A 55,140-nucleotide genomic window follows, 5' to 3' on the forward strand; every position below is an offset into this window, starting at 1 on the left:
GGCCGCTGACATCGGTCTCTAACATCTGGTTTGAGCGCAGAGTTTCAAGTGGGCTTCTGCGATATCCTTGCAAATACACGGGCCGCGGCCACGAGGCGAATTTCCTGACATTTCTCCCCCTTGGCGTTTTGGTCATCGGGTCTGAACGCCACGCGGCAGGCGAGTCTCTTTGCCGAGGCACTACCGTGTCAGCACCGTCATCGAGAATGTGACGACCGCGACCGTGATCATGGATCCGGCGATGGCCGACAGGATCGCTCGCGCACTCTCCGCGCCTAGACGCAGAAGCGGTCTCCGGGATGATGGGGGTTCCGGTCCAATCCTCACGGGCCCCTTCAGGCTGAGGATCATGGCCCCTGAGACTGAAGATCCCGCGCGGCGCTCCGGCGTCGCTTGCGTCAGGACGTTCTGCGAGCACACGAGCTTGCCGAGGCGCGAGTCCCGCAAACACTGCGCTGCGGTGCGCAATTTGGTCGCGCTTCATGAGCGTCGACCGGCCCTCAGGTCACGACATCCACACCGGCCAGACGGAAGGCCGCGATCTGCTCTGTTGCCGCTGCCCGGGTCGTCACGAGCGTGTCGATCTCTCCTACCTCCCGGGACCGGACGCGGCTCGTTTCTCCGAGCTTGCTCTGGTCGGCAAGGATGACCGAGCGCTGCGCCTGTGCCGCCATGGCAATGGCGATCTCGGCTTCCTGCAGATCGTAGAAGAATGCACCCTTGATCGGATGAACCGCGACTGGAGCGGAGAAGCAGAGGTCAACCTGGAACCTGCGGATCTCGGACAGGGTAAGCTCCCCCGCCGTTGCGGGGACGTCGGCAACCATCCTGCCCCCGAGCAGCAGAACCTCCTTGCCGGCGCCCTGAAGCGTCGTCGCGATATCCAGCGAGTTGGTAATCACCGACACGCCCGACAGTTTCGCGAGTTCGCGGGCAAAGATGGCCGTGGTCGTGCCGGCATCGACCAAGATCGTCTGCCCGGGCTGGATAAGACCGGCCGCCTTCCGTGCGATCTCGGACTTGGCGCGGATCTGGGCCGTCATGCGCTGGCGGAACGGCTCTTCGGAACGTGGCTCGGGCAGAACCGCACCGCCGTGGACACGGTTGACCTGTCCGTTTTTCTCGAGGTTCAGCAGGTCGCGCCGCACGGTCTCTCGCGAGACCTTTAGCAGGTCCGCGAGATCGTTGGCGTTCACCTGTCGGTTGGCTGCCAGCATGGACAGGATCCGCTGGTGACGTTCCTCTGCCCACATCAGGCCGCGCCCTTGGTCCGGCGGCGGCGTCCCATCAGGGCCAGGATCGCCTTCATGCTCAGCAGCGCCAGGCAGACGACCGCCATGACGCAGGTGGAAAAGGCCGCCGCCTGCGAGGTCAGCCCGGCGTCGTCCAGCCGCATGATGGTCACCGCCGCGACGCTCAGGTCCGGGGTGGTGAGGAAGACCACCGCCGACAGCGTCACCATGGAGCGCATGAAGAGGAAGAAGAAGACCGAGACCAGCATCGGCGCGATGAAGGGCGCGACGATGTCGATGGCCGTGCGCCCCAGCCCGGCGCCGATGCTGCCGGCCGCCTCCTCGAGCGCCTGCGGCAACTGGCGAAACCCGGTCATCAGGGTCAGGAAGCTCTGGGTGTGGTAGTGGTAGAAGTTGATGATCGCGATCAGCGCCGCCGTGCCGTAGAGCAGGTAGAGGGGGGTTGCGGTGGAATTGAACGTCAGGATGTAGGCAAGGCCAAGCACCATCCCCGGCACTGCGGCCGGCATCGCCGCCAGCATCTGGATCGCCTGCGCCGCGCCGCGCGGCAGGCGGCGCAGACCCAGGCCCAGCAGGAAGACTGCCAGCGTGCCCCCCGATGCCGCCATGAGCGAAATCACGATGGTGATCCAGAGCGACGAATAGCCACCAGCCAGCCTGATGTCGTAGTGCTTGGGCGAAAGTGCCATGTTGTAGGGCCACAGGGTGACGAAACTGGCGTAGACCACGATGCCGATGACCGCGACGATCGCCGCGCAGATCAGCAGCGACAGAGCTGCCATGACGATGTCGCGCAGCGGCGCGAAGTCCGGCCGGTAGAGCACCTGCCCGGTGGCCTGTCCGGTCTGTTGCCGCTTCATTGCCTGTCGCTCGATCGCATAGGAGACAACCGTGGGCAGCAGCAGCATGATGCCCACCACGGCCCCCATGTTGAAGTTCCGCTGGCCGACCACCTGCGAATAGATCTCGGTGGCCAGCACCGAATAATCCCCGCCGATCACCGCCGCGTTGCCGAAATCGGTGATCGTGATGGTGAAACAGACGAAGGCCGCGTTCAGGAGGCCGAAGCGCGCGGCCGGCAGCGTCAGGTCACGGAACTGGCGCGACGGCGAGGCGCCCATGACCTCTGCCGCTTCGTAGGCCCGCGCGTCCAGCAGGACCAGCGCCGCGCCGATGATCATCACCGCCTGAGGCAGGGCATAAAGGGTGTTCGCGATCAGCAGCCCCCAGAAGCCGTAGATCTCGATCTCGATACCGAGCGCCCGGCTGATCACGCCGTTGCGTCCCAGCAGGAAGATCAGCCCGAGCGCCTGCACCAGCGAGGGTGCGAGCAGCGGCAGGACAATGACGCCCCGGATCATCCACTTGCCCGGGAAGGCGCAGCGATGAAGCCCGTGCGCGATGATGAACCCCAGAAGCACGCTGAGCGCTGTCGTGGCGCCGCCCATGAGCATCGAATGCAACGTGGCGCGCCAGAATCCCGATGAGCCCAGAACCCGGCTGTAGTTCTCGAAACCGTAACCGTCCCCGACCGTCACGGATCGCAGGAACACGACCGCCATCGGGTAGAGAAAGAACAGGGTGAGCCCGAGAAGCGGCAGCCCGACACAGACAAAGGTCAGCACCCGGTCTGCGTCCGGCCCCCGGCGTGCGGAAGAAGCGGCCGTCTCGACGGCGCTCATGCCGGGCTCTCGGCCATTTGGCGGGCCATGTCATCGGCCACCCAGGTGCAGGCCTCCGGCGCGATGCTCAGGGTTACACGATCGCCCTCGCGGCAGGGGGCCGCGCCGTGGGTTTCGACGATCAGCGGCCCGACCGCGCTGTCCACCTCCAGCCGTCGCAGGTTGCCGAGAAAGCTGATGCCGCGCACGGTGGCGGTGGCGCTGCCGTCCGGGGCCGGGATCAGGCCGATCTGCTCGGGTCGGAGGCAGGCAACGACCCTGTCATCCGGCCCCTCCGGTCGCGTTGCCAACAGAGCCGGGAACGCGCGCCGTACCGCGTCTGTGGAGAGCAGGTTGCTTATCCCCATGAACTCCGCGACAAAACGGGTCTTCGGGCGTTGATAGAGGTCTTCCGGTGTCCCGGCCTGCACCACGACCCCGTGGTTCATGCAGATGATCTTGTCGGCCAGAGCCAGCGCCTCCTCCTGGTCGTGGGTGACCATCAGAGTGGGTATTCCCAGCGTGCGCTGAACGTGAAGGATTTCGCCTCGCAGCTCGGCCCGGACCTTGGCGTCCAGCGCCGACAGCGGTTCGTCCAGCAGCAGCAGGCGCGGATCGACGGCGATGGCCCGAGCCAGGGCGATCCGCTGTTGCTGACCGCCCGAGAGCTGGCCGGGATATTTGTCGGCGACATCCGGCAGCTTCACCAGCTCCAGCAGTTCCGCCACCCGTCGCGCCATCTCGGACCGGGAGGTTCCGCGGATCTTCAGCCCGTAGCCGATGTTTTCCGCCACCGTCATGTTGGGAAACAGCGAGTAGGATTGGAACACGATCCCGAATCCCCGCTTGCGCGCCGGCAGGTCGGACAGGGCCGCGCCCTCCAGCAGGATGTCGCCGCCATCCAGCCTGGACAGCCCGGCGATCAGCCGCAGCAGCGTCGTCTTTCCGCAGCCCGACGGCCCCAGCAGGCAAACGAATTCGCCCTGTTCAATCTCGATCGATACGCTGTCGAGCGCGGTAAACGGGCCGTAGGTTTTCGTCGCGTTGCGGACGGTCAGATACATGGTGTTCACGTCTACTTCAGATTTGGCGCGGGCCCGGAAAGGCCCGCGCGCAGGGAGCGGCCGCCCGGACCGCGATCAGCGGCCCAGCTTTTCCTTCCAGGTGGCCTTGACGGCGGTCTGGTTCTTGGCCGCCTGGACGAAGTCGATATCCGCAAGGATCGTCGAGATATCCGACGGCAGGCCGGCATCCTCGGCCGCTTGCGAGGCATCGGCACCCGGCACGGTGATCAGCGCCTTGTACTGCTGGTAAAGGCCGATCGCCTCGTCCGACATGGTCCAGTCAAGGAAGGCTTTCGCCGCCTCCTTGTTGTCCGAGCCGGCCATCAGGCCGGAGGCCTCGAGCTCATAGCCGACGCCGCCTTCGGGGAAGACCATGGCCAGTGGATAGCCTTCCGCGACGGATTGCATCGCGGTGAAGGCGAGGGAAATCCCGACGGTGTATTCGCCGACACGGGCGGACTTGCAGGGCTTTGAGCCGGACGAGGTGTACTGCGCCATGTTCGGGTCGATCGCCTCGAGCTGCGCCCAGCCCGCCTCTTCGCCCATGCTTTGCATAACCGCGTTCACGTGCAGATACCCGGTGCCGGAGGAATTCGGGTCAGGCATCAGGATCTCGCCCTTGAAGGCGGGGTTTTCGAGGTCTTTCCAGCTTGCCGGCATCGGCAGGCCCTTTTCCTCCAGCCGCGCGGTGTTGACACAGAACGCGCCCATATAGCCGATCGGTGCGAACCACTTGCCGCCTTCGTCGCGGAACTTGGCGGGCAGGACATCGACGCCCTGGGCCGCGTAGGGTTCCAGCATTTCAAGGATCTGGGGATCCATCATGGCGCTGACGGCCCATCCCCAGACCACATCGGCCTGCGGGTTGCCCGCCTCGGCCAGAAGACGCGCGCCGAGCTTGCCAGTGGACAGGCGCAACACGTTGATGTCGGTGTCGGGCATCGCCTTCTGCGCCGCCTCGACATAGGCCGCGATTTCCTCTTCTTCGAGGGCGGTGTAGACGGTGATCGCGTCAGCAGAGGCTGCTGCCGCCGAACACAGGGCGACCATCGAAGCCGCGGTGAGTTTGGTCCAGATCGTCATTGTCGTCTCTCCTTGTTGGTCCAAGCGTTCCTGAGCCGGTACCTGCCCCTGCGGCGCGGGTCTTCGCCGAGACCCGTTCTGATTGCCACGCCCGCTGCGTCTGGGTTTGGGTATATTTGTGTAGTCTTGCACTTTTGTGCAGTTTGTCTACAGATTAATTTCCGTAACGGACCGCGACGACCTATCAGACCGCACAAACTGGGAAAATTTATGCAAAGCCCTTCGATACCACTCGAACCGGAGATGCTGGCGCGGTTTGCCGATGAACTCGCCGACGTGACCGACGCCATGGCGATGAGCTATTTTCGTAAACCTCTGGACGTGGAGAGAAAGGCCGATCAATCGCCGGTCACCCTGGCGGACCGCGCCATCGAGGCGAAGATGCGTGAAAGGATCGCTCAGAAGTTTCCGGCACATGGGATCCTTGGCGAAGAGCACGAGAACACCCGCCTGGAATCTGCGCATATCTGGGTGCTTGACCCGATAGACGGGACAAAGAGCTTCATTTCAGGCATGCCGACTTTCGGCACACTGATCGCCTGCCTTTCCGACGGGGCCCCCGAACTTGGCGTCATCTCGATACCGCCGACCGGCGAACGCTGGATGGGGCTGCACGACAAACCGACAACACTGAACGGTACCCCCTGCCACACCAGCGGTCGGACCAGACTGGCTGACGCGACACTCTACACCACGACGCCCGACACGTTCGACGCGGCGGGAAGCGGGAAATTCGAGGCGCTGTCGGGACAGGTCGGCATGCGCCGTTTCGGGGGGGATTGTTATGCCTACGGGTTGCTGGCCTCGGGTCACGTCGACCTCGTGTTCGAAATGGGCCTGCATCCTTACGATTACATGGCCTTGGTGCCAGTGATCGAAGGCGCCGGCGGCGTCATCACCGACTGGCAGGGAGGCCCCCTGGGCCTGCACTCGGACGGCCATGTCATCGCCGCGGCCAGCGCGGCCCTTCACCAGGAGGCACTGGCAGCTTTGTCCTGAACCGGGAGAGCGTTCAGACACCCGCGCGTGAATTGTCCAAGGGTCTGCGGACGGCGCTTGGTAGAGATGACGTCGGAACAAACGTCGGGTTCGGGGCAGGCAGTTGTCATCCGCCGTGCGGCGCATGAGCGGCGGAAGCAGGCCGATCGCGTCACTTTCTTGATCCATCAGCATCTAGCATAGGCCGTGGCGGAATACCTGGGTCAGTCCCGCGCCCATCCGCCTGCCACCAGTGCGCAGGCCAAATCGCGACCATTCGGCAGATCGCAGCGCGCCACGAACCGGCGATAGCGATCCACGTCCATCACTTCGCATCGCAGTTCGATCCCATGAGCCCCCCGGCGCCGCCTGGGGCTCTGGCCCGCCAGCCTCGTGCATCTCGGCTGCGTCGATGCTTCAAAGCCAAATGGCGATACCACCCGCGCGCAGGTCGTCGCCGTCTATGACGGCGTAGGTGAGCAGCAGGAGTATCGCGGCGGCGGCATTCATTTTATGAAGCGTGCAGTGGTTCGGTGAACCTGACGAAGGTTAAGAACCTTGGACAAACCGTGAAAACACCCCGTTTACAAAGCGTCCTGCTGTCCAAAAATCATTAACTTGGCCAAGGGCGCACTTGTTACACCGAAGATGTCGGGAGTTCGGATCTCTCATCACCCACCAACCCATCCCCGCGTGTCGTGGAGGGCTGTGCGAATTTGCACAGTTCGTATGGTTTTTCTCGAGTGGTTTGCGTTGATGCGCGAACCTAGGTTTATCCTGCCCCCAGACAGGAGACCGCAAGATGAGCTGGAACCCCGCCCTTGACCCGCAATTGCCCGCCGCCGGCACGCTGGATGCCGTCGAGACCGTGATCGTGCCGCGGGCCCGTGACCTTGGCGGCTTCGAGGTGCGCCGCGCCTTGCCCGCCCCGCGCCGGCAGATGGTCGGTCCTTTCATATTCTTCGATCAGATGGGCCCGGCCGAGTTTCTGACCGGTCAGGGGATCGACATCCGCCCGCATCCGCATATCGGACTGGCCACGGTGACGTATCTCTACAAGGGCCGGTTTCATCACCGGGATTCGCTGGGCACCGACCAGTGGATCGATCCGGGCGCGGTCAACCTGATGACGGCCGGCCATGGGGTGACCCATTCCGAACGCGTCGACGGGGACATGCTCAAGGCGCCCTATGACCTCTTCGGCATTCAGACCTGGATCGCGCTTCCCGAGGACCGCGAGGACGGCCCGGCGGGTTTTGTCCATGCGCCCAAAGACAGCCTGCCGCTGCTGCGGGGCGAGGGCAAGGAGGTGCGGCTGATCCTGGGTGATGCCTGGGGTGAACGCGCCCCGGTCAGCACACCGTCCGAGATGTTCTACGCCGATGCCGTGCTGGACCCCGGCGCGGCGATCCCGCTGCCCGACAATCACGAGGACCGCGGCGCCTATGTGATCGCCGGCACGATCGAGGTCGCCAGCGAGGTTTTCGGGGCTGGCCGGATGATGGTGTTCCGCCCCGGCGACCGGATCAGCTTGCGCGCCGGGCCGCAGGGGGCGCGCCTGATGCTGCTGGGCGGCGCCACGCTGGGCGGGCCGCGCCATATCTGGTGGAATTTCGTCGCCTCCTCGAAAGAGCGGATCGAGGCCGCGAAAGAGGCCTGGCGTCAGGCCGACTGGGCGCATGGCCGGTTCCGGCTGCCGCCCACGGACAACGCGGAGTTCATCCCGCTGCCGAAGGTATGATCGGGCCGTGCGCCGTCATCCGTGCGACGGGCTGCGGGCGGGACGTGCTGATGCCTTGAACCAGGCCGGGCGGGCGCGGTGTTGCGGTCGCCATGCGGGGCGTCAGGACCGGCCTGGCCGGGCCGGGCGGGCACGGTCCGTCGCCCCGCGCCAATGCGTCCGGGCAGGGCCGAAAAAACCTGCAAAAATCCGCAAACCCGGCTTGACGGGGCAGGGGCGTGGCCATAATACAGCCCAACGTCCGGCGCGTCCGGGCGGGCAGTGAGCGGTTGTAGCTCAGTTGGTTAGAGTACCGGCCTGTCACGCCGGGGGTCGCGGGTTCGAGCCCCGTCAACCGCGCCATCGCTGCCATCCCCGGTCCGGGGGTTATCGGGCCGAAGTCGAAAGACTCATGCGCGGTTGTAGCTCAGCTGGTTAGAGTACCGGCCTGTCACGCCGGGGGTCGCGGGTTCGAGCCCCGTCAACCGCGCCACTTTCGTCGCAAGGAGATTCCTGCAAAGATGGGCGCGCTTTTCGACCGGATTTCCTGGGAGTTTGCCTTTTTGCTGGCGGTCACGCTGGGGCTGGCCCCCTTTGTGCCCGCGCCGCATGTCTGGGAAAAGCTGCAGATGCTGGCCGACGGCACGCTGGGCCGACCCATCGACCTCTTCGATCTGGCGCTGCACGCGGCGCCCTGGCTGCTGTTGCTGGGCAAGGCGGGGCGCTCCTGGCGCCTGCGGAGCGCCGCGCCGGATTGACACCCTGGCGCCGCCGCGGCGGACGGGCGCGGGAACGTCTGCGCACCGGGCCTGCCGGGCTTGACACCAATCCGTTACATGACTGACACTTAATTGAAAACGGTCCGGCAGATTTCGCCGGACGGGTCATGTTTCATTGACGGAGAGAGCAGATTTCCATTCACCTTTCCAAACCCCGGGGCGGCGTCTCTGATGCGGGACGGCTTCTGAAACTCCTGCTGCGGGACGATGTGGCGTGCCGCACCTCCACCGTGTTGATGTGCGTGACGGTCGCGCTGGTGGCGGTCTTTGCCATTGCCGGGATCTGGGATGAACAGTCGCGGATCGCGCACGCGCTGTTTCGCAACCTGAACCCAAGCTGGGATGAGGGAGTGACCGAGAGTTTCAATCACGGCCTGTCCTTCTCGGCCGCGGTTTTTCTGCTGATGGCCTATATGCAGGTCCGCGCCCGGGTCTTTGTGTTCCTGACCGCACTTTACGGGTTCATCTGGCTTGACGATTCCGCGCAATATCATGAACGCGTGGGCGAGAAGCTGAGCGAGGCGCTGAACATTCCCGTCACCTTCGGCCTCGGCCCTCAGGAATACGGCGAGCTTCTGGCCTGGGCTTTTGCCGGCCTGGTTCTGCTGGCGGTGTTCCTGTGGTTCTGGGGCGGCCGCCGCCCGGGCGATACCGGGATCGTCCTGCCGTTCTTCATGTGTTTCTTGCTGCTGGTGCTCTTCGGCGTGATCGCCGACATGATTCATATGCTGGTACCGATGCGCTTCGACACCATCATGCAGGTGATCGAGGACGGCGGCGAGATGGTCGCCATTGCCGCCAGCACCGCGCTGGCGATGGGGATCTCGCGTAACGTGACGGCCTATTACGGCGGCGTCGACGAGGTGGCGGCGGCGTAGCGTATCGCCTGCCCGATCTGAACCGGGCCGGGGGCGCCGGCCCGATGCCGAGGTCAGCAAACAGAGCGAGCCGCCCGGCGGCACCGGTCAACGGGCCGCCCCGGGCGGGTGTTTCAGGTTTTCGGAAGGGTCATCGGCGGAGGGCCGGATGACAGTCGGATCGGCAGCGGCGCCCGGGTAATCCCGCGGGCGCCGCTGCCATCGCGCTCAGCCCGCCTGGGTCAGCGCGTCCAGCACCCGGGCCCAGCTGCGGATGCCCTTGTGAAAGCTTTTGACGTCGTATTTCTCGTTCGGGCTGTGGATCGCGTCGTCATCGTTGGCGAAACCGATCAGCATCGCGTCGAGTCCCAGCACCGATTTGAAGAACCCGGCGATCGGGATCGATCCGCCCATGCCGGTGAAAACCGCCTCGCGGTCCCATTCGTCGCTGAGCGCGCCGCGCGCGGCCTCGAATTCGGGGCGGGCGATGTTCATCACCGGCGCGCGCGAGCCTTCGCTGTCGTTGTCCCAGGTCACCTTGGCGTCGGGCGAGAGGCGACCCTCGACATGTTTGCGGATATGCTTGCGCAGCGCGTCGGGATCCTGATCGCCGACCAGCCGGCAGGTGATCTTGCAATGCGCCTGGGAGGGGATCACGGTCTTGGAGCCGGCGCCGTTGTAACCGCCCCACATCCCGTTGACCTCCAGCGTCGGCCGCGCCCATTGCTGCTCCAGTGTGGAATAGGCCTTTTCGCCATGGGGCACGGTGTAGCCGACGGAATTGAGATACTCCGCCTCGTCGAAGCCGCAGGTCTGCCATTGGCGCAGCTGCTCGGCCGGGACCTCGTGTACGCCCTCGTAGAAACCATCGACGGCCACGCGCCCGGTCTCCTCGTCGTGGAACGAGGCGACGATGCGGGAAATCTCGCGCAGCGGGTTCAGGCCGGGGCCGCCGTAGTGGCCCGAGTGCAGGTCGATGCGCGGGCCGGTGATGGTGAACTCGTCCTTCAGCATGCCGCGTAGCTGCGAGGCGATCGAGGGCACGCCGCGCGACACCATCGAGGTATCGCAGATCAGCGCCAGATCGGCCTTCAGCTCGTCGGCGTTCGCCTCCATGAACGGCACCAGCGAGGGCGAGCCGCTTTCTTCCTCGCCCTCGAAGAAAAAGGTGATGCGGCAGGGCAGGGCGCCGTTCACCGCCTTCCACGCGCGGCAGGCCTCGACGAAGGTCATCAGCTGGCCCTTGTCGTCGCTGGCGCCGCGGCCGCGGATCACCTTGCCTGTCGGGGTCTCCTCGATCTGCGGCTCGAACGGCGGGGTGTTCCACAGGTTCAGCGGATCGACCGGCTGCACGTCGTAATGACCGTAGAACAGCAGGTGCGGGGCGTCGCTGCCCTCGTCGCCGACATGGCCCACAACCATCGGGTGGCCCGGAGTGGGACGTTTCTGCGCCGCGATGCCGATGCTGTTCAGATCGGCCACCAGCCAGTCGGCGGCCTTGTCGCATTCCGCCTTGTAGGCGGGGTCGGTCGAAACGGACTGAATCCGCAGCAGGTCCATCAGCCGATCGATGGATCCGGGCAGATCGGTATCGATTCGGGCAAGCACGGCGTCAAGCGACATTGAATGTCTCCTATAGTGGAATTTGGGGCGACCCTATCAAGGTCGGTTTCCCTGTCCAGTGGCGATCCGTTGATTCAGATCAAGGTTGCGACAATCTAACCGGGTCTAACAAGTTGATTGAAAGATGTGCGTTCTTTATGCAATTAAGTCTATCAGGGTGATATGCACGTCTATGAATTTGTCCATGTGGGGCGATTCAGAGCCAGCCAGAGGGGGATAGCCGGTGAACTACAGCGAGAAACTCGATGAGGCGATCGCCCGGCTCCACGACGAGGGCCGCTATCGGACCTTCATCGATATCGAGCGCCGGAACGGCCATTTCCCGCACGCGGTCTGGACCCGCCCCGACGGCACCCAGAGTGACATCACCGTTTGGTGCGGCAACGACTACCTCGGCATGGGGCAGCACCCGGTGGTGCTCGAAGCCATGCATGAGGCGCTCGACGCCGCCGGCGCCGGCTCGGGCGGCACCCGCAACATCTCGGGCACGACCGTTTTTCACAAGCGTCTTGAGGCCGAACTGGCCGATCTGCACGGCAAGGAGGCCGCACTGGTCTTCACCTCCGCCTATATCGCCAACGACGCAACGCTGAGCACCCTGCCCAAACTGTTTCCCGGCCTGATCATCTATTCCGACGCGTTGAACCATGCCTCGATGATCGAAGGTGTGCGCCGCAATGGCGGGGCCAAGCGGATCTTCCGCCACAACGACGTGGATCACCTGCGCGAACTGCTGGCCGCCGACGACCCCCGGGCGCCCAAGCTGATCGCCTTTGAATCGGTCTATTCGATGGACGGCGATTTCGGCCCCATCGAGGCGATCTGCGATCTGGCCGACGAGTTCGGCGCGCTGACCTATATCGACGAGGTGCACGCGGTCGGCATGTACGGCCCCCGCGGCGCCGGCGTGGCCGAGCGCGACCGGCTGATGCACCGGCTCGACATCATCAACGGCACGCTGGCCAAGGCGTTCGGCGTGATGGGCGGCTATATCGCCGCCTCGGCCAGGATGTGCGATGCCATCCGCTCCTATGCGCCGGGCTTCATCTTTACCACCTCGCTGCCGCCCGCGGTTGCGGCCGGCGCCGCGGCCAGCGTCGCCCATCTCAAGCGCGACCAGGAGCTGCGCGACCGGCATCAGACTCAGGCCAAGATCCTCAAGACCCGGCTCAAGGCGATGGGCCTGCCGATCATCGACCACGGCTCGCATATCGTTCCGGTGATTGTGGGCGATCCGGTGCACACCAAGAAGCTCTCGGACATGCTGTTGGAAAATTACGGCATCTATGTCCAGCCGATCAATTTCCCGACGGTTCCGCGCGGGACAGAGCGGCTGCGCTTCACCCCGTCTCCGGTGCATGGCCCGAATGAAATGGACAAGCTGGTGCGCGCGATGGACGAACTTTGGTCCCACTGTGCGCTGAATCGTGCCGAACTGGCCGGGTAATTCCCGATTTCCGTGCAATTTGCTTGAGCTGTGGTAGGTTTGTCGCAAGAACAGTCGCAGACGAATCTATCAGCGATTCCTCAGCGTGAATGTTTATAAGTGGCAGGCGGCACGGGACGGCAGGGATGATTGGGCGCAAAACGCAGCGCAAGGCCGAAGAGAACCTGATCGCCGAGATCAAGGGGTTCGATGATTTCGAGCTTCGGCTCGGCGACGTGATGCGCGGCGAACGGGCGACCATGGGCAAATCGCTGCTGGATGTGCAGCGCGATCTGCGGATCAAGGCCAGCTATATCGCCGCCATTGAAAACACCGATCCTGCCGCCTTTGACACTCCCGGTTTCATCGCCGGTTACGTGCGCTCTTATGCCCGCTATCTGAACATGAACCCGGACGAGGCTTATGACGCCTTTTGCCGCGAGAGCGGCTTTTCGGTGGCCCATGGCATGTCCGAAAAGGCCTCGGGCGTCAAACCGGCCCGCAGGATCGAGAAATCCGCCGCCGGCGGCGTCCGCGATCCCTTTACCGCGCCGAATACCCCCTTTGTCCCCGAGCGGGAGGGGGTTTTCAGCCAGATCGAGCCGCGCGCCGTCGGGTCGACGCTGGTGTTGCTGGCGCTGATCGGCGGCATCGGATACGGCGGCTGGGCCGTGCTGAAAGAGGTGCAACAGGTGCAGGTCGCACCGGTGGAACAGGTTCCGGTGGTGCTGACCGATCTCGACCCTCTGGCGGGCGCCGCCCGTCCGGGCAGCAGCGCCGGCATGAGCGCGCCGAGCGCCGAGGCGCTTGATCGTCTCTACCGCCCTCAGGCGCTGGACGTGCCGGTTCTGGTGGCGCGCGATGCGCCGATCTCCACCCTCGATCCGCGCAGCGTCGGCACCCTGCGGGCGCCGGAACTGCCGCAGGTGCAGACCGCATCGGCGGGCCAGACCCGGACCGACGAGCCGGTGCCGCAGGTTGTCGAGCATCCCGCGCCGAACCTGGTGATGGTGGCGGTGCGCCCCTCCTGGGTGCGGGTACGGGCCGCCGACGGCACGGTGATCTTCGAGGGGATCATGGAAAGTGGCCAGACCTATGAGGTGCCCGCCACCGAAGAGCCGCCAACCCTGCGCGCAGGCGAATCCGGGGCGATCTATTTCGAGCTGAACGGGCAGCATTTCGGGCCGGTGGGCGATCGCGGCGTGGTCACCTCGAACCTGCCCCTCTCGACCGAGGAGATCTCGGGGCGCTTCCAGGTCGCCGATCTGGAGCAGGACCGCGACCTCGCCCGCATGGTGGCCGAGGCACAGACCTCCGGTCAGTAGTCAGTAGCGTGGCCAGCAACGGGGCCCGGTCGACGGGCCCATTGCGGCGGCGCGGTGCGCGGCCTATCTAGGCCGGTAACGGACACAGGATCGAACGGACAGGCCCCCCATGTCGCTGAACCACGTGCGCCCGTGGCGCAATATCTATCGCCGCAAGTCGCGCCAGATCATGGTGGGCAATGTGCCCGTGGGCGGCGACGCTCCGATCACCGTGCAGACCATGACCAACACGCCAACCACCGATGTCGCGGCGACTGTGGCTCAGGTGCAGGCTGCGGCGGAGGCCGGGGCGGATATCGTGCGGGTCTCGGTGCCGGACGAGGCCAGCGCGAAAGCCCTGAAGGACATCGTCGCGGAAAGCCCGGTGCCGATCGTGGCCGACATCCATTTCCATTACCGCCGCGGGATCGAGGCGGCCGAGGCCGGCGCGGCCTGCCTGCGGATCAACCCGGGCAACATCGGCAGCCCCGAGCGGGTGCGCGAGGTGATCGCCGCGGCGCGCGATCACGGCTGCTCGATGCGGATCGGGGTGAACGCAGGAAGTCTGGAAAGACACCTGCTGGAGAAATATGGCGAACCCTGTCCCGAGGCCATGGTCGAGAGCGGACTGGAGCACATCAGGCTATTGGAAGATAACGATTTTCACGACTTCAAGATCAGCGTGAAAGCCTCGGATGTGTTCCTCTCGGCGGCGGCGTACCAGGGGATCGCCGAGGCGACGGATGCGCCGATTCACCTTGGCATCACCGAGGCGGGCGGGTTGATGTCGGGCACCATCAAATCGGCGATCGGGCTGGGCAATCTGCTGTGGATGGGCATCGGTGACACCCTGCGGGTGAGCCTGTCGGCGGACCCGGTGGAAGAGGTGAAGGTCGGCTATGAGATCCTGAAAAGCCTCGGGCTGCGGCATCGCGGGGTCAACATCATCTCCTGCCCGTCCTGCGCGCGGCAGGGGTTCGATGTGATCAAGACCGTTGAAATCCTTGAGAAAAGACTGGAGCACATCAAGACGCCGATGTCCCTGTCGATCATCGGCTGCGTGGTCAACGGGCCGGGCGAGGCGCTGATGACCGACGTCGGGTTCACCGGCGGCGGCGCCGGGTCCGGCATGGTCTATCTGGCCGGCAAGGCAAGCCACAAGATGAGCAACGAGAAGATGGTCGACCATATCGTCGAAGAGGTCGAGAAGCGGGCCGAGGCGCTGGACGTGGCGGCCGCGGCGGCGGAAGAGGCGGCCGAGTAGGCCCGTTTCGGGGAGTTTCGAGGGCGTTTTGTACGGTTTGCGGCGCTCGGAATCCGGCGAAAAGGCCGGGTTGGAGAGTTTTCGCCGCGTTTTGTACAACATCCCGGAATGAGAGCTTCGTCCGGAAAAGCGATACATCGAGACGACTTGAAGCCTCCCTCCGAGCTTTTGCGCTCCAGCGCGGAATCAAGGCCGCAGGCCGCCTGTCGTGCATTGCAAAGCAATGCACTGTCGGCAGGCGATTGCATGCACTGCGTGAATTCTTGATGGCTGGGCACGGCCGCCAAAAGACATATATCAGACTCGAAATTTGCCGCCTGCGGCACCGGGGGGACTGGTGGCGCCGGTCCCGCTGGGGCAGAAAGGCGCACGATGAGCAACGAAGGAGCGAGCGACATGACCACGCGCGAGGCGGTACTGGAGGAGTTGAAGGCGCTGACCGATCCGGGCAGCGGGCAGGATATCGTGAGCGCCGGGATCGTGCGCGCGCTGGCGGTCGAGGGGGATACGGTGCGCTTCGTGCTGGAGATCGACCCGAAGCAGGCCGAGGCGATGGAGCCGGTGCGCGCGGCAGCCGAGGCGCGGGTCAAGGCGATGCCCGGCGTGGCCAAGGCCTCGGTGATGATGACGGCGCATTCCGAGAAGGCGCCGCCGGATCTGAAGGCCGCGGCCAAACCGAAACCGGCGGGCCCGCAGGCGGTGCCGGGGGTCAAGCATATCGTCGCGATCGCATCCGGAAAGGGCGGCGTGGGCAAATCCACCGTCGCCGCCAACCTCGCCGTGGCGCTGGCCGCCGAGGGCAAGAAGGTCGGGCTGCTGGATGCCGATATCTACGGGCCGTCGCAGCCGCGCATGATGGGGGTGTCGAAACGCCCCGCCAGCCCGGACGGCAAGACCATCATCCCGCTGCAGGCCCATGGCGTCACCATGATGTCGATCGGGCTGATGATGCAGGAGGGGCAGGCGGTGGTCTGGCGCGGTCCGATGCTGATGGGGGCGTTGCAGCAGATGATGACCCAGGTCGCCTGGGGCGAGCTGGACGTCCTGCTGATCGACCTGCCGCCGGGGACCGGCGACGTGCAGCTGACGCTGAGCCAGAAGTTTCAGGTGGATGGCGCGGTTGTGGTCTGCACGCCGCAGGACGTGGCGCTGCTGGATGCGCGCAAGGGCATCGACATGTTCCGCCAGCTCAAGACCCCGATCCTGGGCATGATCGAGAACATGTCGACCCATATCTGTTCCAACTGCGGCCATGAGGAACATCTGTTCGGCCATGGCGGCGTTCGGGCCGAGGCGGAAAAGCTGGGGGTTCCGCTGCTGGCCGAGATCCCGCTGCACCTGGAGATCCGGCTTTCCGGCGACGCCGGCACGCCGGTGGTGGCGGCTGCCCCCGACAGTGCGCAGGCGGCGGCGTTCCGTGTCGCCGCGCGCGAGCTGATGGCGCAGGGCGTGGTCTGAGCCGGAGGGGGGGCGGTTCGGCGGGCCGCGGCTCGCCCTGCCGCGTCCGGCCCCTAGTAGTAGACCCAGGAGGATGTGCTGATCGCGGCCTCGACCTCGGCGGCGGTGGCATCCAAAACGGTGATCAGGCTGTCGACCTCGGGATCGGCCATGGCGATGGTCACGTTGGCCCCGTCCTGGGCGACGATCACCCCGGAGGCATCCTCGATACGGCCAAGCCTGATCGTGTCGGTGGCCTCGAAATCGGTTATGGTGTCGCTGCCGCTCTTGCCGCTGACCCCGAACCGGGCGAACACGAAAGCGTCCTCTCCCGCACCGCCGCTGAGGCTGTCGTCACCGCCGTCGCCCAGCAGCCGGTCATTGCCGCCGCCGCCCGAGAGCGTGTCGCTGCCCCGGCCGCCGTAGATGGTATCGTTGCCGCGCCCGCCAAGCAGAAGGTCATTGCCGTTATCGCCATTGATGTAGTCGCGGCCGCCCTGGCCGCGGATCACATCGCGCTGGCCACCACCCTGGAGGCTGTCGCCGCGATCCCCGCCGACGATCCGGTCGCGTCCGGCGCCGCCGCGGATGAAATCATAGCCGTCACCGCCGAAAAGCCGGTCCTTGCCGGCCCCGCCCGACAGGGTGTTGTTGCCGCCCATCCCGTGGATGACGTCGTCGCCGGCGTAGCCGGACAGGGTATCGTAGCCGGCGGTGCCGGTGATCGTGTCGTCGCCGGAGAGCAGCACGGCGAGGGGGCTTTTGCTGCCCATCATGGCCACCCAGGTGGCGGCGGCATCGGCGGAGATGTCGCGCAGCGTCACCAGTTCGGTATCGCCCAGGCCGATGGTGACCCCGGTCACCGTGCCGGCGACGGTGGCCAGTGGGCCATAGGTGAAGCTGCCGGCGATCTCGACCGACAGGATGGAGGTGCGGGTCTCGTAATCGGGCGGGCCTGAGTAGTAGCGGAAGGTTGTCGCGGCCTCGATCAGGCTGTCATCGGCGGTGAGCGGGCCGTCGACCCTGAACAGCTTTTGCAGGTTGCTGCCCAGCGGAAGGGTGGGGAAATCGTCGGGGAGGGGGGAAAAGGACAGGGTTGCCATGTGCTGTCTCCTGAAAACCATTGAAAACAATGCCGTCCCGCGGGGACGGGGGGGCCGGCGAATCGCGCCGGCGAAAGACCCGGGAAGAGAGTAGCACGGTGCGGGGGCGGCCCAAAATGTCGGGGCCTGCGTCTATTCCACGCCGGAGAAGCCGCCGAACTGGCCGCGCTTGTAGATCAGGCCCTGGCCGGGGCGGTGCATGGCGCCCAGAACGCGGCCGACGATGATGGTATGGTCGCCGCCCGGGTGGCAGGCCTCGGCGGCGCAGTCGAAGCGCGCGAGGCAGTCGGCGAGGATCGGCACCCCGCCGGCGTCCGGCGTCCAGTCGAGCGCCGAGAAGTCGTGGCCGCTGCGGGCAAAGCGGGCGGCGATCGCCTGCTGATCCTCGCTCATCACATGGATGGCATAGCGGGGCGCGGCGGCAAAGGCGTCGTGGCGCAACGAGCGTTTTGCGGCGCACCAGAGCACCAGCGGCGGATCGAGCGAGACCGAGGCGAAGGAATTGGCGGTGATCGCCAGCGGGCCGTCCCCGGTGGCGGTGGTGACCACGGCGACGCCGGTGGCAAAGCAGCCCAGCGCGTCGCGAAAGGCACGGGCCGTGTCGGGGCCGGGGACAAAACGGGTCTCGGTCATCTGCTCGCGCGCCTTTGTCACAGGAAAACTGTCACAGGGGCCCACGTGCCATGGACCGGCGCGTTTGTCCATGCTTTCGGCGGCGATGGGGAGGGGGCCGGCCCGTGCCGGGCCGGCCCCGGTCGTTCAGGCCAGGGCGCCCTTGACGATTCCGGCCATGGCGCCGGCGATGGTGCCGATCTCGCCCATGGCGTCGATCCGTTGCAGCACGCCCTTGCCCTCGTAATAGGCGATCAGCGGGGCGGTCTGGGCGTGATAGGCCTCCAGCCGGCTGGCGACGGTCTCGGCGGTGTCGTCGGGACGGCGGGTCATCTCGGTGCCGCCGCATTTGTCGCAGATGCCGTCCCGGGCCGGTGTCTTGAAGCTGTCGTGATAGCCCTCGCCGCAATTGGCGCAGGTGTAGCGGCCCGAGATCCGCGCCACCATGGCGTTGTCGACCACCTCGAGGCTGATGGCGGCGTTGATCTTCTGGCCGCTCTCGGACAGCAGATCGTCCAGCGCCGAGGCCTGCACGGTGGTGCGCGGGAAGCCGTCCAGGATGACGCCGCGGGCGCAGTCGGCATCGGCGATGCGGTCGCGCAGGATGGCGATGACGATCTCGTCGCTGACCAGCTGGCCGGCCTCCATCACCGCCCTGGCGGCCTGGCCGGCAGGGGTGCCGGCGGCCACGGCGGCGCGCAGCAGATCCCCGGTGGAGAGCTGCACGAGGCCGAATTTCTCCTCCAGCATGCGGGCCTGGGTGCCCTTTCCGGCGCCCGGAGGCCCGAGAAGGATCAGCACGGCCGGGGCGGTTGTCACGGTTGTGGCTCCGTCCATGAAAGGCTCCTTAAGTCGCGGCGCGGTTGGCGATCAGATCGTCGACCACCGAGGGGTCGGCGAGGGTCGAAGTGTCGCCGAGCGCGCCATAGTCATTCTCGGCGATCTTGCGCAGGATGCGGCGCATGATCTTGCCCGAGCGGGTTTTCGGCAGGCCCGGCGCCCACTGGATCACGTCCGGCGAGGCGATCGGGCCGATCTCGGTGCGGACCCAGCTGCGCAATTCCTTGCGCAGTTCTTCGCTGGGTTCGCGGTCGTTCATCAGGGTGACATAGCAATAGATGCCCTGGCCCTTGATCTCGTGCGGGTAGCCGACCACGGCGGCCTCGGCGACGGCGGCATGGGCGACCAGCGCGCTTTCCACCTCGGCGGTGCCCATGCGGTGGCCGGAGACGTTGATCACGTCATCGACGCGGCCGGTGATCCAGTAGTCGCCGTCGGCGTCGCGGCGGCAGCCGTCACCGGAGAAGTAATAGCCCTTGTAGTCGGAGAAATAGGTTTTCTCGAACCGCTCGTGATCGCCCCAGACGGTGCGCATCTGGCCAGGCCAGCTGTCCTTGATGCAGAGCACCCCCTCGGTCGGGCTCTCGTGGATCTCTTCGCCCGATTGCGGGTCGAGAACCACGGGCTGCACGCCGAAGAAGGGCTTCATCGCCGCGCCCGGTTTGGTCGCATGGGCGCCGGGCAGCGGGGTCAGCAGATGGCCGCCGGTCTCGGTCTGCCACCAGGTGTCGACGATCGGGCAGCGGCCCTGGCCGACGACCTCGTTGTACCAGGTCCAGGCCTCGGGGTTGATCGGCTCGCCCACGGTGCCCAAAAGGCGCAGCGAGGACAGGTCGCATTTCTCGACGAAGCCCTTGCCTTGGCCCATCAGCGCGCGGATCGCGGTGGGGGCGGTATAGAACTGGGTCACCTTGTGCTTTTCGCAGACCTGCCAGAAGCGGCTGGCGTCGGGCCAGGTCGGCACGCCCTCGAACATCAGCGTGGTGGCGCCATTGGCGAGCGGGCCGTAGACGATATAGCTGTGGCCGGTGACCCAGCCGACATCGGCGGTGCACCAGTAAACGTCGCCGTCGTGATAGTCGAAGGTGATCTCATGCGTCATCGCGGCATAGGCCAGGTAGCCGCCCGAGGTGTGCACGACGCCCTTGGGCTGGCCGGTGGAGCCGGAGGTGTAGAGGATGAAGAGCGGATCCTCGGCGTTCATCTCGACCGGGCGGGAGTAGTCGTTGGCCTCAAGCACCATTTCATTATAGTCGTGGTCGCGGCCCTCGACCCAGGTGGTCTGGCCGCCGGTGCGTTTCACCACCAGGCATTTCACCGTGTCCTTGCAGTGCAGCAGCGCCGCGTCGGCGTTGGATTTCAGCGGCGTCTTGCGGCCGCCGCGCGGGGCGTGGTCGGCGGTGATCACGACCTTGGCGTCGCAGCCGTTGACCCGGGCGGCCAGCGCGTCGGGGGAAAAGCCGGCGAAGACGATGGAATGGATCGCGCCGATGCGGGCGCAGGCCAGCATGGCATAGGCCGCCTCGGGGATCATCGGGAGATAGATCACCACCCGGTCGCCCTTGCGCACGCCCATGGTCTCGAGGATGTTGGCCATCCGGCAGACCCGGCGGTGCAACTGGGCATAGGTGATATGTTCGGCCGCCTCGTCGGGATCGTCCGGCTCGAAGATGATCGCGGTCTGATCGCCGCGGGTCTCCAGATGGCGGTCGATGCAGTTTGCGGCGACGTTGAGGGTGCCGTCGCCGAACCACTCGATATGGATGTTGCCGGGCTCGAAGCTGACGTTCCTGACCTTGGTAAAGGGCTTGATCCAGTCGATGCGTTTGCCGTGTTCGGTCCAGAACGCCTCGGGGTCGGCGACGGAGGCGGCGTACATCGCGTCGTACTTGGCCGCGTCCACATGGGCGCGGGCGATGGTTTCGGGCGAGGGCGGGAAAACCGCGGTTTCGCTTTGCGCAGGATTGGTCATGTCAGTCTCCTCCCTCTGACGGTCACGTTTCGTCGGCACGGCAAGTCTAAAGCACGCATGGCCGACGGATTCCACTCCGCCGCGTATCATATCGGCGACTGAAAATAAGGGAATAACCGACAGAAAAGAAACGATTTGCTTGTAAATCCCTTTCAGGAAGGTCGAGTTAAACTGTAAAAATGGACCAATTGGACTTTGAGATTGTCAGTTTAATCAAATGGTTGGGTGTCAATAAATTTGCGGCCCGGCTTTCACGGCCTGGCCGGGGCGGCGGGTCTGGCCGGGGTTTCGGGCTGTTGCGTGGGGGTGGCGTGGTGTGACATTTTGTTTCGGTATGCAATTGCATACCGCGCTCCGGACTCGGGGGCCGGGCTGCGACTCGCGGGTCCGGGCGGGGCGGATCGAATGCGCGGCGGCTGCGCGGCCGGTCGGGGGGTTGGCAGGGCGCGGCGTTGCAGATAGCTTTGCCGCAAGCGGTCCGGAAAACTGACCGCAACTTTGGGAGAGAGTTCATGAAAAAGATGTTGGGCGGCGTTGCCGCTGTCGCAATCAGCGTTGCCTTTGTGTCGGAGGCCGCCGCGACCGAATGGAACGTGTCGGTTTGGGGCAAGCGGCGCGCCTTTACCGAGCATGTGGAGAAACTGGCCGAACTGGTGGCGGAAAAGACCGGCGGCGAATTCACCATGAACGTCAGCTATGGCGGGCTGTCCAAGCCGAAGGAGAATCTGGACGGTGTGTCCATCGGGGCGTTTGAGATGGCCCAGTTCTGCGCCGGCTACCATCCGGACAAGAACCGGCTGATCACCGTGCTGGAGCTGCCCTTTCTCGGGGTCAGCACGCTGAAAGAAGAGGTCGCGGTCAGCAACGCCGTCTATGCCCATCCGGCCGTGGCCAAGGAAATGGCGCAGTGGAACGCCAGGCTGCTGATGACCTCGCCGATGCCGCAATACAACCTGGTCGGCACCGGTGAGCCGCGCGATGAGCTGGCCGAGTTCGACGGCATGCGGGTGCGGGCCACCGGCGGTCTGGGCGAGGCGTTCAAGGCGGTGGGCGGCGTGCCCACCTCGGTGCCCGCGACCGAGGCCTATAACGCGATGGAATCGGGCGTGGTCGATACCGTCGCCTTTGCCCAGCACGCGCATCTGTCGTTTGGCACCATCAATCGGGCCGACTGGTGGACCGCGAACCTGAACCCGGGCACCGTCAACTGCCCCGTCGTGGTCAATACTGATGCCTATGACGCGCTGACCGATGCCGAGCGCGCCGCGCTCGACAGTTCGGTGGACGAGGCGATCGCCCATTACCTGGCCAACTACGGCGAGCTGCTGAAGCGCTGGGATACGGTGCTGGAAGAGAAGGGTGTGGAAAAGGTCGTGATCTCGGACGAGGTGCTGTCGCAGTTCCGCGACAAGGCGGCGGTGCCGGCGCGCGACAAGTGGATCGCCGACATCACGGCGCAGGGTCTGCCGGGGCAGGAGCTGTATGACCTGGTGGTGACCACGCTGGACAACACCCGCGCAGGCAACTGAGCCACGCGCCAGGGGCCGGGTTCCGCGTGCGGGGCCCGGCCGTTTTACATAAAGACAAGACAATGGGAGTCTGAGCCATGGCCGGACATGTCCCGGTGCTGGAGGACGGCAGCCTGCTGAGCCGTCTGGACCGGAAGTTATTGCGACTGGAGCGGTCTCTCGGCCTGCTGAGCGGGCTGGCGGTGTTCAGCCTGATGGTGCTGGCGGTGATCTCGGTGGCGGGGCGAAATCTGTTCAACATGCCGCTGCCGGGCTATGTGGACTGGATCGAGCAGGTGATGCCGCTGGTCGCCTTTATGGGGATTTCCTTTGTTCAGCGCGACGGCGGCCATATCCGCATGGACATCCTGATCGGGCAGCTCAGGGGCCGGGCGCTCTGGGCGGCCGAGCTGGTCTCGGTGCTGCTGATGCTGGTGCTGATGATGGCGCTGGTCTGGGGCAGCTGGGCGCATTTCCAGCGCAGTTTCGATTTTGGCGCACCGCTGTGGAGCCGCGACAGCTCGATCGACATCGGGCTGCCGATCTGGCCGGCCAAGCTGTTGGCGCCGGTGGCCTTTTCGGTGCTGTGCCTGCGGCTGGTGCTGCAGGCCTGGGGCTATGGCCGGGCGCTGGTGCTGGGGCTGCACAACCCGGCGGCGGTGCCGCTGATCCAGGACACGGCGAGCCAGGCGGCGGCCGAGGCCGAACAGCTTGCAGGGCGGGGATAGAGCATGGAACCGATTGAAATCGGCCTGTGGGTCACCGCCGGGATGCTGGCGATGGTGGTATTGGGGATGCGGGTTGCCTTTGCCGCCGGCCTGGCCGGTCTGGTCGGGCTGATCCTGATCTTCTGGGCCAAGCGGGATTTCGGCGCCGAACATCTGGGCTGGGCGCTGACCGTGGCGATCAAGACCGCCGGGCAGGTGCCCCATTCCAAGGTCTCCAGCCAGGCGCTGAGCCTGATCCCCACCTTCATTCTGATCGGCTATCTGGCCTATTACGCGGGGCTGACGCGGGCGCTGTTCGAGGCGGCGAAACGCTGGATCGCCTGGCTGCCGGGGGGGCTGGCGGTCTCGACCGTGTTCGCCACCGCCGGCTTCGCCGCGGTGTCGGGGGCCAGCGTCGCGACGGCCGCCGTCTTCGCCCGCATCGCCATCCCCGAGATGACCGCGATCGGCTATGACAAACGCTTTGCCGCCGGGGTGGTGGCCGCGGCCGGTACGCTGGCCTCGATGATCCCGCCGTCGGCGATCCTGGTGATCTATGCGATCATCGTCGAGCAGGATGTGGGCAAGCTGCTTCTGGCCGGCTTCATTCCGGGCGCGTTTTCGGCGGTGATCTATGCGATCCTGATCGTCGGGATCGCCGTGGTGTTCAAATCGGTGGGCCCGCCGGTGCGCGGCTTTACCTGGCGCCAGCGGCTGGTGTCGCTGCCGCCGGCGCTGCCGATTCTCTTCGTGATCGTGATCATCATCTTCTTTGTCTACAATCCGTTCGGCGATGCCTGGGGCACCCCGACCGAGGGCGGCGCGCTGGGGGCCTTCGTGGTGTTCCTGATGGCGCTCTGGCGCGGTATGCGCTGGGCCGAGCTGAAATCGGCGCTGCTGGAGACGGCGAAGCTGGCGGTGATGATCTTTACCATCATCTGGGGGGTGCTGATCTATGTCCGCTTCCTCGGGTTCGCCGATCTGCCGGGGGCGTTTTCAGACTGGATCACCTCGCTGCAGATGCCGCCGCTGCTCATCCTGATCTGCATCCTGCTGGCCTATGCGGTGCTGGGGATGTTCATGGACGCCATCGGCATGCTGCTGCTGACGCTGCCGGTGGTCTATCCGGCGGTCATGGCGCTCAATGGCGGGGAATTCGTGACCGCTGCGGACAGCGCCTTTGGCATGTCGGGGACCATGTGCGCGATCTGGTTCGGGATATTGGTGGTGAAGATGGCGGAGTTCTGTCTGATCACGCCGCCGATCGGGCTGAACTGTTTCGTGGTGGCCGGCGTGGCGCCGGACCTGAGCGTGCAGGACGTGTTCCGCGGGGTGATGCCGTTCTTTGTCGCCGACGCGGTGACCATCGCGCTGCTGGTGGCGTTCCCGGGGATCGTGCTTTACCTGCCGTCGCTGGCGGGGTGAGGCGCGCCCGGAAAAGGTCCGGTGGACCTTTTTCGACGCCGAACGGGCAGAGCGCCGGGGCGGTTGACGCGATGAAGTGAACATGGAGAGAGGCGCCGTTGGCGCCTTTTTCTTTTGTGACTGAGAGCGCAAAGGTCCGCGCCCGACCCTGGGTGGGCGCAGCCCGGCCTGACCGCCGGGCTGACCTTTGAAATACGTTATTTCACATACTGCGCGCGGGAGTATCTGGGCAGAGAAGGAGCCGGGGGCGGCCGCAGGAAACCCCTCGCGTGCCGTGCGGGAACCGGATAAGCAGGCGCGATGCAGATGAGCGATGAGTTTGAGATCTTTCTGGTGGCCCTGCCGGGGCTGGAGCCGATGCTGTGCGACGAGGTGCGGGCGTTGGGGTTTGCCGGGGTGCGGATCGTGCCGGGCGGGGTGGCGTTGCGGGGCGGCTGGCCGGAAGTCTGGCGCGCCAACCTCTGGCTGCGCGGGGCGACGCGGGTGCTGGTGCGGATCGGGGAATTCCGCGCGTTTCACCTGGCCCAGCTGGACAAGCGGGCGCGCAAGTTCCCCTGGGGAGATTTCCTGCGCGCCGATGTGCCGGTGCGGGTGGAGGCGAGCAGCACGCGCTCGAAAATCTATCACGCCGGGGCGGCGGCGCAGCGGGTGGCGCGGGCGATTTCCGAGGAGCTGGGCGCGCCGATTGTCGAGACCGCGGAGGCGGTGGCGGAGGAGGGGGCGGTCCGGGTGATGCTGCGGATCGACGACAACCTCTGCACGCTGAGCCTGGACAGCTCTGGCGCCGGTCTGCACAAGCGCGGCCACAAGCTGGCGATGGGCAAGGCGCCGTTGCGCGAGAGCATGGCGGCGCTGTTCCTGCGCCAGTGCGGCTATACCGGGGCGGAGACGGTGGTGGACCCGATGTGCGGGTCGGGCACCTTCGTGATCGAGGCGGCCGAGATCGCCGCCGGTCTGGCGCCGGGGCGGACACGCGGCTTTGCCTTCGAGCGGTTCGCCGGGTTCGATGCGCAGGGCTGGGCGGCGATGCGCGCCGGCGGCGCGGTGGCGCGTGATCCGGGGCTGCTGTTCCATGGCTCCGACCGGGATGCGGGCGCGGTGCGCATGGCCGGCGAGAATGCCGAACGGGCCGGGGTGGCGGCATGGTGTGAATTCAGCCAGATGCCGTTCAGCGATATGACCCCGCCCGAGGGACCGCCGGGGCTGGTGATGGTCAACCCGCCCTATGGCGGGCGGATCGGCAACAAGAAGCTGCTTTACGGGCTTTACGGCGCCTTGGGCGGCGTGCTGAAGGAGCGGTTTTCCGGCTGGCGCGTCGGGCTGGTGACCAGCGAACCGGGGCTGGCCAAGGCCTGCGGGCTGCCGTTCGCGCCGCCGGGGGCGCCGGTGGCCCACGGCGGGCTGAAGGTGAAGCTCTATCGCTGTCAGGTGGCTTAAGCCGCCACCCACCGTTCTATTGAGCAAAGATACTGGCGCGGAACCAAACCCGCAGGGCGCCACTCGTGCATAGCAAAGCAATGCGCTGTGGGACGCGTGATGAGCAGCGCCCCGTTTCAGGGCGCCGCTCTGGCCGTTACGCGGCCACCCGGCGGCGGGAGGCGACGGCGTCGGCGAGTTCTTCCAGCACGGCGACGGTGTCGTTCCAGCCGATACAGCCGTCGGTGATGCTCTGGCCATAGGTCAGCGGTTCGCCCTCGACCGGCGTCTGCGCGCCGGCCACCAGGTGGCTTTCGATCATCATGCCGCGCACGCGGGTCTCCCCGGCGCGGATTTGGCCGGCCACATCGGCCGCCACATGGGGTTGCCGCGCGGGATCCTTGCCGCTGTTGGCGTGGCTGGCGTCGATCACGATGCGCGGATCAACGCCGGCTTTGACGGCGGCCTGCGCCACCGCCTCGACATCCCCGGCGCCGTAGTTGGTGCCGTTGCCGCCGCGCAGGATCACATGGCAGTCGGCGTTGCCGGTGGTATGCGCAATGGCGGCGCGGCCGTCGCCGGTGACGGCGGGAAAGTGGTGCGGCTGGCTGGCCGAGAGGATCGCGTCCAGCGCCACCTTGATGCCGCCGTCGGTGCCGTTCTTGAACCCCACCGGGCAGGACAGGCCGGAGGCCAGTTGCCGGTGGATCTGGCTTTCGGTGGTGCGCGCGCCGATCGCGCCCCAGGTGATCAGGTCGGAGAAATACTGCGGCGTGATCGGGTCGAGGAACTCGGTCCCCGCGGGCAGGCCCATGCGGTTGATGTCCAGCAGCAGGTGGCGGGCGATCCTCAGCCCCTCGTCGATGCGGCAGGTGCCGTCGAGGTAGGGGTCGTTGATCAGCCCCTTCCAGCCGACGGTGGTGCGGGGTTTCTCGAAATAGACGCGCATCACGATTTCCAGCCGGTCCGACAGCCGGGCGCGCTGCTCGGCCAGGCGGGCGGCATAGTCGCGGGCCGCTTCGGGATCGTGGATCGAGCAGGGGCCGACCATGACCAGCAGCCGGTTGTCGTGGTTCTCGAAAATCGCGCGGATGGCGTCGCGTCCGTCGGTGACGGTGCGGGTCACGGCGGCGTCGCGGGGCAGGGTGCGGATCACCTCTGCCGGGGTCGGCAGCGGTCTGAGTTCGAGAATGCGAAGGTCCTGGGTTTGGGTGAGCATCGGTCTGTTGGTCCTCTGAGTGTGTTTCGAGAGGGTCTGACCGGGCGCCTGAAACTGAAAAGCCGCCGGTCGGACCAGCGGCTTGAAGGTTTGGGTGTATCGCGTCGTTTCGCCTACACAGCCACCTGCATCCGCTGGGGTGAGCGGAACCAATAAAAGTAGGTGGCAAAGGTGTAGGTCTGGGTCATGGCATATCGAATAGGGGATTTCGGCCGGTGTGTCACCCCGGAAATTGGCGTTTTCGGGGAGGGGGGGTGGGTCGACCCAGCGCGGAACAAGGTGCAAAGCGCCGCCGGGCAGCGCCCGGTCGCGCCCTCTGGGGTGCGGACTGGGGTGCGGCCTGTCAATCGCCCTCTGTCGCGCCGAGGGAGATTGACAGGCCGCTTGTGCGGGTGCAGGTTTGCCGCACTCACCCGGGGGGTCCCGACAAGGGGCTGAGATACTGATCGTGCGGCAACGCGCAGCGCAGTGACCCGACGAACCTGATCCAGTTCATACTGGCGGAGGGATGGTGCACCGGCTGCGCGGCCATGTCCGTGATGTTTCGACAGGCGTATTCCACGCGGCCAACCTCCATTCGACGCGGAACTGGGTCTCCAACGCTTTGAGCTTAGGAGGCTCCGACCCATGAAAGACCTTTCTCCGACCGTCACCACCGGTCCGCTCCCGGCCTCGCGCCGGGTGTGGCACGCGGGCGAGCGGCACCCCGATATCCGGGTGCCGATGCGCGAGATCGACCTGCACCCGAGCGCCGGCGAGCCGCCGGTCACCGTCTATGACAGCTCCGGCCCCTATACCGACCCGGAGGCGGAAATCGTCCTCGATCAGGGCCTGCCGCGGCTGCGCGAGGGCTGGGTGACCGCGCGCGGCGATGTTGCGCGCTATGACGGGCGCCATGTGAAACCCGAGGACAACGGCTTTGCCGAGGGGACGCGGCTGGTGCCGGAGTTTCCGGTGCGCCATGCGCCGCTGCGGGCGAAGGACGGCCAGGCGGTGACGCAGATGGCCTATGCCCGCGCCGGGATCGTCACGCCCGAGATGGAGTTTGTGGCGATCCGTGAAAACCTGGGCCGCAAGGCGATGAAGGAGGCATTGGTGCGCGACGGCGAGGATTTCGGCGCCGAGATCCCCGATTTCATCACGCCGGAGTTCGTGCGCAACGAGGTGGCGAAGGGCCGGGCGATCATCCCGGCGAACATCAACCACCCGGAGGCCGAGCCGATGGCGATCGGGCGGAATTTCCTGGTGAAGATCAACGCCAATATCGGCAATTCCGCCGTCACCTCCTCGATGGCCGAGGAAGTGGAAAAGATGGTCTGGGCCACCCGCTGGGGCGCCGACACCGTCATGGACCTCTCCACCGGGCGCAACATCCACAACATCCGCGGCTGGATCATCCGCAACGCCCCGGTGCCCATCGGCACCGTGCCGCTTTATCAGGCGCTGGAGAAGGTGGGCGGCATCGCCGAGGATCTGAGCTGGGAGGTGTTCCGCGACACGCTGATCGAACAGGCCGAGCAGGGGGTCGATTATTTCACCATCCATGCGGGCGTGCGGCTGCACATGATCCCGATGACGGTGAACCGGGTCACGGGGATCGTGTCGCGCGGCGGCTCGATCATGGCGAAGTGGTGTCTGCATCATCACCGCGAGAGCTTCCTTTACGAGCATTTCGACGAGATATGCGACATCGCGCGGGCCTATGATGTGTCATTCTCGCTGGGCGACGGGCTGCGGCCGGGGTCGATTGCGGACGCCAATGACGAGGCGCAGTTCGCCGAGCTGGAGACCTTGGGCGAGCTGACCCAGATCGCCTGGGCCAAGGATTGCCAGGTGATGATCGAGGGGCCCGGCCATGTGCCGATGCACAAGATCAAGGCGAATATGGACAAGCAGCTGGCGACCTGCGGCGAGGCGCCGTTCTATACGCTGGGGCCGCTCACCACCGATATTGCGCCAGGCTATGACCATATCACCAGCGGTATCGGGGCGGCGATGATCGGTTGGTACGGCTGCGCCATGCTTTGCTACGTCACGCCCAAGGAGCATCTGGGGCTGCCCGACCGCGACGATGTGAAGGTGGGGGTGATCACCTACAAGATCGCCGCCCATGCCGCGGATCTGGCCAAGGGGCATCCGGCGGCGCAGATCCGCGATGGTGCACTTTCCCGCGCCCGGTTCGAGTTCCGTTGGGAGGATCAGTTCAACCTGAGCCTCGATCCGGAAACCGCGCGCTCGATGCATGACGAGACCCTGCCGAAGGAGGCCCATAAGGTGGCGCATTTCTGTTCGATGTGCGGGCCGAAATTCTGCTCGATGCGCATCAGCCACGACATCCGCGCCGAGGCGCAGAAGGAGGGGATGGCGAAGATGGCCGAGAAATTCCGCGAGGGCGGAGAGATTTACCTGCCGAAGGAGGACAAGAAATGAAAGACGTGATCAGCCAGACCCCCGGACCCCTGTTGCAGGCGCTGCGGGCCGAGCCGCCGCTGGTGCAGTGCATCACCAACTATGTGGCGATGAATATCGCGGCCAATGTGCTGCTGGCCGCCGGTGCCAGCCCCGCGATGGTCTCGGACGCCGAGGAGGCCGGCGAGTTCGCCCGTATCGCCGGGGCGCTGACCTGCAATATCGGCACTCTGAGTGCGCCGTTCCTTGCGGGGATGCGGGCGGCCATCGAGGGGGCGCAGGATGCGGGGCGCCCCTGGGTGCTGGACCCTGTGGCCTGTCAGGCGACCGCGTTGCGGCGCCGGGCGGCGGCCGATCTGGCGGCGCTGAACCCGGCGATCATCCGCGGCAACGCCTCGGAAATCCTGTCGCTGGCTGGCGAGGCGAGCAACGGGCAGGGCGTCGACGGGCGCGATCCGGTGGCGGTGGCCGAGGCCGGCGCGCGGCGGCTGGCAGAGCTGAGCGGCGCGGTGGTGGCAGTGACCGGAGAGGTCGATTTCGTCACCGACGGTGCCCGGGCGGTGCGGATCGCCGGCGGCTCGCCCTGGATGCCGCTGAATACCGCGCTGGGCTGTTCGCTGACCTGTCTCTGCGGCGCCTATGCGGCGGTGGCGGGCGATCCCTTTGACGCCGCCGTGGGGGCGCTGGCGCATTATGCGGTGGCGGGAACCCGGGCGCATCAGGCGGCGGACGGGCCGGGCTCTTTCGGCGTGCACTTCCTCGATGCGCTGCATGCGGTGACGCCAGAGGCGCTGGATGCCGGGGCGAAGATCGCCCTGGTCGCGGCGGTGCCCGCATGAGGGGTTTCGACCTCTCGGTCTATCTGGTGCTCGATCCCGGCCTTTGCGCCGGGATCGGGATGGTCGAGACGGCGCGGCGCGCGGTGGCGGGCGGTGCGACCATGGTGCAGTTGCGCGACAAGGAGGGCGGCACGGCGCGGATGGTGGAAACCGGGCGTGCGCTGATGGCGGCCTTGGCCGGGACGGGCGCGCGGTTGATCGTCAACGACGATGTGGCGGCGGCGGTGGCGATCGGCGCCGACGGGGTGCACGTGGGTCAGGGCGATATGAGCGCGGCCGAGGCACGGGCGTTGATCGGGGCGGCGGCGATTCTGGGGCTGACGGTGGAGCGGCCGGATCTGGCCGCCGAGGTCGATCCGGGGGTGGTGGACTACGTGGGCGCCGGGCCGGTCTTTGCCACGCCCACCAAGGCGGACCACAAGACGCCGGTGGGATTTGGCGGGCTGGCGGCGCAGGTGGTGGCAAGCCCGGTTCCGGCGGTGGCGATCGGCGGCTTGAAGGCGCAGCATGCGGGCGCGGCGCTGGGCACCGGCGCGCGCGGGCTGGCGGTGGTCTCGGCGATTTGCGGTCAGCCCGACCCGGAGGCGGCGGCGCGGGAGATTGCGGCGGCGGTGGCACGGGCGAGAAGAGGCGGTCTTGCCCAGTCGGCGGTCTGAATGCACTGAGGTTCGCACCCGCCCTGGGGGGCGGGTCGGGTGCGAACCGTGGCTGGCGCCCCGGGGGACGTGCGTTCAGCGCGCGGCCCTATGTCCATATCTCATGAAAATGGTGCAGGGGCCCGTGGCCTTGCCCCACATCGAGGCGATCGGCAGCGGCCAGCGCCCCTTGCAGGTAGGTCTTGGCCCGCGCCACCGCCTGCTCCATCGGCATCCGCGGCAACAGCGCGGCGATGGCGGCCGAGAGGGTGCAGCCGGTGCCGTGGTCGTTTGTAGTGGCGATGCGCGGGGCGGAGAAGCTTTGGGTGCCGGAGGGGCCGGAGAGCAGATCGGTGCTTTGCACGCTTCCCGCCAGATGGCCGCCTTTCAGCAGCACCCAGTCGGGGCCAAGCGCGCGCAGGGCAGGGAGGGTATCTGTCATCTCCTCCACTGTCCGGGATTCGGGCTGGTCCAGCAGCACGGCGGCCTCGGGCAGGTTGGGGGTGATCAGGGTCGCCAGCGGCACCAGTTCGGCCCTGAGCGCGGCGACCGCGTCCGGGGCGAGCAGGGCATCGCCGCTTTTGGCGACCATCACAGGGTCGAGGACCACGATACGCGCGCCATGAACCCGCAGCCGGTCGGCGACGGCGCGGATGATGCCGGCATCGGCCACCATGCCGATCTTGACCGCATCGACGCGCACGTCCTCGAACACCGCGTCGATCTGATCGGCCACGAACGCCGGCTCCAGCGCCGCCACGCCGCGCACACCGCAGGTGTTCTGCGCCACCACGGCGGTGATCACGCTCATTCCATAGGCCCCGAGGACGGAAAAGGTCTTGAGATCGGCCTGGATGCCGGCGCCGCCGGTGGGATCGGTGCCGGCGATGGTCAGCACATTGGAAATTGTCATGTGGCGCCCTCGTGTCGTGAGGCCAGCGGGGGAGAGCGCCTGCGCAGCCCGTCCCTTCGCCGGCATGATCCGGATCAGGTTCAAAGGGTCACTGCGCTGCCCGGGATCCCGGCCCGGATATATCGGGTCGGCGGGCCAGCAGAGTCTCAGCCCCTTGTCGGGGCCCCCCTCGGTGCGGCGGAGCATAGCAGGGCGGCGGGCATGTTCAATGGGAGCGGGCGAGGGCCGGGGCGGACAGACGAGATGATATCTGTCAAGCAATATCTATATATTGACAGTGATTGCCGGTAGGCATCTATATGATGTTGTCTTGGTGCCCGCGACTCGATGTGGGTGAAAAAGGGAAGCCGGTGCAAACCCGGCGCTGCCCCCGCAACTGTGAGCGGTGAGCCGAGGCCCGTTGACCCACTGGCGCAATTGCCGGGAAGGGGGGCCAGAGCGTTCGAACCGCGAGCCAGGAGACCTGCCATGACACGGAAACGACACTGGGCGGAGGGCCCGGGGGTGCCGAGTTGTCCGTGATCCCTCGTGGCGCGGCGGTCTGCGTCTCTGTCCCTCGCGTCCCGACCGGCACAGAGAACAGGAGACCCCGATGAGCATCACCGTCTATTCCAAACCGGCCTGCGTGCAATGCACCGCCACCACCCGCGCGCTGACCGCCAGGGGCATCGCATTCGATCTGGTCGACCTGACCGAGGACGACGCGGCGCTGGCGCGGGTCACCGCGCTGGGCTACCGCCAAGCGCCTGTGGTGATGGCGGGCGACGAGCATTGGGCCGGGTTCCGCCCCGACAAGATCGGCGCGCTGGGCTGAGCCGGACCGATGGGCGGGCTGATCTATTTCTCGTCCCGGTCGGGCAACACGGCGCGGTTCGTGGCCCGGCTGGGACGGGCGGCGGCGCGCATCCCGATCGCGCCGGATCGGCCGATGCCCGCCCCGCGCGCGCCCTTTGTCCTGATCACGCCGACCTATGCGGACGGGGCGGGGCACGGCGCGGTGCATAAACAGGTGATCCGGTTTCTGAACGATCCGGAAAACCGTCACCATCTCCGCGGCGTGATCGCCGGGGGAAATCGAAATTTCGGGGCGCTGTTCGCCTCGGCCGGCGATGTCATCGCGCGCAAATGCGCGGTGCCCGTGCTCTATCGTTTCGAGCTGGCCGGGACTGAGACCGACATCGCCAGGGTCAGCGAAGGATTGGACAGATTTTGGAACATGCAGTGCTCGACAGCGACCTGAGCGACGCGGCGCCGGCCAGGGCGATGCCCGCCGAATGGCAGGGGCTGGATTACCACGCGCTGAACGCGATGCTGAACCTTTACGACGACGAGGGGCGCATCCGTTTCGACGCCGACCGCATGGCGGCGCGGCAGTATTTCCTGAGCCATGTGAACCAGAACACGGTGTTCTTTCACTCGCTGGAGGAAAAGCTGCGGTATCTGGTCGACGAGGGATATTACGAGGCCGGGACGCTGGCGCAGTATTCCCCCGACTTCCTGCGACGGATCTGGGACGCGGCATTCGCGGCGCGGTTTCGCTTTCCGACCTTCCTCGGGGCTTTCAAGTATTACACCAGCTACACGCTGAAAACCTTTGACGGAAAACGATATCTTGAGCGGTTCGAGGATCGTGTCGTGATGGTCGCGCTGGCGCTGGCGCAGGGCGATGAGCATCAGGCGATGGCGTTGATGACCGAGATCATCGAGGGCCGGTTCCAGCCTGCGACGCCGACCTTTCTGAATGCCGGCAAGGCGCAGCGGGGCGAGCTGATTTCCTGTTTCCTGCTGCGGCTTGAGGACAACATGGAGAGCATCGGGCGCGGGATCAATTCGGCGCTGCAACTGTCCAAACGCGGCGGCGGCGTGGCGCTGTTGCTGACCAATATCCGCGAGCACGGGGCGCCGATCAAGGGGATCGAAAACCAGTCCTCGGGCGTCATCCCGGTGATGAAACTGCTGGAGGATTCCTTTTCCTACGCCAACCAGCTGGGCGCGCGGCAGGGGGCGGGGGCGGTGTACCTCAACGCCCACCACCCGGACATCCTTCGGTTTCTCGACACCAAGCGGGAGAACGCGGACGAGAAGATCCGCATCAAGACGCTGAGCCTTGGCGTGGTGGTGCCCGACATCACCTTTGAACTCGCCAAGAAGAACGAGGAGATGTACCTGTTTTCGCCGCATGACGTGGAAAAGGTCTATGGCCTGCCGTTCTCGGAAATCTCGGTGACCGAGAAGTATCACGAGATGGTCGACAACCCGAAGATCCACAAGAAGAAGATCAACGCGCGCGCCTTCTTCCAGACCATCGCCGAGATCCAGTTCGAGAGCGGCTATCCCTACATCATGTTCGAGGACACGGTGAATCGCGCCAACCCGGTGGCGGGGCGCATCAACATGTCGAATCTGTGTTCGGAGATCCTGCAGGTCAACGAGGCGAGCGCGTTCAACGAGGATCTGAGCTACAGCCATATGGGCACCGATATCTCCTGCAACCTCGGCTCGCTGAATATCGCCAGGGCGATGGACGGCGGCGATCTGGGGGCGACGGTGGAGACGGCGATCCGGGCGCTGAACGCGGTCAGCGAAATGTCGGCGATCGATTCCGTGCCCTCGATCCGGCGCGGCAATGACGAGAGCCATGCGATCGGCCTTGGCCAGATGAACCTGCACGGGTTCCTGGCCCGCGAGCGGATCCATTACGGCAGCCCCGAGGGCGTGGATTTCACCAATATCTATTTCGCCACGGTGCTCTATCACTGCCTGCGCGCCTCCAACGCCTTGGCGAAGGAGCGGGGGGCGAGCTTTGCCGGGTTCGAGAAATCGAAATACGCCGACGGCTCGTTTTTCGACACCTATGTCGACCGCGACTGGCTGCCGGAGACCGACGCGGTCAAGGCGCTGTTCGATCGCTTCGGGGTCGAGGTGCCGACGCGGGAGGATTGGGCGGGACTGCGCGCGGCGGTGATCCAGGGCGGGCTCTACAACCGCAACCTTCAGGCGGTGCCGCCGACCGGGTCGATCAGCTATATCAACAACGCCACCTCTTCGATCCACCCGATCACCGCCAGGATCGAGATCCGCAAAGAGGGCAAGATCGGCCGGGTCTATTACCCGGCGGCCTATATGACCAACGACAATCTGGAGTTCTACAAGGACGCCTATGAGATCGGGCCGGAGGCGATCATCGACACCTATGCCGCCGCCACCCGGCACGTGGATCAGGGGCTGTCGCTGACGCTGTTCTTCAAGGACACGGCGACGACGCGGGATATCAACCGCGCCCAGATCTATGCCTGGAAGAAGGGGATCAAGACGATCTATTACATCCGCCTGCGCCAGATGGCCCTGGCCGGGACCGAGGTGCAGGGATGCGTGTCCTGTTCGTTGTGATGCCTGGAGCGGTGGGCCGATCGCCCACCCCACCCGAGACCCATAGGGCGGGCGATTTGCCCGCCGCCTTTTCCTTTTGGAGGAGATGCCGATGAAAGACCTGACCCATACCCGCCCCGTGCCCCGCGCCATCAACTGGAACCGGCTGCAGGACGACAAGGACCTGGAAATCTGGAACCGTCTGACCGTCAATTTCTGGCTGCCGGAAAAGGTGCCGCTGTCGAACGATATCCCGTCCTGGTCGCAGCTGACCGAGGAGGAGCAGCGGCTGACCATCCGCGTGTTCACCGGGCTGACCCTGCTGGACACGATCCAGAACACGGTGGGCGCGCCGGCGCTGATGCCGGACGCGATCACGCCCCATGAGGAGGCGGTGCTGACCAATATCGCCTTCATGGAGGCGGTGCATGCGCGGTCCTATTCCTCGATCTTCTCGACGCTGTGTTCGACGGCCGAGGTCGACGAGGCGTTCCGCTGGTCGGAGGAGAACGCGCATCTGCAGCAGAAATCGCGGCTGATCCTCGACGAATACGACGCCGCCGCCAACCCGCTGCGCAAGAAGGTGGCCAGCGTGTTCCTGGAGTCGTTCCTGTTCTACTCGGGCTTCTACCTGCCGATGCACTGGTCGTCGCGCGCGCGGCTGACCAATACCGCCGATCTGATCCGGCTGATCATCCGCGACGAGGCGGTGCATGGCTATTACATCGGCTACAAGTTCCAGCGCGGGCTGGAGCGGCTGTCGGAGGCCGAACGCGGCGAGATCAAGGAGTTCGCCTTTGCGCTGATCTTCGATCTGTACGAGATCGAGAGCCGCTATACCGAGAGCCTTTATGACCCGCTGGGGCTGACCGAGGACGTCAAGAATTTCCTCCACTATAACGCCAACAAGGCGTTGCAGAACCTTGGTTTTGAAAGCCTTTTTCCGGATGAGCTGTGCCGGGTGAATCCGGCGATCATGGCGGCGCTGAGCCCCAATGCGGATGAGAACCACGATTTCTTTTCCGGCTCGGGCTCTTCTTATGTGATCGGCAAGGCGGTGGCGACCGAGGACGAGGACTGGAATTTCTGACGGCCCGGGGCGCGCGGGACCGGACGTGGCGGGCCGGCCTGTGGCGGAATGCGCCTTTTTCCGGCCCGCGCAATCGGGTAAGCGGGTCGTCATGGATTTGACCGTTTCCAATCTGACCATCGCCCGCGGGGGCGTGCCGGTGCTGGCCGGGCTCAGCTTTGTGCTCGAGCCGGGGCGCGCGCTGATCCTGCGCGGGCCGAACGGGATCGGCAAGACGACGTTGCTGCGCACCATCGCCGGGCTGCAACCGCCGGTTTCGGGGCGGATTTCCGGCGCCGAGGACCGCATCGCCTATGCCGCCCATGCCGACGGTATCAAGCCGACGCTGAGCGTGGCCGAGAACCTGCGGTTCTGGGCGCGGGTGTTCGGCGCCGGCGGCATCCAGCCGGCGCTGGAGGCCTTTGACCTGACCACGCTCGCGGGCCGGCCGGCGGGCAGCCTCTCGGCCGGGCAGAAGCGGCGGCTGGGGCTGGCGCGGCTGCTGGTCACCGGCCGGCCGGTCTGGGTGCTGGACGAGCCGACGGTGTCGCTGGACACCCGTGCCGTCGGCCTGTTCGCGGACGCGGTGCGCGCGCATCTGGCCTGGGGCGGCAGCGCGCTGATCGCCACCCATATCGATCTGGGGCTTGAGGCCGAGGTGCTGGACGTAACGCCGTTCAAGGCCGACCTCGCGCCCGCCGCCGGGGCGGACGAGTTCGATGAGGCCTTTCTGTGATCGCCCTGCTGCTGCGCGACCTGCGTCTGGCCGTCCGCGCCGGCGGCGGTTTTGGACTGGGGCTGGCGTTCTTTCTGATCGTCACCGTGCTGGTGCCCTTTGCGGTGGGGCCGCAATCGGCGCTGCTGGCCTCGATCGCGCCGGGGGTGCTGTGGCTGGGGGCGTTGCTGGCCTGCCTGCTGTCGCTGGACCGGCTGCTGGCGCTGGACTGGGAGGATGGCTCGCTCGACCTGCTGGCCACGGCGCCGCTGCCGCTGGAGGCGGCGGTCACCATCAAGGCGCTGGCGCACTGGATCACCACCGGGCTGCCGCTGGTGCTGGCGGCGCCGGTGCTGGGGGTGCTGCTGAACCTGCCTGGCCCTGGTTATCTTTGGCTGGTGGTCTCGCTGCTGGCCGGCACCCCGGCGCTGAGCGTGATCGGCACCTTTGGCGCCGCCCTGACCGTGGGGCTGAAGCGCGGCGGGCTGCTGTTGTCGCTGCTGGTACTGCCACTCTACGTGCCGACGCTGATCTTTGGCGCCGAGGTGGCGCGGCGCGGCGCGGTGGGGATGGAGACGGTGACGCCGCTGCTGATGCTGGCCGGGATCAGCGCCGGCGCGCTGGCGCTGTTGCCGTTTGCCAGCGCCGCGGTTTTGCGCGTCAATCTGCGTTGACCGCCAAGGAATTGAGTTCGCCCGGAGGAGGCCCTAGATAACGCCCATGTCGCAGATCGAAAAGAACAGCTCGCTCTGGTCCTATGCCAACCCCAGGAAGTTCCTGGCCACCACCGAACGGGTGATGCCGTTTCTGTGGGGCGCGGCGCTGATCTGTCTTGTGGTGGGTCTGGTCTGGGGCTTTTTCTTTACCCCCGACGATTACCGCCAGGGATCGACGGTCAAGATCATCTACCTGCATGTGCCCGCCGCGCTGATGGCGATCAACGCCTGGATGATGATGCTGGTCGCCTCGCTGATCTGGCTGGTGCGGCGCCACCACGTCAGCGCGCTGGCGGCGCGCGCCGCCGGGCCGGTGGGCGCGGTGATGACGGTGATCGCGCTGGTTACCGGCGCCATCTGGGGCCAGCCGATGTGGGGCACCTGGTGGGCCTGGGATCCGCGGCTGACCTCGTTCCTGATCCTGTTCCTGTTCTACCTGGGCTACATGGCGCTGTGGGAGGCGATCGAGGATCCCGACACCGCCGCCGACCTGACCGGCGTGCTGTGCCTGGTGGGCTCGGTCTTTGCGGTGCTCAGCCGCTATGCGGTGAACTTCTGGAACCAGGGGCTGCACCAGGGCGCCTCGCTGAGCATGGACGCCGAGGAGAACGTGGCCGACGTGTTCTATATCCCGCTGCTGGTCTGCATCGCGGGCTTTGTGCTGCTGTTCATCGCGCTGGTGTTCTACCGCACCGGGACGGAAATTCGCGCGCGCCGGATCCGGGCGCTGCTGGCAAGAGAGAGGGCGGGGGCATGATGCCGGACCTGGGGAAATACGCCGATACGGTGCTGACGGCCTATGCGGCCTCGATCCTTCTGCTGGCGGTGCTGGTGGCGGCGAGCCTGTGGCGCGGCCGCCGGATGCGCGCCGAGATGGACACGCTCGAGGCAAGGATGCGCCGGGATGGCTAAAAGGATTTCGCCCCTGATGATCATTCCGCCGGTGATCTTTGCCGGTTTCGTGGCACTGGCGGCTGTGGGCATGTTCCGCGAGGATCCCGAGGCGCTGCCCTCGGCGCTGGTCGGCCAGTCGGCGCCGCCGGTGCAGTTGACCGCGTTTCCCGGCCGCGAGGGGTTCGACGATGCCGCCCTGCGCGACGGCAAGGTCAAGCTGGTGAACTTTTGGGCCAGCTGGTGCGCGCCCTGCCGGGTCGAGCACCCCAATCTCGAGGCGCTGGCCGAGGAGGGGATCGCGATCTTCGGGGTGAACTACAAGGACAAGCCGGAGAACGGCAGGAAATTCCTCGATGACCTGGGCGATCCCTATGCCGCGATCGGAAGCGACGCGCAGGGGCGCATGGCGCTGAACTGGGGCGTCTACGGCGTGCCGGAAACCTATGTGATCGACGGCGAGGGCACCATCCTGATGCGGTTCGCCGGTCCGGTGACCCAGCGGGTGATCGAGACCCGGCTGCGCCCGGTGCTGGAAGAGGCCGCCGCGAAGGCCGATTAGGGCGCCTTTTCCCGTCCTCGCATCACAAAGTGCTCCCGCCGGACGCGCCCTGGCTTAATCGCCGCGGTCAATCGCGCTGCGCCAGCTCCTGGCGGCGGGCGCGCAGCCGATCCACGAATTCGCGCAGCAGCGGCACCCGGCGCGGCCGGAAGCTCTGGCCGGTGCGGCGGGCGTCAAGGATCGCGCCCACCTTGAACTGGCGGAAATCCTGCCGCAGACAGCACCAGGCCAGCAGCATCACCACAGTGTCCAGATAGGCCAGTGCCAGCGGCTGGATCTGCCGCGTGGTCACAGCCCCGGAATTGTCGCGATAGGTGATTTCCAGCGCCTCTTCGGCCCAGCTCGCTTCGCGCAGCAACGTCATGTCGACGGCGGGGGCGTGGGGCTGCGCGAACCGGTGCACCAGGTTGATCGCCCTTACCGATTGCCTTTGCTGGCGTTCGGGCAGGGTGGCGGTGATCTTGGTCAGCGCATCGGCCGCTGCGCCGCCCAGGGCCGCGTCGCCCCGCGCCTGTACCTCCGACAGCCCCAGCACCAGCGCCTCGATCTCCAGCTGGGTGAAGGTCTGCGGCGGCAGGGCCGGGTCTTCGGTCATGGTATAGCCCAGCCCGGCCTCGCCCTCGATACGGGCGCCCGCGGCGCGCAGCGCCTCGATATCGCGGTAGATCGTGCGCTCCGACACCTCCATCGCGGCGGCCAGGCGCGCGGCGGTGATCGGTGGCGTCAGGCCCCGGATCAGGTGCAGCAGGCGGAACAGGCGGTCGGTCTTGGCCATGGCGTCACCTTGCGCGGAACCTCATGACGGAATCTGTCAGGAGGAGGGTGGCATATCGCCGCCATCGAAACCAGTAGAGGACTTCATTCGGATGCCGACCCTTTATCATTCTCCCTTCAGCCGTTCGACGCGGATCATCACCCAGCTGATGTTGATGGACCGTCTCGATGCGGTCGACGTGCGCCCGGCCGTGGTCCGCCGCCAGGACGGCTCTGGCCACCATGATGCGGCCAACCCGCATCCCGAGGGCAAGGTGCCCTTCCTGATCGGTGACGATGGCATGGCGATCCGGGAATCGAACGCCATCATGCTCTATCTCGACGAACTCAACGGCTATCCGCTGGGCATCGCGCCGGGGCAGCCGGGGCGCGGCGCGTTCCTGTCGTGGATGTGTTACTATGGCGGGGTGGTGGAACCGGCGATGGTCTGTGCCTTTTCCGGCGAGGTGCATCCCGCCTTCGCAACGGCCTTCCGCTCGCTGACCGAGGTCGGCGCGCAGATCGAGGCGGGGCTGGGCGACGCCCCCTTCCTGATGGGAGAACGGTTCACCATCGCCGATCTGATCATGGCCTCCGCGTTTCAATGGGCGCCCCAGTTGACGCCGGATAACGCGGCGGTGCGCGACTGGGTCGCGCGGGTGACCGGGCGGATCGGAACGGTGCCAGTGATGGAATACGAGGAACAGGCGAAGGCGGCGCTGGAAGCGGCTGCGTAAGAACAGGGGCAGGCCCAATTCGAACCTGTTCGCCCGACCGCCAGGCCGGGCTGCGCCTGCCTTCCCGCCGGCAGGCGCGGCCCTTCTCGCGTTCCCATCAAAGAAAAAGCCCCGCCATTGGCGGGGCTTTCCTGTGTCCGGCGCTGGCCGGTCTTACGACTTGGCCAGGTTCCGCAGCACGTAGTGCAGCACGCCGCCGTGTTCGATGTATTCGATCTCGATGGCGGTATCGATCCGGCACTTGATCTGGATCGTCTTCTCGGTCCCGTCGCCGTAGGTGATGGTGCAGGGCACCTCCTGCAGCGGCTGGATGGTATCCAGGCCGCCGATCGCCACCGTTTCGTCGCCGGTCAGGTTCAGCGATTTGCGGGTGTCGCCGCCGGTGAACTCGAAGGGGATCACGCCCATGCCGACGAGGTTGGAGCGGTGGATGCGCTCGAAGCTCTCGGCGATCACCGCCTTGACGCCCAGCAGCGCGGTGCCCTTGGCCGCCCAGTCGCGCGAGGAGCCGGCGCCATACTGTTCGCCGCCGAACACCACCAGCGGGGTGCCGGCCGCCTGATAGGCCATCGCCGCGTCGAAGATCGAGGTCTGCGCGCCGTCGGGGCCCTTGGTATAGCCGCCCTCGACGCCGTCCAGCATCTCGTTCTTGATGCGGATGTTGGCGAAGGTGCCGCGCATCATGATTTCGTGGTTGCCGCGGCGCGAGCCGTAGGAGTTGAACTCGCGCGGTTGCACCTGACGCTCCAGCAGGTAGGCCCCGGCGGGCGAGGTGGTGGCAAAGGAGCCGGCGGGCGAGATATGGTCGGTGGTGACCATGTCGCCAAGGATCAGCAGCGGCTTGGCGCCCTCGATATTGCTGATGGTACCGGGCTCGGTGCCCATGCCCTGGAAGTAGGGCGGGTTCTGGATGTAGGTCGAGGTCGGCGGCCAGTCATAGGTCTCGGCCTCGGTGGTCTCGACCGCCTGCCATTTCTCGTCGCCCTTGAACACATCGGCGTATTTCGACCGGAACGCCTCGCGGGTGACGGTCTCGTGCACCAGGTCGGAGATTTCCTTGTTGGTCGGCCAGATGTCCTTGAGGAAGACGTCGTTGCCGTCCTTGTCCTGGCCCAGCGGCTCGGACGTCAGGTCGATGTTCATGTCGCCAGCGATGGCATAGGCGACCACCAGCGGCGGGCTGGCCAGATAGTTGGCGCGCACGTCGGGGCTGATCCGGCCCTCGAAGTTGCGGTTGCCCGACAGCACCGAGGTGGCGACCAGATCGCCCTTGGCGATGGCCTCGGACAGCTCTTTCTGGATCGGGCCGGAGTTGCCGATGCAGGTGGTGCAGCCGTAACCGACGAGGTTGAAGCCGATGGCGTCCAGATCCTCCTGCAGGTTGGCGGCCTCGAGATACTCGGAAACCACCTGCGAACCCGGCGCAAGCGAGGTCTTGACCCAGGGCTTGCGGGTCAGACCCAGCGCGCGGGCCTTGCGCGCCACCAGACCGGCGCCGATCATCACATAGGGGTTAGAGGTGTTGGTGCACGACGTGATCGAGGCGATCACCACCGAGCCGTCGCGCAGCTTGTAGGTTTCGCCCTCGACCTCGATGGAGTTGCGCACATCGTTCTGCGCGGTGTTCTGGTCGCCCTCGGAGGCCATGTCGCGGGCCGCATCGGTGCAATCGACGCCGCGATAGTCGCAGACCACCTTGTAAAAGGCATCGGCCGACTGGGTCAGCGGGGTATAGTCCTGCGGGCGTTTCGGGCCGGAGATCGCCGGCACGATGGTGCCCATGTCCAGCTCCAGCGTGTCGGTATAGACCGGGTCGTAGTCGGCGGTCCGCCAGAAGCCGTTTTCCTTGGCATAGGCCTCGACCAGCGCGATGCGGTCCTCGTCGCGGCCGGTCTGACGCATATAGCGCAGGGTCTCGCCGTCGATCGGGAAAAAGCCGCAGGTGGCGCCATATTCGGGGGCCATGTTGGCGATGGTCGCGCGGTCGGCCAGCGGCAGGTTGTCGAGGCCGGGGCCGTAGAATTCGACGAACTTGCCGACGACGCCCTTGGCGCGCAGCAGTTCGACCACCTTCAGCACCAGGTCGGTGCCGGTGGTGCCCTCGACCATGGCGCCGGTCAGCTTGAAGCCGACGACCTCGGGGATCAGCATCGAAATCGGCTGACCCAGCATCGCCGCCTCGGCCTCGATGCCGCCGACGCCCCAGCCCAGAACGGCCATGCCGTTGACCATGGTGGTGTGGCTGTCGGTGCCCACCAGCGTATCGGGATAGGCCACCTCATTGCCGTCCTGATCGACGTCGGTCCAGACCGTCTGGGCCAGGTATTCCAGGTTCACCTGGTGGCAGATGCCGGTGCCCGGCGGCACCACGCGGAAGTTGTTGAAGGCGCCCTGGCCCCATTTCAGGAACTGGTAGCGTTCCATGTTCCGCTCATACTCGCGGTCCACGTTCATCTGGAAGGCGCGCGGGTTGCCGAACTCGTCGATCATCACCGAGTGGTCGATGACCAGATCGACCGGGTTCAGCGGGTTGATCTTCTGCGCGTCGCCGCCCAGGGCCTTGATGCCGTCGCGCATCGCGGCCAGGTCGACCACGGCGGGAACGCCGGTGAAATCCTGCATCAGAACGCGGGCCGGGCGATAGGCGATCTCGCGCGGGTTCTTGCCGCCCTTGGCGCCCCATTCGGCAAAGGCCTTGATGTCGTCCACCGAGACGGTCTTGCCGTCTTCGAAGCGGAGCATGTTCTCCAGCACGACCTTCAGCGCGGCGGGCAGTTTCGAGAAATCGCCCAGGCCGGCCTCGGTGGCGGCGGGGATGGAATAATAGGAAACGGACTGGCCATTCACGCTGAGCGTCTTGCGTGTCTTGGCTGTGTCCTGTCCGACGGTGATGGGCATATCAGGCCTCCTCAGAGAGTCGTGGATCACAGGAATTCGCTGCGCGCGTTCTGCATCAGCGAGGCGCTGCGTTCAATAGCGATCATGCGCGGTGCGGCGATTTTGTATACCGTTGCACACAGATTGTCTTTGCGGCGGCGCCGCTGCTGCCGGCTTTCAAGAATCATTGATTGGCGCTTGAGCGGATCAGCGGCTACACCCGTTGCGGAAACCAGGGGAAATGCACGGACGATGAAACGAGTCACAGCGATCAGTACCGCGATTCTCGCCGCGTTCTGGACGGCATTTGCGGCCCCGGCCGCGGCGCAGGAGCGCGGTCCGGTGGTGGTCGAGCTGTTTACCTCGCAGGGCTGTTCGTCCTGCCCGCCGGCGGATGCGCTGTTGCGCGAACTGGCCGAGCGCGAGGACGTGCTGCCGCTGGCGCTGCATGTGGAGTACTGGGATTACATCGGATGGAAGGATTCCTTTGCCGATCCGGCCAACACCACCCGGCAAAAGGGCTATGCCCGGGCCGCCGGGCGCGACATGATCTATACCCCGCAGATGGTGGTGATGGGGCAGGAGGACGTGGTCGGCGCCCGCTCGATGAAACTGGCCGAGCTGATCATGCACCATATGCAGGCGCCCGCCCTTGTGCTGCTGAGCGCCGGCCGCGACGGGGCCGAGGTGCGCATCAGCCTGCGCCCCGCGTCGGCGCCGGTGGAGGGGCCGCTCGACGTGCATCTGGTGCGCTATGCGCCGCTGCGCCATGTGGAGGTCACGCGGGGTGAGAATGCCGGGCAGAGCCTGGATTACGCCAATGTCGTCGACGCCTGGCAGACCCTGGGGCAATGGGACGGGCAGGGGCCGCTGACCCTGACCTTCGAGGCGCCGGCCGAGGCGGGCGCCCGCGACGCCATTCTGGTGCAGCGGGCCGGGTTCGGCCCGATCCTGGCCGCCGCGCGGCTGCGCTGAGCGCGGGCGGGGGCGACCAGTCCGGGGCCGGGCCGGGCAAGGTCAGGCCGAGGTCAGGGCGCGGTCTGGTCGGTGGCGCCGATATAGGGTTTCCAGCGGCGATGGATCCAGAACCACTGGTCCATGTGCTCGCGGATCAGCGCCTCAAGCCCGGCATTGACCTGGCGCGTCATGCTCACCGGGTCGCTGTGCGCGATCTCGTCCTGCATCACGATCTCGAAATCCAGCCCGCCGGGCTGACGCACCGCATAGACCGGGATGAACGCCGCGTTGTATTTCAGCGCCAGTTCCGCAGGCACGATCGAGGTGACCGCCGGTTTCCCGAAGAACTCCAGCTCCAGCCCGCCGTGGGCGTGCAGGTCGCCGACGATGGCGATGATGCCGCCTTGCTTCAGGTGGCGCACCATCTGGGTCATGCCGCGGCGGCCCTGTTCGAACATCGGCGTGCCGATGGCCGAGATGGTGCGCACGTAATGGGCGTTGAAATAGGGGTTGGCCATCCGCCGATAGAGCGCGCCCATCTGATGCCCGCGGGCGATCAGGTTGGCGCGGGCGGCGTCGTAATTGCCGAAATGCCCGGTGATCAGGACCACCGCGCGCCCCTCGGCGCGGGCGGCCTCCAGCGCGGCGAGGCCGGGCCCGGTGACCGGCGCGCGGCGCGCCCGCTCGATGAATTCGGGGCCGGAGTACAGCTCCATCAGGGTGCGTCCGGCATTGTCGGGCACGGCGCGGCAGAGCCGCCGGACCTCGGCCTCGGGCAGCTCGGGGCAGACCAGGTTCAGATTGTCGCGCACGCGCCGGCTGAGACCCGCCGGCCGGCCAAGACGGCTGACCAGCCAGCCCATTGCCGGGATGCGCCAGCGATAGGGGATCGCCCGGAACAGGCCAATCAGCCCACGCAGCGCCAGGTTCGAGGCGAAATAGCCGGCGCGGTCGGCAAGGGAGAGGGAGGAGGGATCGGCGGGCATGGTGGCGGGTCCGGGCGGGGGCGTCAGCTTCGGAAGGTTTCGCGGTGCCAGACATAGAGCCCGGCCAGCGCGATCACAAGCGCACCGCAGACGGTCCACAGATCCGGCATTTCGGCAAAGAACAACATGCCCCAGGTGGCGGCAAAGATCAGTCCGGTATAGGAATAGGGCGCCAGCATCGCCGCCTCGCCGGTCGAGAAGGCCCGGATCAGGAACATCTGGCCGATGGTGCCGAACCCCGTCACCGACACAATCAGCAGCAGCGCCGGGCCGTCGGGCATCTGCCATCGGAAGGGCACGATCGCGCTGAGCAGCACGGTGCCGACCAGCCCGGTATAGAACAGCGAGGTCCAGGGATCCTCGTCCGGGCCGACGCGGCGGGTCAGCAGCGCATAGCCCGAATAGCAGACCGCGGCCCCCAGCGGCAGCAGCGCGGCGGGAGAGAAGACATCGGTGCCCGGGCGGATCACGATCAGCGCGCCGCACAGGGCCGCGGCGATGCCGGCGATGCGGCGCGGGCCCAGCGCCTCGCCCAGGAACAGCGCGGCGCCCAGCGTGATCAGCACCGGGTTGACCGACATCAGCGCGGCCGCGTCGCTCAGCGGGATCATGCTGATGCCGGTGAAGAAAAAGGCGGTGGCGCACATCAGCAGGACCGAGCGCAGCAATTGAAGTTTGGGGTAGCGGGTGCGCGCGACGCTGCGCAGGCGCGGCGCCACCAGGATCAGCACCAGAAGCATCTGCCCGGCATAGCGCGCCCAGAGCGCCGGCAGAACGCCGACCCGCGGCGCCAGTGCCTTGACGCTCGCGTCCATCAGCGTGAAGCACAGGATTGCCAGGATCATCATCCCGATGGCGCGGTTGCGGATGGCCAGCGCCTCGACCGCGGTCATGACGGGCGTCCCTGTCCGGGGGCGGGCGCGCGGCAGGTGGGTGCGGGGGCGGCTTTGATCATATCTCCGGTGATAGGCCGGAACGGCGGCACTGTCCATTGCCGCCGGCGCGGCGGCGGACAGCGCCGGAAAAGGACGTCGCGTCGCCGCGCAGGTGCGCGGGGGCGGGCGTGGTATCGCCTCAGTAGTTGTAGGTCAGCCCGGTGCGGATCGCCTGACGCAGCGATGCCTCGGCCCAGCTTCCGGCGCCGCCGCGCGCCTTGATCTCGCGCCACTGGGCGATGGCGGCGTCGGTGTCGCCGTCGGCGACCAGGCCCTGGCCCAAGTAGGAGCGCGCCAGCAGATTATCGGGATTTGCCGCGATCGCCTGTCGATAGAAACTGCGCGCCAGCACCCGGTGCCCCATCTTGCGGTGGGTGAACCCCCAATAGGTCAGCACCCGGTCCTCGGTCTGATCGGGCATTGCGCGCAAAACGCCCTGGGCATCGGTATAGCGGCCCGCATAGGCCAGCTCGCGCACCGCGCGATAGAGCGTATCGGCGTCCAGCGCGCTGTCCTTGGGATCGACGCAGGTTTTCGTCTCGGGATCCCAGACCTGAACGCCCTCGCATTGTTCGGTGGTCTCGGTCGGCTTGGGCGGGGTGGTGTCACTGCCGCCCATGCCGGCGGCACCGGCGAGCCCCGGCAGGGCCAGGATCAGGGCGAGGTTCAGGGCGGCCGTCAGAACGAGAGGGCGGGCGGGCATGTGACGCATGGACGAAAGACTCCGAAAATGGACATGTACGAAACGTTTGGAAAAATGCGCAACTTACCGCCGGGCCACCGGGGCCGGCCGCCCGTGCGAAGGATCCCGGCGTGTGCGGGATCAGCTGTTGATCTGCTCGACGCAGGTCTCCTGCGCAGCATCCCAGACCGTGCCCGGCGCGCAGGACTGCGCCTGATGCTCACGCTCGGAGCACATGGCATAGGACAAGGCGGGCAGCGCGATCAGGGATGCGGCGATGAGAAGGGTCTTGATCGTCATGTCATACCTCCCGATAGGACCGATATATCCCCCAAGGTAACCCGGCACGGCCCGCGGTCAAAGAAAAACCGCGCCGCCGGCCGGGCCGGGGCGCGGTTTGCCTCCCGCCTGTGCGGCAGGTTTACTCGCCGAACACCCGCCGGAAGATCGTGTCGACATGTTTGGTGTGATACTCCATGTCGAATTTCTCGTTGATGGCATCGACGCCGAGGGCGGCCACCACATCCTTGTCGGCCAGCAGCTGCTCGCGGAAGTCGACGCGGTCCTCCCAGACCTTGAGGGCGTTGCGCTGCACCATCGAATAGGCGTCCTCGCGCGACACGCCGGCCTGGGTCAGCGCCAGCAGCACCCGTTGGCTCATCACCAGCCCCGGGTACCTGTTCATGTTGTCGAGCATGTTCTCGGGGAAGATCAGCATTTTCTCGACCACGCCGGCCAGACGGTTGAGCGCGAAGTCGAGCGTGATCGTCGCGTCCGGCCCGATGCCGCGTTCGACCGAGGAATGCGAGATGTCGCGCTCGTGCCAGAGCGCCACGTTCTCCATCGCCGGAATCACGGCCATGCGTACCAGCCGGGCCAGACCGGTGAGGTTCTCGGTCAGCACCGGGTTCTTCTTGTGCGGCATCGCCGAGGAGCCCTTTTGCCCCATCGAGAAGAATTCCGCCCCTTCCAGCACTTCGGTGCGCTGCATGTGGCGGATCTCGATGGCGACGTTCTCGATCGAGGAGGCGATGACGCCGAGGGTGGCGAAGAACATGGCGTGGCGGTCGCGCGGGATCACCTGGGTGCTGATCGGCTCGGGCCGCAGGCCAAGTTTCTCGCAGACGTGCTCTTCGACCGCCGGGTCGATATTTGCAAAGGTGCCGACCGCGCCGGAGATGGCCCCTGTCGCCACTTCCCACCGGGCCTTTTCCAGCCGGTTCTTGTTGCGGTCCATCTCGGCATAGAACCGGGCGAAGGTGAGGCCCATGGTGGTGGGCTCGGCATGAATGCCGTGCGAGCGGCCGACGCGCACGGTGTTCTTGTGCTCATAGGCGCGGGTCTTCAGCGCGGCGAGCACCTTGTCCAGATCGGCCAGCAGGATGTCGGCGGCGCGCACCAGCTGCACGTTCAGCGTGGTGTCGAGCACGTCGGAGCTGGTCATGCCCTGGTGGACAAAGCGGGCCTCTTCAGACCCCACATGTTCGGCCAGATGGGTGAGAAAGGCGATCACGTCATGCTTGGTCACCGCCTCGATCTCGTCGATGCGGGCGACGTCGAACTCCACGTCCTTGGCCTTCCACACGGCCTCGGCGTTTTCCTTCGGGATCACCCCCAGCGCGGCCTGCGCGTCGCAGGCGTGGGCCTCGATCTCGTACCAGATCTTGAACTTGGTCTCGGGCGACCAGATGGCGACCATTTCGGGGCGGGAATAGCGGGGGATCATTGGCAGCGTCACCTTTGTATGATTAGGCGGGGATCAGGGTGCCTCATAGACCGCGGCGCCCGCGACGACAAGGCAGGAGCCCGCCAAGCGGACGGACAGCCGGGGCATCGGCGGGCCTGCGCCCGGACGGGGGAGAGGACACATGACGCGCGCGACGCGCCAATTGCGCGATTTCCTGGGCCTCTGGTCGCTGGACCGGCGCATCGAAGAGGCCGGCGGGCGAACGGGGCGGTTCCTCGGTCAGGCCCGCTGGACGCCGGCGGGAGAGGGCGCGCTCTATGTCGAGAGCGGGCAGCTGACGTTGGGCGGGCATCCGCCGATGCAGGCAGAGCGGCGCTATCGCTGGGGCGCGGATCTGACGGTCTGGTTCGAGGACGGGCGGTTCTTTCACGCCGTCCCGCCGGGGGGCGGGGACAGCGCGCACTGGTGCGCCCCCGACCAATATGAGGCGCGGTACGAATTTGACGACTGGCCGGAGTTCCGCGTCACCTGGACGGTGCGCGGCCCGCGCAAGGGTTATCGCCTGACCGGCCACTACCGCCCGCTGCCGGACGCCGGCTGAACGCTGCGCCGACAGGCGGGCCATGCCGCCGGACCGGGCGCAGGATGGTCAGGCGTTGACCGCGCGCTCCATGAAATCCTTGTTCCGGCAATAGTCCGGCGCCGCGTCGAGGTGATCGCAGCGGCCTTGCAGCTCGGCGCAACCGCTCTGGTTGGCGCAGCCCGAACAACGCAGGGCCATTGACCGGACCTGAAGCGCCCCCTGCCTGGGGTCTTGCGAGATTGCCGCGTCAAGGTCCACGCCCAGACGCTCGGCCATGCCGAGCATCAGGTCGGTGCTGTTGGAAAGTCGACGAATAAAGCCCATGCCCATCTCCTGCCGCTATATGAGGGAATGCGTTCAGGTTCCCACCCTTCGGCCCGGGCTGCCTTGATTTGCGTCAAGTTCCGAAGGGAGTGGCCGACGGGTGAGGTTTCACCCCTCGGGTCCGACCAGCACGCTGTCCACCCGCGCGCCGTGGCTGAGGGTGCGGTGGACCGGGCATTTGTCCGCGATCTCCAGCAGCCGGGCACGCTGGTCGTCGTCCAGATCGCCGCCGAGCCGGATTCGGCGGGTAAAGCGGTCGATCCTGCCGGGCGCGCCGTCGCCGGCATCCTCGGCGTGCAGCTTGTCGTGGCTGATATCGACGCTGACGTCGGTGAGCGGCCAGCCCTTGCGGCGGGCGTACATGCGGATCGTCATCGAGGTGCAGGCGCCCAGACCCGCCGCCACCAGCCCATAGGGCGAGAGCCCCCGGTCGGTGCCGCCGACGCTGGCCGGCTCGTCGGCGGCCAGGTGGATATGGCCCGACTGCACGTCCTGCAGGAACCCCTCGGGATCGACCTCGGTCACCCGCACCACCCCCTCGGGGGCGCCCGGGGTCGGCGCGGCGGCGGGCAGATCGACATAGCGCCGGGCCCAGGCGGCGATCACGTCGGCGGCGTATTCGGCATCCTCGGCGCGGCTGATCAGGTGGTCGGCGGTGTCCAGGGTGACAAAGCTTTTGGGGTGTTTCTTGGCCAGAAATATCTTTGCGGCGTTGTCGATGCCGACGACCGTGTCGCGGGGGGCGTGCATGACCAGCAGCGCCGCCTTCATGTCGTGCAGGGCGCTGTCCAGCTGTTCGCCCTGCACATCCTCGACGAAGGCGCGGGAGATGCAGAAGGCGCGGCCGCCCAGATCGACCTGGGCGACACCGTTTTCGGCGATCTCGGGCAGGGCATCGGCGAAATGATGGGTCACATGTTCGGGGTCATGCGGCGCGCCGAGCGTGACCACGGCGCGGACGCTGTCGATCCGGCCGGCGGCGCGGATCGCCGCCGCGCCGCCCAGCGAATGGCCGATCAGCAGCGCCGGCGCCATGCCGCGCCCGCCCAGATACTCGGCCGCCTTCAGCAGGTCGGCGACATTGGAGCTGAAGCCGGTATTGGCAAACTCGCCCGCCGAATGGCCAAGCCCGGTGAAATCGAAGCGCAGCACCGCGATGCCCATCGCCGCCAGCCGCGCCGCGATCCGGCGGGCGGCGGGGATGTCCTTGGAACAGGTGAAGCAATGGGCAAAGAGCGCGGTGGCCAGATGCGGTCCCTCGGGCAGGTCGAGCCGCGCCGCAAGCTCGGTTCCGTCGTGACCGGGGAAGGTGATGCGTTCGCTGGGCATGGGCTGTCCTTTCGTGCCGTCCGGGTCTAAGGCTGGGCTTCGGTGGCGGTTTTATCAAGCCCCGGTCACGGGATAGCGATTGAGGATGGCGGGCAGGTGACGGCAGCGGTGCGCGGGATCGGTTGGGCCGCTGCGGCGGTGACGCTGGCGGCGCTGGCCGCCGGCTATGGCGGGGCGCTGCATCCGGCGGGCGACAGCCTGGCGGTGTTCCGGGTGCCTTTGGCCGTTGCGGCAGGGCTGCTGCTGGCGATGCTGTGGCGGCCGCGCCGGGCGGTGGCGCCGGGGCTGGCGCTGGTGGCGCTGGCGCTGCTGCCGCGGCTCTGGGCGATGTGGCCGGGACCGGGACCGGGACCGGAGGGCGTGGAGGCGCAGGCCGGTCTGGTGATCTATCAGAAGAACCTGCTGTTCAATCTGCCCGATCCGCGGCGTCTGGTGGCCGATATTGCCGCGCGGTCGCCCGATGTCGTGACCCTGCAGGAGGTCAGCCCGCGCAACCGCGCGGTGCTGGCGGCGCTGCGGGACAGATACCCCTATCAGCATGATTGCGCCTATCGCGCGGTGGGCGGCACGGCGGTGCTGTCACGCTGGCCCGCGGTGCCGGGCAGCGCGCGCTGCGCCCATGGGCTGACGGCGCTGCAGGTGGAGACGCCAGCGGGCCGGGTCTGGGCGGTGTCGCTGCATCTGCGCTGGCCCTGGCCGCATCCGCAGGCGGCGCAGCTGGACCGGCTGGGGCCGGTGCTGCGCGCGATGCGGGGGCCGATGGTGATCGGCGGCGATTTCAACAGCGTCGCCTGGTCCGATGCGCTGGCCCGGGTGGCGCGCGCCAGCGGCACGAGGCGGGCGGGGCACGAGGCGGCGAGCTTTGCCTTGCCCTATGGAGGGTTCGGGGTGGCGATCGACCACGTTCTGGCCAGCGGTGCGCGGCCCGGGACGATCGAGGTGCTGGACCGGATGGGATCGGATCACCGGGGCATTCTGGCGCGGGTCACCGTCGCGCCCTGAGCGCCTAATCCCCCATCAGCGCCGGATCGAAGGGGTAGGTTGTCAGGTTTTCGTAGCCGTCGCCGGTGATCAGCACCTGATCCTCGAGCTTGATCGAGAAATCGCCGCCGACTTCGCCGACCGCCGCCTCGACGCAGAGGACCATGCCCGGCTCGAGCGCGTAGTCGAAGGCGCCGGGCACCGCCGTGTCGGGATAGGCCACCAGGGGCCATTCATCGCACAGGCCCACCCCATGCATGAGACAGCCGTATTTCTGCGCCTGGAACCTGTCGTCCAGCCGGTGGCACCCGGCGGTCAGCTCGGGGATGGTCACGCCGGGTTTCAGCCTTTCCATGTTGGTCATGATGTGCTCATGCGCGTGGCGCATGGCATAGATCATGTCCGGGCGCGGTTTGCGGTCGCCGATCCACCAGCTGCGGGAGATGTCGACGCAGATGCCATAGCTGCCGATCAGGTCGGTGTCGAAGGAGACGATCTCGTTCATCTGCACGATGCGGGGGCCGCATTCCTGGAACCACGGGTTGGTGCGCGGCCCGGAGGACAGCAGGCGGGTTTCGATCCATTCGCCGCCGCGGCGGATGTTCCCGGCGTGGAGTTCTGCCCAGATGTCGTCCTCTGACGCCCGGCCGAGCGGGACGTTCACCCGCGCGAAGGTTTCCATCTCGCGCATCGCCGCCTCGCAGGCGTGGCTGGCGCAGCGCATCGCCCGGATTTCGTCCGCTCCCTTGATCGCGCGGGCCTTTTCGGTGACCTCCTCGCCCTCCATGATCCGCAGGCCCTGCGCCTCCAGCGCGCGCAGCCCGTGCAGCATCACCTTGTCGACGGCCAGCCGATGATCGCCGGGCGCGTGTTCGGCCAGCAGCCGGCGCACCTCATTGGCGAAACTGTCCGCGGCCACATCGACCTTGTCGCCGCGATCGAAATAGAACAGGTCGGCGCCCGAGCGCACCTCGGCCACCAGCGGGTTGAAGGCGGACAGGAATGGCGCGTTCTTGTAGTCCCAGATCACCATGTAGCCGTCGGCGCAGAGCAGCACGGCGCGGAACGGGTTGTGGGTGTTCCACAGCTGCATGTTGGTGCTGTCGGTGGCATATCGGATGTTGAGCGGGTCGAACATCAGCAGCCCGCCATAGCCGCGCGCGACCACATGGTCGGTCAGCCGCCGCCAGCGATAGGTCCGCATTGCCGCCAGATCGGGCAGATCAAGCCCCGCCGCAGCCCATTCGGCAAAGGCCAGCCGGGTCGGGCCGATCTCGATCCGGTCGGGATCGTTTGGGGTGCCGTCGCCCAGCGTGGCGCCCCTGCTCGGGTCGATCTTGCGGCTGTCGCGGTAGTGCCGGTTCATTGGCGGCCCTCCAGTCGTCTCGCATCCAGTCTGAAAGCCGGGAATTTGGGCGTCCGTCCCGCCTGCGACGCATGGTCAGGTCGTTTTTGGGCCGACAAGGCGGGGGCAGGGTGCTAATCGGAGGCATGACCGAGATACTGCAGACACGTATCCCCTATGACATTTCCGACCACCACCGGCTGCCGGGCATCCAGCCGCTGGCGCCGGAGGACTGGTTGATCCGCGATGAGGCCTTTGCCGGGCAGATGGCCTATCGCGATCGGCTGCTCTCCGACCGCCGCGAGGCGGTTCTGGCCATGGACGAGGGCGCGCGGGCCGCGGCCGAAGAACTGCTCGATCTGGTGCTGGAGCGGGCCTATCCCGGGGCGGGCGATGCGGTCACGCGTCCGGATGGGGTGTCGGTCGACATCGACCGGAACGATCCGATGGGCACGCTGGGGCGGCTGGTACAAGAGGATCTGTGCATCCTGCAAAAGCCCGAGGGGGCGGAGGAGCACGTGCTGACTGCCGCCGTGCTGTGTTTCCCGGCAAGCTGGACGCTGGAGGAGAAATTCATGCACCCGCTGATCCGCATCCATGTGCCGGTCCCGGAATACGATGGCAATATCGCCGCGCGGGTGCAGCGGCTGTTCGACGGGGTGCAGCCGGGCCGGCCTTTGTGGCGGTTCAACGCGCTATGGTACGACGATCCCGATCTGCACCAGCCGCGCCGCGAGGCCGAAAAGCGTCCCCACCGGCGGGCGGCGGCGGACCAGTATCTGCGCAGCGAGCGGCAATCCGTGCTGCGGCTGCCGCGGACCCGGGCGGTGGTCTTCTCGATCCACACCTTTGTGTTGGCGCGGGCCGATGCCCAGGTTGGGACCGATGATCTGGAAAGCGCCGGCGGCTGAGATCCGGCTGAGACAGGGGCGAGATCCGGCCGCGCTCCGCGGTCAGACCGGCAGATAGGACAGCGCGTTGCTCAACAGGCCCGAGCCGCTGAATGAGGCGACAAAGGCGGTCAGCGCCAGCACATGGGTATTGAGGCGGAAATCCTCGCCCTTGACCAGGTTGACCGCGGCCATCGAGAGGGCCACCGGACCGGAGAGAAACACCAGCATTCCGGTCATCCCCCAGGCGGTGAGCCGGCGGATATCGTTTTCGGCCTGTTCCTCGGGGGTGGCCGGATCAATCATGTCTTCGGAGTCGTCGCGGAAGGCCAGCGCCAGCGATTCCTCGACGCTGAGCAGCGACAACTCCTGTTCGGCTTCGAACACGACGTCGGCCTCGATGATTTCGGCCTGTTCGGACAGGTCCGCCTCCATCTCCTCGACCGGGGCAAAGCGGTTGGATTTCGGCCCCTGGATCTGCGCGTGGCTGTGCACGCGGCGTGGCGTGACGCTGGCGAAGGCGCCCAGGAACTGCGACACGCACAGGATGGTTTCGGGATCCATCCACTCGATCTGCTGGACCGGGTAGGCATCGACCATGCGGTAGAGCATCACCACCATCATCAGCTCGGTGATATCGCGGTCCTCGACACCCGGCGCCACCGGCATCAGGGCAATCTCGACCCGGTGCATCGGCCGGGAGGG

Annotated in this window: 53 protein-coding genes, 2 tRNA genes and 3 riboswitches (1 of these 58 only partly in view); of the genes, 31 read left to right on the plus strand and 24 right to left on the minus strand. The window is 66.5% G+C overall.

Annotation, left to right across the window (positions count from 1 at the left end; all coding sequences use genetic code 11):
* Window positions 1–180: 180 nt before the first annotated feature.
* The 5 genes from E1832_RS23250 to E1832_RS03670 form a co-directional block, all read right to left on the minus strand.
* On the minus strand, window positions 181–351 hold the full coding sequence (locus E1832_RS23250) for a DUF2254 family protein (protein WP_133358378.1): 171 nt from the start codon (window positions 349–351) through the stop codon (window positions 181–183).
* A gap of 149 nt (window positions 352–500) precedes the next feature.
* Window positions 501–1,253, minus strand: coding sequence for a DeoR/GlpR family DNA-binding transcription regulator (locus tag E1832_RS03655; protein ID WP_133358379.1), 753 nt, complete (start codon window positions 1,251–1,253; stop codon window positions 501–503).
* Complete coding sequence (locus E1832_RS03660; protein ID WP_133358380.1) at window positions 1,253–2,935, minus strand: ABC transporter permease subunit; 1,683 nt, start codon at window positions 2,933–2,935, stop codon at window positions 1,253–1,255. The genes E1832_RS03655 and E1832_RS03660 overlap by 1 nt, the downstream gene beginning before the upstream one ends.
* Window positions 2,932–3,978 (minus strand): ABC transporter ATP-binding protein, encoded by a 1,047-nt coding sequence (locus tag E1832_RS03665; protein WP_133358430.1) that lies wholly within the window; start codon window positions 3,976–3,978, stop codon window positions 2,932–2,934. The genes E1832_RS03660 and E1832_RS03665 overlap by 4 nt, the downstream gene beginning before the upstream one ends.
* 75 nt (window positions 3,979–4,053) lie before the next feature.
* Window positions 4,054–5,061, minus strand: a complete 1,008-nt coding sequence (locus tag E1832_RS03670; protein WP_133358381.1) for an ABC transporter substrate-binding protein — start codon at window positions 5,059–5,061, stop codon at window positions 4,054–4,056.
* A gap of 243 nt (window positions 5,062–5,304) precedes the next feature.
* On the opposite strand from E1832_RS03670, the gene hisN reads away from it, so the two are divergent.
* From hisN to E1832_RS03700, 6 genes are all read left to right on the plus strand, one after another.
* Entirely contained in the window at window positions 5,305–6,060 is a 756-nt protein-coding gene (hisN, locus tag E1832_RS03675; protein WP_245513801.1) for a histidinol-phosphatase, read from the plus strand.
* 781 nt (window positions 6,061–6,841) lie between these two features.
* Window positions 6,842–7,780: a pirin family protein gene (locus E1832_RS03680; RefSeq protein ID WP_133358383.1), complete on the plus strand. Its 939-nt coding sequence runs from the start codon at window positions 6,842–6,844 to the stop codon at window positions 7,778–7,780.
* A 265-nt stretch (window positions 7,781–8,045) separates the two neighbouring features.
* A tRNA-Asp gene (locus E1832_RS03685) sits at window positions 8,046–8,122 on the plus strand.
* Window positions 8,123–8,175: 53 nt separating this feature from the next.
* Window positions 8,176–8,252: transfer RNA gene (locus tag E1832_RS03690), tRNA-Asp, on the plus strand.
* A 28-nt stretch (window positions 8,253–8,280) separates the two neighbouring features.
* On the plus strand, window positions 8,281–8,517 hold the full coding sequence (locus E1832_RS03695; RefSeq protein ID WP_133358384.1) for an RND transporter: 237 nt from the start codon (window positions 8,281–8,283) through the stop codon (window positions 8,515–8,517).
* Between the two features lie 230 nt (window positions 8,518–8,747).
* Complete coding sequence (locus E1832_RS03700; RefSeq protein WP_133358385.1) at window positions 8,748–9,416, plus strand: hypothetical protein; 669 nt, start codon at window positions 8,748–8,750, stop codon at window positions 9,414–9,416.
* A gap of 207 nt (window positions 9,417–9,623) precedes the next feature.
* Here the strand turns inward: E1832_RS03700 and E1832_RS03705 are convergent, their stop codons facing one another.
* The gene (locus tag E1832_RS03705; protein WP_133358386.1) at window positions 9,624–11,018 is read right to left on the minus strand and encodes a M20/M25/M40 family metallo-hydrolase; all 1,395 of its coding nucleotides are present in this window, start codon (window positions 11,016–11,018) and stop codon (window positions 9,624–9,626) included.
* A gap of 223 nt (window positions 11,019–11,241) precedes the next feature.
* Here E1832_RS03705 and hemA point away from each other — a divergent pair, with 223 nt between their 5' ends.
* The 4 genes from hemA (at window position 11,242) to apbC (ending at window position 16,470) form a co-directional block, all read left to right on the plus strand.
* Window positions 11,242–12,465, plus strand: a complete 1,224-nt coding sequence (gene hemA / locus E1832_RS03710) for a 5-aminolevulinate synthase (RefSeq protein WP_133358387.1) — start codon at window positions 11,242–11,244, stop codon at window positions 12,463–12,465.
* Window positions 12,466–12,590: 125 nt separating this feature from the next.
* Entirely contained in the window at window positions 12,591–13,769 is a 1,179-nt protein-coding gene (locus E1832_RS03715; RefSeq protein ID WP_133358388.1) for a helix-turn-helix domain-containing protein, read from the plus strand.
* A gap of 109 nt (window positions 13,770–13,878) precedes the next feature.
* On the plus strand, window positions 13,879–15,012 hold the full coding sequence (gene ispG, locus E1832_RS03720) for a flavodoxin-dependent (E)-4-hydroxy-3-methylbut-2-enyl-diphosphate synthase (protein WP_133358389.1): 1,134 nt from the start codon (window positions 13,879–13,881) through the stop codon (window positions 15,010–15,012).
* 396 nt (window positions 15,013–15,408) lie between these two features.
* Window positions 15,409–16,470, plus strand: coding sequence for an iron-sulfur cluster carrier protein ApbC (gene apbC, locus E1832_RS03725; RefSeq protein WP_133358431.1), 1,062 nt, complete (start codon window positions 15,409–15,411; stop codon window positions 16,468–16,470).
* Between the two features lie 53 nt (window positions 16,471–16,523).
* On the opposite strand, the gene E1832_RS03730 is transcribed toward apbC, so the two are convergent.
* From E1832_RS03730 to acs, 4 genes are all read right to left on the minus strand, one after another.
* Window positions 16,524–17,552: a calcium-binding protein gene (locus E1832_RS03730; RefSeq protein ID WP_165978791.1), complete on the minus strand. Its 1,029-nt coding sequence runs from the start codon at window positions 17,550–17,552 to the stop codon at window positions 16,524–16,526.
* Window positions 17,553–17,684: 132 nt separating this feature from the next.
* On the minus strand, window positions 17,685–18,185 hold the full coding sequence (locus E1832_RS03735; protein WP_133358391.1) for a flavin reductase family protein: 501 nt from the start codon (window positions 18,183–18,185) through the stop codon (window positions 17,685–17,687).
* A 126-nt stretch (window positions 18,186–18,311) separates the two neighbouring features.
* A complete protein-coding gene (locus E1832_RS03740; protein ID WP_133358392.1) occupies window positions 18,312–19,001 on the minus strand; it encodes an adenylate kinase in 690 nt (229 codons plus the stop codon).
* A 10-nt stretch (window positions 19,002–19,011) separates the two neighbouring features.
* Window positions 19,012–20,976, minus strand: coding sequence for an acetate--CoA ligase (gene acs, locus E1832_RS03745; RefSeq protein WP_133358393.1), 1,965 nt, complete (start codon window positions 20,974–20,976; stop codon window positions 19,012–19,014).
* A gap of 512 nt (window positions 20,977–21,488) precedes the next feature.
* On the opposite strand from acs, the gene E1832_RS03750 reads away from it, so the two are divergent.
* The 4 genes from E1832_RS03750 (at window position 21,489) to E1832_RS03765 (ending at window position 26,053) form a co-directional block, all read left to right on the plus strand.
* The gene (locus tag E1832_RS03750; protein WP_133358394.1) at window positions 21,489–22,505 is read left to right on the plus strand and encodes a C4-dicarboxylate TRAP transporter substrate-binding protein; all 1,017 of its coding nucleotides are present in this window, start codon (window positions 21,489–21,491) and stop codon (window positions 22,503–22,505) included.
* A 77-nt stretch (window positions 22,506–22,582) separates the two neighbouring features.
* The gene (locus E1832_RS03755; protein WP_133358395.1) at window positions 22,583–23,212 is read left to right on the plus strand and encodes a TRAP transporter small permease subunit; all 630 of its coding nucleotides are present in this window, start codon (window positions 22,583–22,585) and stop codon (window positions 23,210–23,212) included.
* A gap of 3 nt (window positions 23,213–23,215) precedes the next feature.
* Window positions 23,216–24,616, plus strand: coding sequence for a TRAP transporter large permease (locus tag E1832_RS03760; protein ID WP_133358396.1), 1,401 nt, complete (start codon window positions 23,216–23,218; stop codon window positions 24,614–24,616).
* 300 nt (window positions 24,617–24,916) lie between these two features.
* A complete protein-coding gene (locus E1832_RS03765; RefSeq protein ID WP_133358397.1) occupies window positions 24,917–26,053 on the plus strand; it encodes a THUMP domain-containing class I SAM-dependent RNA methyltransferase in 1,137 nt (378 codons plus the stop codon).
* A 136-nt stretch (window positions 26,054–26,189) separates the two neighbouring features.
* Here E1832_RS03765 and E1832_RS03770 read toward each other — a convergent pair whose 3' ends face one another.
* Window positions 26,190–27,251, minus strand: a complete 1,062-nt coding sequence (locus E1832_RS03770) for a 3-deoxy-7-phosphoheptulonate synthase (protein ID WP_133358398.1) — start codon at window positions 27,249–27,251, stop codon at window positions 26,190–26,192.
* A 404-nt stretch (window positions 27,252–27,655) separates the two neighbouring features.
* Window positions 27,656–27,778, plus strand: a riboswitch (TPP riboswitch).
* 100 nt (window positions 27,779–27,878) lie between these two features.
* Between E1832_RS03770 and thiC the strand changes: the two genes are divergently transcribed.
* The 3 genes from thiC to thiE are packed head-to-tail and all read left to right on the plus strand — an operon-like array spanning window position 27,879 to window position 31,155.
* Window positions 27,879–29,681 carry a phosphomethylpyrimidine synthase ThiC gene (gene thiC, locus E1832_RS03775; RefSeq protein WP_133358399.1) on the plus strand — a complete coding sequence of 601 codons (1,803 nt, stop codon included), beginning with the start codon at window positions 27,879–27,881 and terminating at the stop codon, window positions 29,679–29,681.
* Window positions 29,678–30,499, plus strand: a complete 822-nt coding sequence (gene thiM / locus E1832_RS03780; RefSeq protein WP_133358400.1) for a hydroxyethylthiazole kinase — start codon at window positions 29,678–29,680, stop codon at window positions 30,497–30,499. The genes thiC and thiM overlap by 4 nt, the downstream gene beginning before the upstream one ends.
* Entirely contained in the window at window positions 30,496–31,155 is a 660-nt protein-coding gene (gene thiE, locus E1832_RS03785) for a thiamine phosphate synthase (protein ID WP_133358401.1), read from the plus strand. The genes thiM and thiE overlap by 4 nt, the downstream gene beginning before the upstream one ends.
* Window positions 31,156–31,243: 88 nt before the next feature.
* Here the strand turns inward: thiE and thiD are convergent, their stop codons facing one another.
* On the minus strand, window positions 31,244–32,047 hold the full coding sequence (gene thiD / locus E1832_RS03790) for a bifunctional hydroxymethylpyrimidine kinase/phosphomethylpyrimidine kinase (protein ID WP_133358402.1): 804 nt from the start codon (window positions 32,045–32,047) through the stop codon (window positions 31,244–31,246).
* Window positions 32,048–32,095: 48 nt separating this feature from the next.
* A riboswitch (TPP riboswitch) is annotated at window positions 32,096–32,220 on the minus strand.
* Between the two features lie 121 nt (window positions 32,221–32,341).
* A riboswitch (cobalamin riboswitch) is annotated at window positions 32,342–32,532 on the plus strand.
* A 107-nt stretch (window positions 32,533–32,639) separates the two neighbouring features.
* Between thiD and nrdH the strand changes: the two genes are divergently transcribed.
* From nrdH to E1832_RS03835, 9 genes are all read left to right on the plus strand, one after another.
* On the plus strand, window positions 32,640–32,861 hold the full coding sequence (gene nrdH / locus E1832_RS03795; protein WP_133358403.1) for a glutaredoxin-like protein NrdH: 222 nt from the start codon (window positions 32,640–32,642) through the stop codon (window positions 32,859–32,861).
* A gap of 9 nt (window positions 32,862–32,870) precedes the next feature.
* Window positions 32,871–33,287, plus strand: coding sequence for a class Ib ribonucleoside-diphosphate reductase assembly flavoprotein NrdI (nrdI, locus tag E1832_RS03800; protein ID WP_133358404.1), 417 nt, complete (start codon window positions 32,871–32,873; stop codon window positions 33,285–33,287).
* A 23-nt stretch (window positions 33,288–33,310) separates the two neighbouring features.
* Window positions 33,311–35,437 (plus strand): class 1b ribonucleoside-diphosphate reductase subunit alpha, encoded by a 2,127-nt coding sequence (nrdE, locus tag E1832_RS03805; RefSeq protein WP_133358432.1) that lies wholly within the window; start codon window positions 33,311–33,313, stop codon window positions 35,435–35,437.
* 91 nt (window positions 35,438–35,528) lie between these two features.
* The gene (gene nrdF, locus E1832_RS03810; RefSeq protein WP_133358405.1) at window positions 35,529–36,506 is read left to right on the plus strand and encodes a class 1b ribonucleoside-diphosphate reductase subunit beta; all 978 of its coding nucleotides are present in this window, start codon (window positions 35,529–35,531) and stop codon (window positions 36,504–36,506) included.
* Between the two features lie 91 nt (window positions 36,507–36,597).
* Window positions 36,598–37,221 (plus strand): heme ABC exporter ATP-binding protein CcmA, encoded by a 624-nt coding sequence (gene ccmA / locus E1832_RS03815; protein ID WP_133358406.1) that lies wholly within the window; start codon window positions 36,598–36,600, stop codon window positions 37,219–37,221.
* Window positions 37,218–37,874: a heme exporter protein CcmB gene (gene ccmB / locus E1832_RS03820; protein ID WP_133358407.1), complete on the plus strand. Its 657-nt coding sequence runs from the start codon at window positions 37,218–37,220 to the stop codon at window positions 37,872–37,874. Before ccmA ends, ccmB begins: the two co-directional genes overlap by 4 nt.
* A 46-nt stretch (window positions 37,875–37,920) precedes the next feature.
* Window positions 37,921–38,673, plus strand: coding sequence for a heme ABC transporter permease (locus E1832_RS03825; RefSeq protein ID WP_133358408.1), 753 nt, complete (start codon window positions 37,921–37,923; stop codon window positions 38,671–38,673).
* On the plus strand, window positions 38,670–38,828 hold the full coding sequence (gene ccmD / locus E1832_RS03830) for a heme exporter protein CcmD (RefSeq protein WP_206020997.1): 159 nt from the start codon (window positions 38,670–38,672) through the stop codon (window positions 38,826–38,828). Before E1832_RS03825 ends, ccmD begins: the two co-directional genes overlap by 4 nt.
* Window positions 38,821–39,369 carry a DsbE family thiol:disulfide interchange protein gene (locus tag E1832_RS03835; RefSeq protein ID WP_133358409.1) on the plus strand — a complete coding sequence of 183 codons (549 nt, stop codon included), beginning with the start codon at window positions 38,821–38,823 and terminating at the stop codon, window positions 39,367–39,369. Before ccmD ends, E1832_RS03835 begins: the two co-directional genes overlap by 8 nt.
* A gap of 67 nt (window positions 39,370–39,436) precedes the next feature.
* On the opposite strand, the gene E1832_RS03840 is transcribed toward E1832_RS03835, so the two are convergent.
* Complete coding sequence (locus E1832_RS03840) at window positions 39,437–40,144, minus strand: helix-turn-helix transcriptional regulator (RefSeq protein WP_133358410.1); 708 nt, start codon at window positions 40,142–40,144, stop codon at window positions 39,437–39,439.
* A 91-nt stretch (window positions 40,145–40,235) separates the two neighbouring features.
* On the opposite strand from E1832_RS03840, the gene E1832_RS03845 reads away from it, so the two are divergent.
* The gene (locus E1832_RS03845) at window positions 40,236–40,859 is read left to right on the plus strand and encodes a glutathione S-transferase family protein (protein ID WP_133358411.1); all 624 of its coding nucleotides are present in this window, start codon (window positions 40,236–40,238) and stop codon (window positions 40,857–40,859) included.
* A 153-nt stretch (window positions 40,860–41,012) separates the two neighbouring features.
* On the opposite strand, the gene acnA is transcribed toward E1832_RS03845, so the two are convergent.
* Together acnA and E1832_RS03855 are read right to left on the minus strand one after the other, a co-directional pair.
* A complete protein-coding gene (gene acnA, locus E1832_RS03850; RefSeq protein ID WP_133358412.1) occupies window positions 41,013–43,757 on the minus strand; it encodes an aconitate hydratase AcnA in 2,745 nt (914 codons plus the stop codon).
* Window positions 43,758–43,783: 26 nt separating this feature from the next.
* On the minus strand, window positions 43,784–44,002 hold the full coding sequence (locus tag E1832_RS03855; RefSeq protein WP_133358413.1) for a hypothetical protein: 219 nt from the start codon (window positions 44,000–44,002) through the stop codon (window positions 43,784–43,786).
* Here E1832_RS03855 and E1832_RS03860 point away from each other — a divergent pair.
* Window positions 43,989–44,711 carry a DUF1223 domain-containing protein gene (locus E1832_RS03860; protein ID WP_133358414.1) on the plus strand — a complete coding sequence of 241 codons (723 nt, stop codon included), beginning with the start codon at window positions 43,989–43,991 and terminating at the stop codon, window positions 44,709–44,711. The genes E1832_RS03855 and E1832_RS03860 overlap by 14 nt on opposite strands.
* 53 nt (window positions 44,712–44,764) lie before the next feature.
* Here E1832_RS03860 and E1832_RS03865 read toward each other — a convergent pair whose 3' ends face one another.
* The 5 genes from E1832_RS03865 to purB form a co-directional block, all read right to left on the minus strand.
* Complete coding sequence (locus E1832_RS03865; RefSeq protein WP_133358415.1) at window positions 44,765–45,679, minus strand: lysophospholipid acyltransferase family protein; 915 nt, start codon at window positions 45,677–45,679, stop codon at window positions 44,765–44,767.
* Window positions 45,680–45,702: 23 nt separating this feature from the next.
* Window positions 45,703–46,572, minus strand: coding sequence for a DMT family transporter (locus E1832_RS03870; RefSeq protein WP_206020998.1), 870 nt, complete (start codon window positions 46,570–46,572; stop codon window positions 45,703–45,705).
* A gap of 181 nt (window positions 46,573–46,753) precedes the next feature.
* Window positions 46,754–47,317, minus strand: coding sequence for a tetratricopeptide repeat protein (locus E1832_RS03875; protein ID WP_133358416.1), 564 nt, complete (start codon window positions 47,315–47,317; stop codon window positions 46,754–46,756).
* A 120-nt stretch (window positions 47,318–47,437) separates the two neighbouring features.
* A complete protein-coding gene (locus tag E1832_RS03880) occupies window positions 47,438–47,596 on the minus strand; it encodes a carbohydrate-binding module family 14 protein (RefSeq protein WP_133358417.1) in 159 nt (52 codons plus the stop codon).
* Between the two features lie 121 nt (window positions 47,597–47,717).
* Window positions 47,718–49,022, minus strand: coding sequence for an adenylosuccinate lyase (purB, locus tag E1832_RS03885; RefSeq protein ID WP_133358418.1), 1,305 nt, complete (start codon window positions 49,020–49,022; stop codon window positions 47,718–47,720).
* A 142-nt stretch (window positions 49,023–49,164) separates the two neighbouring features.
* Here purB and E1832_RS03890 point away from each other — a divergent pair, with 142 nt between their 5' ends.
* A complete protein-coding gene (locus tag E1832_RS03890; RefSeq protein WP_133358419.1) occupies window positions 49,165–49,584 on the plus strand; it encodes a DUF6314 family protein in 420 nt (139 codons plus the stop codon).
* Between the two features lie 48 nt (window positions 49,585–49,632).
* Here E1832_RS03890 and E1832_RS03895 read toward each other — a convergent pair whose 3' ends face one another.
* On the minus strand, window positions 49,633–49,890 hold the full coding sequence (locus E1832_RS03895) for a DUF6455 family protein (RefSeq protein WP_133358420.1): 258 nt from the start codon (window positions 49,888–49,890) through the stop codon (window positions 49,633–49,635).
* A gap of 108 nt (window positions 49,891–49,998) precedes the next feature.
* On the minus strand, window positions 49,999–51,219 hold the full coding sequence (locus E1832_RS03900) for a bifunctional alpha/beta hydrolase/OsmC family protein (RefSeq protein ID WP_133358421.1): 1,221 nt from the start codon (window positions 51,217–51,219) through the stop codon (window positions 49,999–50,001).
* Between the two features lie 96 nt (window positions 51,220–51,315).
* Between E1832_RS03900 and E1832_RS03905 the strand changes: the two genes are divergently transcribed.
* On the plus strand, window positions 51,316–52,221 hold the full coding sequence (locus tag E1832_RS03905; protein ID WP_133358422.1) for an endonuclease/exonuclease/phosphatase family protein: 906 nt from the start codon (window positions 51,316–51,318) through the stop codon (window positions 52,219–52,221).
* A gap of 4 nt (window positions 52,222–52,225) precedes the next feature.
* On the opposite strand, the gene dddP is transcribed toward E1832_RS03905, so the two are convergent.
* On the minus strand, window positions 52,226–53,566 hold the full coding sequence (gene dddP / locus E1832_RS03910; RefSeq protein ID WP_133358423.1) for a dimethylsulfonioproprionate lyase DddP: 1,341 nt from the start codon (window positions 53,564–53,566) through the stop codon (window positions 52,226–52,228).
* A 125-nt stretch (window positions 53,567–53,691) separates the two neighbouring features.
* Between dddP and E1832_RS03915 the strand changes: the two genes are divergently transcribed.
* Window positions 53,692–54,456, plus strand: a complete 765-nt coding sequence (locus E1832_RS03915; RefSeq protein WP_133358424.1) for a heme-dependent oxidative N-demethylase family protein — start codon at window positions 53,692–53,694, stop codon at window positions 54,454–54,456.
* 42 nt (window positions 54,457–54,498) lie between these two features.
* Here E1832_RS03915 and E1832_RS03920 read toward each other — a convergent pair whose 3' ends face one another.
* Window positions 54,499–55,140, minus strand: partial view of a hypothetical protein gene (locus E1832_RS03920; protein ID WP_133358425.1) — the 3' portion only. Its footprint extends 243 nt past the window's final position; 642 of the gene's 885 nt are visible here — the last part of the coding sequence; its start codon lies beyond the right edge, outside the window — the gene reads right to left on this strand; the stop codon is at window positions 54,499–54,501.

It is taken from the genome of Antarcticimicrobium luteum (genome assembly GCF_004358185.1).
GTDB classification, from domain to species: domain Bacteria; phylum Pseudomonadota; class Alphaproteobacteria; order Rhodobacterales; family Rhodobacteraceae; genus Antarcticimicrobium; species Antarcticimicrobium luteum.

Bases quoted from the DNA above. Each gene is read 5' to 3' on its own strand.
- E1832_RS23250 (WP_133358378.1), bottom strand. From the start codon at position 351: ATGATCCTCAGCCTGAAGGGGCCCGTGAGGATTGGACCGGAACCCCCA.
- E1832_RS03655 (WP_133358379.1), bottom strand. From the start codon at position 1,253: ATGTGGGCAGAGGAACGTCACCAGCGGATCCTGTCCATGCTGGCAGCC.
- E1832_RS03660 (WP_133358380.1), bottom strand. From the start codon at position 2,935: ATGAGCGCCGTCGAGACGGCCGCTTCTTCCGCACGCCGGGGGCCGGAC.
- E1832_RS03665 (WP_133358430.1), bottom strand. From the start codon at position 3,978: ATGTATCTGACCGTCCGCAACGCGACGAAAACCTACGGCCCGTTTACC.
- E1832_RS03670 (WP_133358381.1), bottom strand. From the start codon at position 5,061: ATGACGATCTGGACCAAACTCACCGCGGCTTCGATGGTCGCCCTGTGT.
- hisN (WP_245513801.1), top strand. From the start codon at position 5,305: ATGCTGGCGCGGTTTGCCGATGAACTCGCCGACGTGACCGACGCCATG.
- E1832_RS03680 (WP_133358383.1), top strand. From the start codon at position 6,842: ATGAGCTGGAACCCCGCCCTTGACCCGCAATTGCCCGCCGCCGGCACG.
- E1832_RS03695 (WP_133358384.1), top strand. From the start codon at position 8,281: ATGGGCGCGCTTTTCGACCGGATTTCCTGGGAGTTTGCCTTTTTGCTG.
- E1832_RS03705 (WP_133358386.1), bottom strand. From the start codon at position 11,018: ATGTCGCTTGACGCCGTGCTTGCCCGAATCGATACCGATCTGCCCGGA.
- E1832_RS03715 (WP_133358388.1), top strand. From the start codon at position 12,591: ATGATTGGGCGCAAAACGCAGCGCAAGGCCGAAGAGAACCTGATCGCC.
- ispG (WP_133358389.1), top strand. From the start codon at position 13,879: ATGTCGCTGAACCACGTGCGCCCGTGGCGCAATATCTATCGCCGCAAG.
- apbC (WP_133358431.1), top strand. From the start codon at position 15,409: ATGACCACGCGCGAGGCGGTACTGGAGGAGTTGAAGGCGCTGACCGAT.
- E1832_RS03730 (WP_165978791.1), bottom strand. From the start codon at position 17,552: ATGGCAACCCTGTCCTTTTCCCCCCTCCCCGACGATTTCCCCACCCTT.
- E1832_RS03735 (WP_133358391.1), bottom strand. From the start codon at position 18,185: ATGACCGAGACCCGTTTTGTCCCCGGCCCCGACACGGCCCGTGCCTTT.
- E1832_RS03740 (WP_133358392.1), bottom strand. From the start codon at position 19,001: ATGGACGGAGCCACAACCGTGACAACCGCCCCGGCCGTGCTGATCCTT.
- acs (WP_133358393.1), bottom strand. From the start codon at position 20,976: ATGACCAATCCTGCGCAAAGCGAAACCGCGGTTTTCCCGCCCTCGCCC.
- E1832_RS03750 (WP_133358394.1), top strand. From the start codon at position 21,489: ATGAAAAAGATGTTGGGCGGCGTTGCCGCTGTCGCAATCAGCGTTGCC.
- E1832_RS03755 (WP_133358395.1), top strand. From the start codon at position 22,583: ATGGCCGGACATGTCCCGGTGCTGGAGGACGGCAGCCTGCTGAGCCGT.
- E1832_RS03760 (WP_133358396.1), top strand. From the start codon at position 23,216: ATGGAACCGATTGAAATCGGCCTGTGGGTCACCGCCGGGATGCTGGCG.
- E1832_RS03765 (WP_133358397.1), top strand. From the start codon at position 24,917: ATGCAGATGAGCGATGAGTTTGAGATCTTTCTGGTGGCCCTGCCGGGG.
- E1832_RS03770 (WP_133358398.1), bottom strand. From the start codon at position 27,251: ATGCTCACCCAAACCCAGGACCTTCGCATTCTCGAACTCAGACCGCTG.
- thiC (WP_133358399.1), top strand. From the start codon at position 27,879: ATGAAAGACCTTTCTCCGACCGTCACCACCGGTCCGCTCCCGGCCTCG.
- thiM (WP_133358400.1), top strand. From the start codon at position 29,678: ATGAAAGACGTGATCAGCCAGACCCCCGGACCCCTGTTGCAGGCGCTG.
- thiE (WP_133358401.1), top strand. From the start codon at position 30,496: ATGAGGGGTTTCGACCTCTCGGTCTATCTGGTGCTCGATCCCGGCCTT.
- thiD (WP_133358402.1), bottom strand. From the start codon at position 32,047: ATGACAATTTCCAATGTGCTGACCATCGCCGGCACCGATCCCACCGGC.
- nrdH (WP_133358403.1), top strand. From the start codon at position 32,640: ATGAGCATCACCGTCTATTCCAAACCGGCCTGCGTGCAATGCACCGCC.
- nrdI (WP_133358404.1), top strand. From the start codon at position 32,871: ATGGGCGGGCTGATCTATTTCTCGTCCCGGTCGGGCAACACGGCGCGG.
- nrdE (WP_133358432.1), top strand. From the start codon at position 33,311: ATGCCCGCCGAATGGCAGGGGCTGGATTACCACGCGCTGAACGCGATG.
- nrdF (WP_133358405.1), top strand. From the start codon at position 35,529: ATGAAAGACCTGACCCATACCCGCCCCGTGCCCCGCGCCATCAACTGG.
- ccmA (WP_133358406.1), top strand. From the start codon at position 36,598: ATGGATTTGACCGTTTCCAATCTGACCATCGCCCGCGGGGGCGTGCCG.
- E1832_RS03825 (WP_133358408.1), top strand. From the start codon at position 37,921: ATGTCGCAGATCGAAAAGAACAGCTCGCTCTGGTCCTATGCCAACCCC.
- ccmD (WP_206020997.1), top strand. From the start codon at position 38,670: ATGATGCCGGACCTGGGGAAATACGCCGATACGGTGCTGACGGCCTAT.
- E1832_RS03835 (WP_133358409.1), top strand. From the start codon at position 38,821: ATGGCTAAAAGGATTTCGCCCCTGATGATCATTCCGCCGGTGATCTTT.
- E1832_RS03840 (WP_133358410.1), bottom strand. From the start codon at position 40,144: ATGGCCAAGACCGACCGCCTGTTCCGCCTGCTGCACCTGATCCGGGGC.
- E1832_RS03845 (WP_133358411.1), top strand. From the start codon at position 40,236: ATGCCGACCCTTTATCATTCTCCCTTCAGCCGTTCGACGCGGATCATC.
- acnA (WP_133358412.1), bottom strand. From the start codon at position 43,757: ATGCCCATCACCGTCGGACAGGACACAGCCAAGACACGCAAGACGCTC.
- E1832_RS03860 (WP_133358414.1), top strand. From the start codon at position 43,989: ATGAAACGAGTCACAGCGATCAGTACCGCGATTCTCGCCGCGTTCTGG.
- E1832_RS03865 (WP_133358415.1), bottom strand. From the start codon at position 45,679: ATGCCCGCCGATCCCTCCTCCCTCTCCCTTGCCGACCGCGCCGGCTAT.
- E1832_RS03870 (WP_206020998.1), bottom strand. From the start codon at position 46,572: ATGACCGCGGTCGAGGCGCTGGCCATCCGCAACCGCGCCATCGGGATG.
- E1832_RS03875 (WP_133358416.1), bottom strand. From the start codon at position 47,317: ATGCCCGCCCGCCCTCTCGTTCTGACGGCCGCCCTGAACCTCGCCCTG.
- E1832_RS03880 (WP_133358417.1), bottom strand. From the start codon at position 47,596: ATGACGATCAAGACCCTTCTCATCGCCGCATCCCTGATCGCGCTGCCC.
- purB (WP_133358418.1), bottom strand. From the start codon at position 49,022: ATGATCCCCCGCTATTCCCGCCCCGAAATGGTCGCCATCTGGTCGCCC.
- E1832_RS03890 (WP_133358419.1), top strand. From the start codon at position 49,165: ATGACGCGCGCGACGCGCCAATTGCGCGATTTCCTGGGCCTCTGGTCG.
- E1832_RS03895 (WP_133358420.1), bottom strand. From the start codon at position 49,890: ATGGGCTTTATTCGTCGACTTTCCAACAGCACCGACCTGATGCTCGGC.
- E1832_RS03900 (WP_133358421.1), bottom strand. From the start codon at position 51,219: ATGCCCAGCGAACGCATCACCTTCCCCGGTCACGACGGAACCGAGCTT.
- dddP (WP_133358423.1), bottom strand. From the start codon at position 53,566: ATGAACCGGCACTACCGCGACAGCCGCAAGATCGACCCGAGCAGGGGC.
- E1832_RS03915 (WP_133358424.1), top strand. From the start codon at position 53,692: ATGACCGAGATACTGCAGACACGTATCCCCTATGACATTTCCGACCAC.